The organism is Streptomyces gardneri, assembly GCF_006539185.1.
Taxonomy (GTDB): Bacteria; Actinomycetota; Actinomycetes; order Streptomycetales; family Streptomycetaceae; genus Streptomyces; species Streptomyces gardneri.
In genome coordinates this window covers 115344-173014 of the sequence record NZ_BJMN01000015.1, presented here as the reverse complement: position 1 = coordinate 173014, position 57671 = coordinate 115344, and the positions used below count along the sequence as shown (strand labels likewise).

The 57671-nt window shown below is 68.7% G+C and carries 51 protein-coding genes and 5 pseudogenes (1 of these 56 only partly in view); 31 read left to right on the top strand and 25 right to left on the bottom strand.

The window, feature by feature from the left end; genetic code table 11:
- Window positions 1-85: 85 nt before the first annotated feature.
- The 3 genes and pseudogenes from SGA01_RS13735 to SGA01_RS42585 all read left to right on the top strand — a co-directional run.
- Window positions 86-766 carry a restriction endonuclease gene (locus SGA01_RS13735; protein ID WP_141296818.1) on the top strand — a complete coding sequence of 227 codons (681 nt, stop codon included), beginning with the start codon at window positions 86-88 and terminating at the stop codon, window positions 764-766.
- Between the two features lie 496 nt (window positions 767-1262).
- Window positions 1263-2066 carry a hypothetical protein gene (locus SGA01_RS13730; protein WP_141296788.1) on the top strand — a complete coding sequence of 268 codons (804 nt, stop codon included), beginning with the start codon at window positions 1263-1265 and terminating at the stop codon, window positions 2064-2066.
- Window positions 2067-2353: 287 nt separating this feature from the next.
- Window positions 2354-2797 (top strand): annotated as a pseudogene (locus SGA01_RS42585) (hypothetical protein); the annotation flags it as partial.
- A 2-nt stretch (window positions 2798-2799) separates the two neighbouring features.
- Here SGA01_RS42585 and SGA01_RS41015 read toward each other — a convergent pair.
- The 4 genes from SGA01_RS41015 to SGA01_RS13710 form a co-directional block, all read right to left on the bottom strand.
- Window positions 2800-3264 (bottom strand): HNH endonuclease signature motif containing protein, encoded by a 465-nt coding sequence (locus tag SGA01_RS41015; RefSeq protein ID WP_167534084.1) that lies wholly within the window; start codon window positions 3262-3264, stop codon window positions 2800-2802.
- A gap of 137 nt (window positions 3265-3401) precedes the next feature.
- Window positions 3402-4256, bottom strand: coding sequence for a hypothetical protein (locus SGA01_RS41010; protein ID WP_167534083.1), 855 nt, complete (start codon window positions 4254-4256; stop codon window positions 3402-3404).
- A 360-nt stretch (window positions 4257-4616) separates the two neighbouring features.
- A complete protein-coding gene (locus tag SGA01_RS13715) occupies window positions 4617-5045 on the bottom strand; it encodes a hypothetical protein (RefSeq protein WP_141296786.1) in 429 nt (142 codons plus the stop codon).
- A gap of 143 nt (window positions 5046-5188) precedes the next feature.
- Entirely contained in the window at window positions 5189-6076 is an 888-nt protein-coding gene (locus tag SGA01_RS13710) for a hypothetical protein (RefSeq protein ID WP_141296785.1), read from the bottom strand.
- Window positions 6077-6482: 406 nt separating this feature from the next.
- Here SGA01_RS13710 and SGA01_RS13705 point away from each other — a divergent pair, with 406 nt between their 5' ends.
- Window positions 6483-8153, top strand: a complete 1671-nt coding sequence (locus SGA01_RS13705; RefSeq protein WP_141296784.1) for an HNH endonuclease signature motif containing protein — start codon at window positions 6483-6485, stop codon at window positions 8151-8153.
- 1644 nt (window positions 8154-9797) lie between these two features.
- Window positions 9798-10952, top strand: coding sequence for a hypothetical protein (locus SGA01_RS13700; RefSeq protein ID WP_141296783.1), 1155 nt, complete (start codon window positions 9798-9800; stop codon window positions 10950-10952).
- Between the two features lie 79 nt (window positions 10953-11031).
- Here SGA01_RS13700 and SGA01_RS13695 read toward each other — a convergent pair whose 3' ends face one another.
- A complete protein-coding gene (locus SGA01_RS13695) occupies window positions 11032-12384 on the bottom strand; it encodes an NsdA family TPR-like regulatory protein (protein WP_141296782.1) in 1353 nt (450 codons plus the stop codon).
- Between the two features lie 198 nt (window positions 12385-12582).
- Here SGA01_RS13695 and SGA01_RS13690 point away from each other — a divergent pair, with 198 nt between their 5' ends.
- From SGA01_RS13690 to SGA01_RS13660, 7 genes are all read left to right on the top strand, one after another.
- Complete coding sequence (locus tag SGA01_RS13690) at window positions 12583-13026, top strand: ATP-binding protein (RefSeq protein WP_167534082.1); 444 nt, start codon at window positions 12583-12585, stop codon at window positions 13024-13026.
- 530 nt (window positions 13027-13556) lie between these two features.
- Complete coding sequence (tgmA, locus tag SGA01_RS13685) at window positions 13557-13817, top strand: putative ATP-grasp-modified RiPP (RefSeq protein WP_141296780.1); 261 nt, start codon at window positions 13557-13559, stop codon at window positions 13815-13817.
- Window positions 13817-14785, top strand: a complete 969-nt coding sequence (gene tgmB / locus SGA01_RS13680) for an ATP-grasp ribosomal peptide maturase (RefSeq protein WP_141296779.1) — start codon at window positions 13817-13819, stop codon at window positions 14783-14785. Before tgmA ends, tgmB begins: the two co-directional genes overlap by 1 nt.
- Entirely contained in the window at window positions 14782-15990 is a 1209-nt protein-coding gene (gene tgmC / locus SGA01_RS13675; RefSeq protein WP_141296778.1) for an ATP-grasp peptide maturase system methyltransferase, read from the top strand. The genes tgmB and tgmC overlap by 4 nt, the downstream gene beginning before the upstream one ends.
- A gap of 169 nt (window positions 15991-16159) precedes the next feature.
- Window positions 16160-16351, top strand: a complete 192-nt coding sequence (locus SGA01_RS41930; RefSeq protein ID WP_229918559.1) for a hypothetical protein — start codon at window positions 16160-16162, stop codon at window positions 16349-16351.
- 297 nt (window positions 16352-16648) lie between these two features.
- Window positions 16649-17293 (top strand): Stk1 family PASTA domain-containing Ser/Thr kinase, encoded by a 645-nt coding sequence (locus tag SGA01_RS13665; protein ID WP_141296777.1) that lies wholly within the window; start codon window positions 16649-16651, stop codon window positions 17291-17293.
- Between the two features lie 138 nt (window positions 17294-17431).
- Window positions 17432-18631: a DNA/RNA helicase domain-containing protein gene (locus SGA01_RS13660; RefSeq protein WP_141296776.1), complete on the top strand. Its 1200-nt coding sequence runs from the start codon at window positions 17432-17434 to the stop codon at window positions 18629-18631.
- Between the two features lie 284 nt (window positions 18632-18915).
- On the opposite strand, the gene SGA01_RS42580 is transcribed toward SGA01_RS13660, so the two are convergent.
- The gene (locus tag SGA01_RS42580; RefSeq protein WP_141296775.1) at window positions 18916-19959 is read right to left on the bottom strand and encodes a hypothetical protein; all 1044 of its coding nucleotides are present in this window, start codon (window positions 19957-19959) and stop codon (window positions 18916-18918) included.
- A 952-nt stretch (window positions 19960-20911) separates the two neighbouring features.
- Between SGA01_RS42580 and SGA01_RS13640 the strand changes: the two genes are divergently transcribed.
- Both SGA01_RS13640 and SGA01_RS13635 read left to right on the top strand, forming a co-directional pair.
- Window positions 20912-21571, top strand: a complete 660-nt coding sequence (locus SGA01_RS13640; RefSeq protein ID WP_141296773.1) for a PASTA domain-containing protein — start codon at window positions 20912-20914, stop codon at window positions 21569-21571.
- Between the two features lie 484 nt (window positions 21572-22055).
- Window positions 22056-22633: pseudogene (locus SGA01_RS13635) on the top strand (IS5 family transposase); the annotation flags it as partial.
- Window positions 22634-22650: 17 nt separating this feature from the next.
- Here SGA01_RS13635 and SGA01_RS13630 read toward each other — a convergent pair.
- The 3 genes from SGA01_RS13630 to SGA01_RS13620 all read right to left on the bottom strand — a co-directional run bounded on the left by SGA01_RS13630 (window position 22651) and on the right by SGA01_RS13620 (window position 27904).
- The gene (locus SGA01_RS13630) at window positions 22651-24909 is read right to left on the bottom strand and encodes a serine/threonine-protein kinase (RefSeq protein WP_167534081.1); all 2259 of its coding nucleotides are present in this window, start codon (window positions 24907-24909) and stop codon (window positions 22651-22653) included.
- Window positions 24910-24987: 78 nt separating this feature from the next.
- Window positions 24988-27417, bottom strand: coding sequence for a serine/threonine-protein kinase (locus SGA01_RS13625; protein ID WP_141296771.1), 2430 nt, complete (start codon window positions 27415-27417; stop codon window positions 24988-24990).
- Window positions 27418-27688: 271 nt separating this feature from the next.
- Window positions 27689-27904 carry a hypothetical protein gene (locus tag SGA01_RS13620; protein ID WP_141296770.1) on the bottom strand — a complete coding sequence of 72 codons (216 nt, stop codon included), beginning with the start codon at window positions 27902-27904 and terminating at the stop codon, window positions 27689-27691.
- A 151-nt stretch (window positions 27905-28055) separates the two neighbouring features.
- Here SGA01_RS13620 and SGA01_RS42860 point away from each other — a divergent pair, with 151 nt between their 5' ends.
- Both SGA01_RS42860 and SGA01_RS42855 read left to right on the top strand, forming a co-directional pair.
- A complete protein-coding gene (locus SGA01_RS42860; RefSeq protein WP_141296769.1) occupies window positions 28056-28268 on the top strand; it encodes a transposase in 213 nt (70 codons plus the stop codon).
- Window positions 28235-28312: pseudogene (locus SGA01_RS42855) on the top strand (hypothetical protein); the annotation flags it as partial. The gene SGA01_RS42860 and the pseudogene SGA01_RS42855, both read left to right, overlap by 34 nt.
- Window positions 28313-28765: 453 nt before the next feature.
- Here the strand turns inward: SGA01_RS42855 and SGA01_RS13605 are convergent.
- The 9 genes from SGA01_RS13605 to SGA01_RS13565 form a co-directional block, all read right to left on the bottom strand.
- Complete coding sequence (locus SGA01_RS13605) at window positions 28766-30157, bottom strand: methyltransferase domain-containing protein (RefSeq protein WP_308699050.1); 1392 nt, start codon at window positions 30155-30157, stop codon at window positions 28766-28768.
- A gap of 31 nt (window positions 30158-30188) precedes the next feature.
- Window positions 30189-31052, bottom strand: a complete 864-nt coding sequence (locus SGA01_RS13600) for a radical SAM/SPASM domain-containing protein (RefSeq protein WP_141296767.1) — start codon at window positions 31050-31052, stop codon at window positions 30189-30191.
- Window positions 31053-31123: 71 nt separating this feature from the next.
- Entirely contained in the window at window positions 31124-32326 is a 1203-nt protein-coding gene (locus tag SGA01_RS13595) for a radical SAM protein (RefSeq protein WP_141296766.1), read from the bottom strand.
- The gene (locus SGA01_RS13590) at window positions 32323-33057 is read right to left on the bottom strand and encodes a hypothetical protein (protein WP_141296765.1); all 735 of its coding nucleotides are present in this window, start codon (window positions 33055-33057) and stop codon (window positions 32323-32325) included. Before SGA01_RS13590 ends, SGA01_RS13595 begins: the two co-directional genes overlap by 4 nt.
- Window positions 33054-33935, bottom strand: a complete 882-nt coding sequence (locus tag SGA01_RS13585) for an NAD(P)-binding domain-containing protein (protein ID WP_141296764.1) — start codon at window positions 33933-33935, stop codon at window positions 33054-33056. Before SGA01_RS13585 ends, SGA01_RS13590 begins: the two co-directional genes overlap by 4 nt.
- Complete coding sequence (galE, locus tag SGA01_RS13580) at window positions 33932-34942, bottom strand: UDP-glucose 4-epimerase GalE (RefSeq protein ID WP_141296763.1); 1011 nt, start codon at window positions 34940-34942, stop codon at window positions 33932-33934. Before galE ends, SGA01_RS13585 begins: the two co-directional genes overlap by 4 nt.
- Window positions 34943-35011: 69 nt before the next feature.
- A complete protein-coding gene (locus tag SGA01_RS13575; RefSeq protein ID WP_229918416.1) occupies window positions 35012-35620 on the bottom strand; it encodes a hypothetical protein in 609 nt (202 codons plus the stop codon).
- Window positions 35621-35866: 246 nt separating this feature from the next.
- Entirely contained in the window at window positions 35867-36409 is a 543-nt protein-coding gene (locus SGA01_RS13570) for a hypothetical protein (RefSeq protein ID WP_229918417.1), read from the bottom strand.
- Window positions 36406-37104, bottom strand: coding sequence for an ATP-binding protein (locus SGA01_RS13565; protein WP_141296762.1), 699 nt, complete (start codon window positions 37102-37104; stop codon window positions 36406-36408). Before SGA01_RS13565 ends, SGA01_RS13570 begins: the two co-directional genes overlap by 4 nt.
- Before the next feature lie 619 nt (window positions 37105-37723).
- Here SGA01_RS13565 and SGA01_RS13560 point away from each other — a divergent pair.
- From SGA01_RS13560 to SGA01_RS13545, 4 genes are all read left to right on the top strand, one after another.
- Window positions 37724-38554, top strand: a complete 831-nt coding sequence (locus tag SGA01_RS13560; protein WP_141296761.1) for a helix-turn-helix domain-containing protein — start codon at window positions 37724-37726, stop codon at window positions 38552-38554.
- Window positions 38555-38557: 3 nt separating this feature from the next.
- Entirely contained in the window at window positions 38558-38779 is a 222-nt protein-coding gene (locus SGA01_RS13555) for a DUF397 domain-containing protein (protein WP_141296760.1), read from the top strand.
- A 301-nt stretch (window positions 38780-39080) separates the two neighbouring features.
- The gene (locus SGA01_RS13550; RefSeq protein WP_141296759.1) at window positions 39081-39752 is read left to right on the top strand and encodes a hypothetical protein; all 672 of its coding nucleotides are present in this window, start codon (window positions 39081-39083) and stop codon (window positions 39750-39752) included.
- Between the two features lie 91 nt (window positions 39753-39843).
- On the top strand, window positions 39844-40563 hold the full coding sequence (locus SGA01_RS13545; RefSeq protein WP_229918419.1) for an HNH endonuclease family protein: 720 nt from the start codon (window positions 39844-39846) through the stop codon (window positions 40561-40563).
- A gap of 114 nt (window positions 40564-40677) precedes the next feature.
- Here SGA01_RS13545 and SGA01_RS13540 read toward each other — a convergent pair.
- A pseudogene (locus SGA01_RS13540) lies at window positions 40678-41151 on the bottom strand (NAD(P)/FAD-dependent oxidoreductase); the annotation flags it as partial.
- Window positions 41152-41267: 116 nt separating this feature from the next.
- Between SGA01_RS13540 and SGA01_RS13535 the strand changes: the two are divergent.
- From SGA01_RS13535 to SGA01_RS13515, 5 genes are all read left to right on the top strand, one after another.
- Complete coding sequence (locus tag SGA01_RS13535) at window positions 41268-41492, top strand: ImmA/IrrE family metallo-endopeptidase (protein ID WP_141296758.1); 225 nt, start codon at window positions 41268-41270, stop codon at window positions 41490-41492.
- Between the two features lie 32 nt (window positions 41493-41524).
- Window positions 41525-42064 (top strand): hypothetical protein, encoded by a 540-nt coding sequence (locus tag SGA01_RS13530; protein ID WP_141296757.1) that lies wholly within the window; start codon window positions 41525-41527, stop codon window positions 42062-42064.
- A gap of 550 nt (window positions 42065-42614) precedes the next feature.
- Window positions 42615-43229 (top strand): YdeI/OmpD-associated family protein, encoded by a 615-nt coding sequence (locus tag SGA01_RS13525; protein WP_218037831.1) that lies wholly within the window; start codon window positions 42615-42617, stop codon window positions 43227-43229.
- A gap of 1383 nt (window positions 43230-44612) precedes the next feature.
- Window positions 44613-45566 (top strand): hypothetical protein, encoded by a 954-nt coding sequence (locus SGA01_RS13520; RefSeq protein ID WP_141296755.1) that lies wholly within the window; start codon window positions 44613-44615, stop codon window positions 45564-45566.
- A gap of 19 nt (window positions 45567-45585) precedes the next feature.
- Window positions 45586-46845: a tetratricopeptide repeat protein gene (locus SGA01_RS13515; protein ID WP_229918420.1), complete on the top strand. Its 1260-nt coding sequence runs from the start codon at window positions 45586-45588 to the stop codon at window positions 46843-46845.
- Window positions 46846-46889: 44 nt separating this feature from the next.
- Here SGA01_RS13515 and SGA01_RS41005 read toward each other — a convergent pair whose 3' ends face one another.
- A complete protein-coding gene (locus SGA01_RS41005) occupies window positions 46890-47033 on the bottom strand; it encodes a hypothetical protein (RefSeq protein WP_167534080.1) in 144 nt (47 codons plus the stop codon).
- Between the two features lie 598 nt (window positions 47034-47631).
- Between SGA01_RS41005 and SGA01_RS13510 the strand changes: the two genes are divergently transcribed.
- From SGA01_RS13510 to SGA01_RS13495, 4 genes and pseudogenes are all read left to right on the top strand, one after another.
- On the top strand, window positions 47632-48855 hold the full coding sequence (locus tag SGA01_RS13510; RefSeq protein ID WP_141296753.1) for a hypothetical protein: 1224 nt from the start codon (window positions 47632-47634) through the stop codon (window positions 48853-48855).
- A gap of 142 nt (window positions 48856-48997) precedes the next feature.
- A complete protein-coding gene (locus tag SGA01_RS13505) occupies window positions 48998-49561 on the top strand; it encodes a hypothetical protein (protein WP_141296752.1) in 564 nt (187 codons plus the stop codon).
- A 522-nt stretch (window positions 49562-50083) separates the two neighbouring features.
- Window positions 50084-52333, top strand: coding sequence for an FG-GAP repeat domain-containing protein (locus SGA01_RS13500; RefSeq protein WP_141296751.1), 2250 nt, complete (start codon window positions 50084-50086; stop codon window positions 52331-52333).
- Window positions 52334-52388: 55 nt separating this feature from the next.
- Window positions 52389-52578 (top strand): annotated as a pseudogene (locus SGA01_RS13495) (IS5/IS1182 family transposase); the annotation flags it as partial.
- 70 nt (window positions 52579-52648) lie between these two features.
- Here the strand turns inward: SGA01_RS13495 and SGA01_RS13490 are convergent.
- On the bottom strand, window positions 52649-53425 hold the full coding sequence (locus tag SGA01_RS13490) for a matrixin family metalloprotease (RefSeq protein ID WP_141296750.1): 777 nt from the start codon (window positions 53423-53425) through the stop codon (window positions 52649-52651).
- A 461-nt stretch (window positions 53426-53886) separates the two neighbouring features.
- Window positions 53887-54492 carry a dihydrofolate reductase family protein gene (locus SGA01_RS13485; protein WP_141296749.1) on the bottom strand — a complete coding sequence of 202 codons (606 nt, stop codon included), beginning with the start codon at window positions 54490-54492 and terminating at the stop codon, window positions 53887-53889.
- A gap of 212 nt (window positions 54493-54704) precedes the next feature.
- Here SGA01_RS13485 and SGA01_RS13480 point away from each other — a divergent pair, with 212 nt between their 5' ends.
- Window positions 54705-55301, top strand: coding sequence for a PHP domain-containing protein (locus tag SGA01_RS13480; protein WP_174867303.1), 597 nt, complete (start codon window positions 54705-54707; stop codon window positions 55299-55301).
- Window positions 55302-55402: 101 nt separating this feature from the next.
- On the opposite strand, the gene SGA01_RS13475 is transcribed toward SGA01_RS13480, so the two are convergent.
- The 3 genes from SGA01_RS13475 to SGA01_RS13465 are packed head-to-tail and all read right to left on the bottom strand — an operon-like array spanning window position 55403 to window position 57122.
- Complete coding sequence (locus SGA01_RS13475) at window positions 55403-55801, bottom strand: DUF5958 family protein (RefSeq protein ID WP_141296748.1); 399 nt, start codon at window positions 55799-55801, stop codon at window positions 55403-55405.
- On the bottom strand, window positions 55798-56454 hold the full coding sequence (locus tag SGA01_RS13470; RefSeq protein WP_141296747.1) for a Fic family protein: 657 nt from the start codon (window positions 56452-56454) through the stop codon (window positions 55798-55800). Before SGA01_RS13470 ends, SGA01_RS13475 begins: the two co-directional genes overlap by 4 nt.
- On the bottom strand, window positions 56451-57122 hold the full coding sequence (locus SGA01_RS13465) for a hypothetical protein (RefSeq protein ID WP_229918421.1): 672 nt from the start codon (window positions 57120-57122) through the stop codon (window positions 56451-56453). Before SGA01_RS13465 ends, SGA01_RS13470 begins: the two co-directional genes overlap by 4 nt.
- A 458-nt stretch (window positions 57123-57580) precedes the next feature.
- Here SGA01_RS13465 and SGA01_RS13460 point away from each other — a divergent pair, with 458 nt between their 5' ends.
- Window positions 57581-57671, top strand: the 5' end (the start) of a protein-coding gene (locus SGA01_RS13460) for a hypothetical protein (protein ID WP_141296746.1). 107 nt of this gene lie beyond the right edge of the window; only the first 91 of its 198 coding nucleotides appear in the window; it begins with the start codon at window positions 57581-57583; its stop codon lies beyond the right edge, outside the window.

The window sequence follows — 57671 nt, the reverse complement described above, 5'->3', positions numbered from 1 at the left end:
AGCCCGCTCCCCGTCCCGTACCGACGGTGTCGTACCCGATCAAGTGGGAGCGCGACGGAGGCGGAAGGTGAGCCGGCGCCGGCCCGTGCGGCGCCGTCCGGCCAAACGGCGCTCACGCAAGGCCTCCAGCAGCGAGCAGCTCGTTTGGGTGGGCGGTGGTCTGCTTGTGGCATGGGTGTTGCTCACCGGCGTGGTCCGTTTCATGGCCACCCACCTGTGGGTCCCGGTCGTCCTGGTGCTCCTTGTGGGCGGGGCCGTGGCGGCGTGGATGGCACAGCGGCGGCGTGCGGCTCAGTGGGAGCGGGTGAGGTCTCAGGGGCTGCGCTATGCGCTGGCGCAGTTGGACGCCTTGCATCACCGGCAGTTCGAGTACGCGGTGCGGGATTTGATGCGGCGCGATGGGTGCGCGGATGCCCTACAGGTCGGCGGTGCCGGGGACAACGGCGCGGATGTGAAGGCGACCGATCCGTACGGGCGGCGCTGGGTGCTTCAATGCAAGCACCGAAAGGCCGGTCTGGCTGGCTCCGCGGTAGGTACGCCGGACCTGCAGGTGCTCAACGGTACTGGCCGGCCGGTACACAAGGGCGATGTCGTCGTCCTCGTCACCAACGGCAGATTCTCCAAACCGGCAGTCGACTTCGCCCGATCCCAGCGCCTGCACCTGGTCGACCGCTCCGTCCTCGCCCAATGGGCCGGCGGCTCCAGACCACTGTGGGAACTCCTGGGGGCCATTCCCCCACCCCGCCGGCCCACACCCCTGTCCTGACGCCAAACCCGTCCCGCGCCACAACCCCAAGCTCCTGACATGGGACACCACAAGCGGCACCGGTAGAACCCGCGGCTCCTTGACCAGTAGCTGGTCAAGGGGCCGCGGTCGAAGGGCACCCGCCTTCGAAACGAGCGGACGCACGGCTGTCGAGCGGGTCTGTCACGCGGGGTGCTGTCACGCCGGGCCCGAAGAGTGGGACCGAAGCGTGGGCAGCTCAACTCGCGTGACAGACAGGACGTGTGACACGGCTGAATCACCAGAGGGCCACGAGAGCAGGGACTCGAACTTCGTGGCCTCGGTGACGATCCGCTCGGCCATCGAGGGTTCCATGCCGGGGTTGTCGTCGAGGACCGTGTGCACCGCGCCAGTGATGGTCACGGGGCGGCTGCAATGGTCGGCGCCGTGGCTGGTTCAGCAAGGGACCTGAAGGAAGAGTCATACGCTGGGGCGTGTCGCTTGGTCAGCGGGCGCGGGGCACGGTAGCTGTCGGAGTATGGCTGTCGAACTTGACGATGTCAGAGCTCGCCGAAACGCCTACAGCAGGGTCCTGGACGAGGGGGATGAGCTGTTTCGCACCGAGCTGCTGTCGAAGAAGATCCTTTTGGCCATGGGCGCCGCTCCTGCCGCCGACGCCGACTCCTGGATCACCAGCCGGGTGCAGAACAGCAGCGTTCTGGAGAACGAGCTGGCGCGTCTGGTGGAGGTTTTGCACGAACGCAATGTCATCGGGAACAGCCTTCAGGCCGTTCGGAAGTGGGTCGGTGAGCAGCTGTGGGCGCTCGGTTCCGCCGTTGTTTTGGGGACCACTTGGCCGGTGTGGGTCGGGGCTGTTGGAACCGCGGCGTCCGCCTGGTTGACCGCTACGGTCGAAGCAGGGCAGGCGACGGGAAGACTTCTCGTTCCGTTGGTGCTGGGCTTGCTGACCATGGGCGGCGGTGTGGCCCTCTATATGTTCAGAGGAATGTATTACGCCGCGGAGGGGGCTGGTCGAGCTTCGTCGAAGGTGTCGGATTATCTGTTCCATCGGGCCGGAGCCGTCGGTACGGGGCCGGAGCAGCTATTCGAGGCTCGTGTCCGCCCGGCGCTGGCGGTCATCTTTGAGAAGCACGGCAGAACCGATGATTCCCTCGCCGGGCCGGCTCCTGTGGTGGGCACGCTACGCAAAGCGGCGGGTTCGAGTCTTGTCCTGGCCATCGTCGTCCTCGCTGTCAGCCTGTTGGCTTTCGCGGTCGGGTTCGCGGATGCCTTGGGCGACAGCGCATGTGTCCCCAGTACATCGCAGTTCTGCCCGCAGTGAGGTGGCTCAGGCGTCGATAGGTGTGGTGGGGACGTGGTGGGTGCAGGGGTGGGCGTGCGCAGCTTCTGGCCTGTCGAGTGCGGCTCTGGGGTGGGTGTCGACGAGCCGTCCTCGGCCTCGGTCGGGGCAGCAGGTCAGGTGGTCGCGCCGAGAAGGTGGGCGCTGTTGTTGGAGACAGGCCTGGGCTCGAGCGTGCGCAGGCGGGATGGGTAGGGCGTGGAGGTGTGTGAAACGGCCAGGTCGGGGCCGCGTATGAGAAGCCTGCCTACCGGCATGCTCTCGCCAAACGCCGCTGTCTGGTACCGGCTGACGGCCTCTACGAATGGGAGCCGGTAAACGACGATGCGGGTGGAGGTCTCGGCTTCGGCGGCGATCCGGCCGATGTCGAATGCGGCCCAGACCGGCTCCAGGGCAGGCTGGAGCGCGGGCCAGTGGGGGCTGGTCCGGTGTTCCTGCCAGGTCATCGCCTCAGTCCGTCGCCGGGCCGAGGCAGGGTCGACGATCGGGGCGTCGCGGATGGCGGTCTGGCGGCCCTGGGGAAGGTGGGTGGGATGGAACCAGTCACGTGGTCCGGTCTGGGTCCGACAGGGCAGCAAAGGACGTCGGTGGCGAACGGTCATGACGAGAAGGGCGGCACCCTGTCGGGTGCCGCCCTTCTCGTCTGGGTTGGTGGTCAGCAGTCCTCGGTGCTGGAGGCCGCGCCGGGGCGGCTGTCTCGGATACGTTCGTGACCTCAGCCCGCTCGGTGACCGTCGATCCTCGCTCGCTCCTCAGGTGACCACGGATCGGGGAATCCGGCTTCTCGAGCCTTGTCGATTGAGTCTTTCGACCAGTGGAGACAGAGCTCAGCGCTAAAGAAGTTCCTTGCCCCCAGGTCGTATTTATGATGGAAAAAGTGGTATAGGAACCATGCCTGTCGGGCAGGGTTTCGAATCTCGGCCGCTACCGCCTCAAGCTCGTCGAGGCCCTCAAGGATCTCTTCGTGGAAGGTGAGGTAGCGCCCCCTCAGACCTGCTTCACCACCGGGTCCAGGTGAGGTGAGCGACCCTCTGCCATGCCAGTCCTCGTTCATGTACTTTGCGATGTACCAACGGACAGGGTCACGCCCCTGCTTCTCGTAGTTACAGGGGCGGCAGGCAGGAAGAAGGTTGTCGAGATCGTCGGACCCGCCGTTGGCGAACGGTATGACGTGGTCCATGGTCTCTGCCTTGCGAGAGCACCAGTAGGCACACTGTCCATCGTTCGCGGACAGCACGCACATCGACTCCCAGATCATGAACCGGCGGCGGCGCCTCTTCTTCGGCTCGTCCGGCAGGAAGCTGCGTCGGGGCACTCTCAGCCTTCCGTCGTGGGCTGGACCGGCTGACGGTTCAACTCTGCCGGCACGTTCCGCAGCAGTGCGGCCGTCATTGCCAGCAATGTCTCTGCCTCGGCCCGGCTGTACGTGAAGTCGCGTGTGATTGCGTCGTTGTGCATGGCGCCGCTGGTCTGGCTGTAAAGCGCGTCCAGGATCCGCCACCATCGCTCGGTCTGCGAGCACTGGCGCGCTTCCTTCCTGGGACCAGGTTTGTCCCAGCTAGCGTTTTCCTGGATCCATTCCAGTGCCCGCCTGATCTCCAGGATCGCTGCCCTGGGCTCTCCAGCCGTCAGCAGTCGCTGCGCCTCGCGCAAGGTCCGGCCGACCTCGGCACGGTCGGGATCCCCGAACGGGTAGGGGACAGCCATCTCGAAAGCGGCCGACGGGCTGAGCTGGGTGAGCTGTTGCTCCCAGCGGCTCTTCGCGATGCTGATGTGTTCCGTGGCCTGGGTGCTTCCGGGGAACCCCGAGGCTCGAGGGAGAGTCGCGCAGACATCCAGCTCGAACCGGATGTCACCGTTCCTGGCCTCCTCCAGCGCGTGCAGCTGTCGCGAGGACAGCGGGAAGTCCAGGCTCACCCGGTGGACCGTGACCACCGGGGTGTACGCCAGGTTCGTCGTCACACGGGCAAGGCGGGAGCGCTGCACCGGCACCTTGCCGAAGCCGAACAGGTCCGCTTCCAAAGCAAGGATGCGTCCCGCCTTTTCGAAGGACGGCATCCCAATGGCGAGCTGGACGTGCAGTTCGTGACCGCCCAGAGCAGGCCGGAGCCACGTCTGGTCGCTGCTCGCCGTCAGAGTGAAGCGGATGTCGTCAAAGCGCAGTTCCTGCACAGGTCCCCCCACGGACGATGTGATCAATAGCTCGATTCTGACGCATGCTCGACGAGCGTTCGTTCCGGGAACGCGCCTTTTCCTGCTCGGTGGCCGTCTTCCCTGCGGCCACTCCCGGGCGGACCGAGCTGCACTCCGCCGTACGCGCCTGGCCGCTACTGGTTCAAAGACCATCCCCGCAGGCGCGGGGAGTCTAGTCAGCCGACGAGCACCCAAGGCACCCAGCAGGGGAAGGCCCCACCCAAGCCGAGGACGATGGCCGGGCACGTCCTGACTCACCGCAGGCGGACCTCGGGGCCAGCACATCCCCATGCACCCGCCCGAGGCCGTCGGCCGGGTGCATGGATCGTCCAGGTCCTATCAGTGGGCGCCACTCGCCGGCGAGGATGTCACACACCCATCATGCGGGTCGCCGAGCGGCTCGTTGCGGTGGGAGCAGCGGGGGCAGACCTGCGTGGCCCCCCACACGGCAGCCGAGAGCGCGAGGGAGTCCTTGGCGGTATCAAAGTTGCCGAGGAGCAGCAGGATCGTGCCGACGAGGAAGGTGACGGCGCCGGCAACGGTGAGGACCACCCGCGACGCCCTGCCGACAAAGCAGATGGTTTGCCTCAAGGCACCGAGTTCGCGGCGGCGCTGGCGCCGGGCGCGCTGCCGCAGGGCACGGACTTCGCGGCGGCGGCAGCAAAGTTCGTGCTCGGCCTGGGCAAGGAAGCCGTCGAATGAGGTGGCCAGGATCGACAGCTGGGGAGCCGGCTGGCGCTGGCGGCTGCCGAACTTCATAGTGATCACGGATGTCCCTTCGGAAGGTCCTGCTCGCCATGTCAGGCCGAGGACCTGGGGGCTGACGAGCCTGGTGCTTTGGTTGCTCACCTCTCGGTCCCGAGGGCGGGGGCCACCAGCAATAAACTTTGAAGGCCTTCGCGAGCGCACGGTCACGGATGACGTGAAACCAGTTCGCAGCGGCGGCGCTGTTCGGCAGCCAGGCGTTTGGCCTTGCGGCGGACCCGTTCACCGAAGGTGTTCGGGTCGGTGGCGCCTACGGCAGCCGCAGCCTCCGTCCACGTTGTCCCGTCGGCCGCCGCGTACGCGAACACGACCTGTTGCTCGGCCGGGTCCAGCCCTCGGAGAACGGTGTTGAGCCGCTCGTCTTCATAGATCCCACCTGCCACCCGACTCAGGAGGTCGACATCGGCAGCGACCAAGTCGTACAGGGACAGGCCGTCCCCGAGTACGGCATCCAGGGACAGCACTCGGCCATGGCGCGTGCGACGTCGCCAGACTGGGACCAGGTGACGGTGGATGGCGCGCGCGTCCGCCCGAAGAGCACCGAGTGCGCTGACGTGCAACCGCCCTTCTTCCTCCAGGGGGGCAACCCAGTTGCCGACAAGGGCGGTGGACACTGCCTCCCGCCACCGGTCGCTTACCGGCAACGCGAGCCACTTCAGTGCCAGCCCATCGATCACGCTCGGTTCAACGGACTGAGTGCACGCGACTGTACGGACGTGCAGGGCGACTTCCAGATCGCGAAGGGACTTTCGCTCTACGACCTTCTCAGAGCTGCGGTAAGCCGCTAGTAGAGCTCCGAGTGACGGCTGCGGAACCCGTTCAACCCCGTCATCCACCGACTTCAGCACGACAACGTCCTTGCCGGCCTCGAGGATGTCCCCAAGGCCCGACATCGTCACGTTCTCCGTGTCCGGCGGGAGGGACCGGCCATTGCCTCGTAGCTTCACGACGTAGTGATCGCCTTCCAGTTCAGCAGATTTCTCCTCCTCTGGGATGATTTGAGCGAAGGCTTCGACCACATGCTTCAGATTCATCTGCCCTCCTTGACTGGGTGCCGTCCACTACCGGCCCCGAGGAACAGCCCAATCGGCAAAGAATTTTGACAGGCCTCCGGTTACGGGTGCTTGGAGATCGCGTGCCTGCGAGCTCCCAGAGCAACGATCGCCCGCTCGGACGGTCCCGAGGCAGCCTGCGCACGAAGATCCACCTCGCCAGCGACACCCGTGTACGACCCCTGGCGCTGCGCGTCACCGCAAGTCAAACAAACGATGCTCCGGCCTTCGAGGCCGTCATCGCTGCCATCTGTGTTCCAGGAGGGCGGCCCGCAGGACGTCCAAAGACCCGGCCGGACACCGTCCTGACGGACCGCGCTTTCTGCTCAGCTCGATGCATGTCCGCCCCCACTGCTCGTTGTCAGTGCGTTGATCTACGGTGACGCCCATGGCACCTTCTGAGATCACGCGGGCGGGCATCCTGCAGGCGATTGCAGAGCATGACCGGCTCGGTACGGACACCTTCCGGGAGACCTACGGCTACCGAGCCGCGGTCACCTACGTCCTCACGCACGAGGGCAAGCAGTACGACTCCAAGGCCATAGCGGGGGTTGCCCACAAGTTTGACTTCGGGACTGCTCTCAAGCCCTCTGGCTTGAGCGGCGGCGCCAAGGCTGCAGTGGAGTGGCTGAGGCGTGAGGGCTTCACCGTGAGCGAGCCTGCGAGGTCGTTCCGTCGGCGAGTGGGAGACGTGCGACCGGGGCGCAGTAGGGCGGGTGCTGCTCTTCATCGCCCAGTGCTTCTCCTGTGGTCGCTCGGTCAGGTCGTGGCGGGTGCACCCCGTATGCAGCCTTGGTCGGGAATTCGCGATGCGGTGGCGCCCCTGCTGGAGAAGTGCGCGCAGGTCGAAGATGGGGTAGATGCTGCTCGCTACCCGTTCTGGGCTCTGGTGCGGGACGGCCTGTGGGTTGTTGAGCACGAGGATGAGCTGACGCTTACCAGCTTGGGCCGGCGACCGACAGTGGAGTCGCTGAACCGCGTCGACCCGGGCGGGGGCCTTCGCGAGGAGGATTATGAGCTTCTGCGTTCTCACCCCGACGAGGTTGCGGAAGCTGCTGCCGGTCTCATCCTGCGGTACTTCTACCCCCTACATGAAGACCTTTTGGAGGACTTCGGCCTCCATGACCTGCTCGCCGGCAGGTGGGCGGACGCCCTGCGCCCCTTGCTCGGTGAGACCTTCAAGGACCGAGACGCCATCTGGCGGTCCTACGGCGGCCAGAAGATGGCAGGCATCGGCTGCCTCAACGACGGCATCTTGAGCGTCTTTTCCGACGACAAAGGGCCATACGCCGACGGACGTATCCCGGACACAAATTGGATCGCCTACGTCGGCGATGGCCTCTCAGGAGACCAGACGATCACCGACGGCAACGCACTCATGGCCGTGCACCAGGCTCAAGGAAAGCCGCTGCGTTACTGGCACAAGCCATACGGAGGGCAGTTCAGCTTCGAGACCTGGGCCGTCATCGCGCAGCGCAGGCGACGTTGGGGCCTCGGAGAGGACAAGAAGTGGCGTCGCGAGTTCCTCTGGGTCCTCGCCCCGGTCCCGTCGCCAGACCCTGGCACGTGGCCGCGTGACGTCATGGACGCTCTGGAGGTCGACAGGGACGTCCTGCACGACGACACGAACGACTACCGCCCAGGCGACATCGACCCTGACGTACGCGACACCGCGGAGAGCGATGAGGACGCATACCGGCGTCTAGCCGCCAAGGCAGAGGCCAACGCCAAGCGTCGCGGCGAGCGGAAGAAGCCGACCCAAGCAGACCGATACATCCGAGACCCCAGCGCACGAGCCGCAGTCATCAGGCGCAGTAAGGGAAGCTGCGAAAATCCCGACTGCGACGGCCACCCCAAGGAGCTCACCACCGCCGGCCTACCGATTCTCCAGGTCGACCACGTCGACGACTTGGGCAAGGGCGGACCAGACATCCCCAGCAACATGATCGCGCTCTGCCCCAACTGCCATGCACTGAAAACCTACGGCCAGAACAGAGACAAGCTCCGGCGCACGCTCAAGGCCGTCGCCGAACGCCTCCACACGGAAGCCGTCCGCTGAAACCTCACAGCTCCAGACCGTCCCACCACCCAGGCTGATGGTGGGACGGTCCATGTGCAGAAGTGCACCAGCCCACGCCGATGGGACGCCTGTCGCCATCGCACAGCGTCAAGGCGTTGTCAGGTCAGATGAGTTCGTCGGAGTAGGCGGGGGTGAAGGCGCCGGAATCGGAGGACGGGCGGCGCGGATCGCCGCACGCAGATCCTCCCTCTGCTGATCCGAATACTGCTCCCAGAAGTCCCTCCGGATTCCTCTGCGCTCGGCCATGAACCGAATGCAGGATGCGAGGAAACCCTCAATGACCAGGGCGATGCTGGCGCCGGAGGTAGTGAGGAAGCACGACCTCGCCAACTCGGGTGCCGGGCCTGCATCTGCGGCACAAATCCACCTCAACATGGCCAACTGGGAGTTGAGCAGCATGAAGCAGATTCCGTGGGGGAAACGGAACGTTACTGAGGGGCCGGGTGCATAGCCATGGCCTCCTATGACCCTGACCACGAGGTTCGGTCTCGTGGCTTCGAGCCGCTGGAGCCCTATCCGGGAACAGGTGGTGTCCCCTGGCGGTGCCGCTGTCCTGCCGGTCATGAAGTCGACGTGATTCTCCATCGGCTCCGCGCGGGATCGTCTGGATGCTCTACATGCGGGCGGGCACGTGCTGGGCGTCTGCGCAGTGAAGCGGCCGAGGCCAAGCACACGGCCGCGATGCGGACGGCCGGGTATGAACCGCTGGAGTCGTATCCCGGGAGCGGGAAGCCGTGGCGGTCTCGGCACCTGGCGTGCGGAAGCATCGTCTCCCCAAGGCCGGCGTACCTCAGCGCCGGCCAGGTCGGGTGCACGGAGTGTGCGAAGGAGAGCCGTCGGGTCATCTTCCAGGAGCGTGCTGGCGGGGCTGAGCGGGCTGAGGCGGATATGCGGTCGGTGGGTCTTGAGCCGCTGGAGCCCTATGCCAACAGTCAGACCCCGTGGCGCTGTCGTTGTACCGCGTGCGGGAAGGAGGGCACTCCGCGGCTGTCGGCGATCCGGAATTTGATCAAGGAAGGGGCTGCGGCGGGCTGCGCCGCCTGTAACCGCAAGGCGCGTGGCCAGCGGCAGCGTGAGGGGAATGCGGCGAAGGCGCAGGCCATGATGCGTGCAGCAGGGTACGAGCCGCTAGAGCCCTACCTGTCGGCCGCGGCGCTGTGGGGCTGTCGTCATACGGCATGCGGTGAAGAGGTCCGGGTGAAGGCATCGAGCGTGCGTACCGGCTACGACCCGTGTCCGGTGTGCCGTGCGGAGGGATACAAGCGGCGGGCTGCTGCCCGCCGCACCGACCCGGCGGAGGCCAGCGCTCTGATGCGGGAGCACGGGTTCGAGCCGTTGGAGCCTTATCCCGGCGCGTCGGTGGGCTGGCACTGCCGGTGCATCACGTGCGGGAAGGAATCGAAGCCCTTGTACTCCGGGGTCAGAGGTCGGGGGTACGGCTGTGGTCACTGTGCGGGCAGCGCGCCGCTTGACCCCGCAGTGTGCGTGGCAGAGATGCGCGCGGCTGGGTTCGAGCCGCTGGAGCCTTATCCGGGTAGTGACAAGCGGTGGCTGTGTCGCTGCCCGGGTGGGCATGAGGTGCATCTACGGCTGACCGGGGTCCGGACCGGCAAAGGATGCCGGATGTGCGCTACCTATGGCATCGACCTGGCCGGGCCGGCGAAGGTCTATGTGATCACTCACCGGGAGTGGAAGGCGGTCAAGGTCGGTATCGGTGCCTGCACTGGCTACACCTCCCGCCTTCTCCAGCACAAGCGCCGGGGGTGGGAGCTGTACCACGCCCGCGACTTCCCTACCGGTGCTGCCGCCTACGACGTCGAGCAGGCTGTGCTGGATCGCCTGCGTGGCGAGAAGCTGTGTCCCTTTCTCACCAAGGACGTCATGCCGAACGGGTGGAGCGAGACCTGCTCTGCTGACCGTGTCACCGCGGGCGAGGTGTGGGCGATGGTCGAGGAGGAATCCCGCCGCGCAGCTGGCGTGTACGTCCCTCGGGTAGGTGAGCGGCCCCGCGCCGCTGTGCTGTTCGATGCTGAGGCCGCGGCCGAGGAGATGCGTGCGTGCGGTTATGAGCCGCTGGGGCCCTACCCGGGTCGCACGAACGCGACCTGGCCTTCGCGGTGCATCACGTGCGGACACGAAGGTCGGCCGACGTTCAACGCGGTACGCAATGGAGGTCAGGGGTGTCGTATCTGCCGGGTCAGGGCGGCGCAGGCCAAGCGTGCGGCCGCGACCGCGCCGAAGGCCGGTGAGGTGATGCGTGCGGCGGGGTTCGAGCCGCTGGAGTCCTACCGCACCAGTCAGACTCCTTGGCTCTGCCGCTGCACGACCTGTGGCCGTGAGAGCACCCCCACGTACTCCAACGTCAACAGTGGGCGCAGCCGCTGCCGTTTTTGTGCCTCGAAGTTGTCGAATGCTGAGGAGGCCGCGGGTGAGATGCGTGCGGCAGGGTTCGAGCCGTTGGAACCTTATCCGGGCCGGACCACGGACCGATGGCGCTGCCGCTGTCGGTGTGGGAACGAGGTCATGACGCGTCTGTCGTCGGCCCGGTCGGGAACGACAGGCTGCAAGAAGTGCGCTCGGTCCGGTGGCCGGATCGACCCCGCGGCAGCGGCTGGTGAGGTTCACGCGGCCGGGTTCGAGCCGCTGGAGTCCTATCCGGGCAAGACCACGGACCGGTGGCGCTGCCGCTGTCGGTGCGGGGCGGATGCCACGGTGACGCTGACCAGCATCAGAGGGGGCCGTACCAGGTGCGGAGCGTGTTCGGGCAAGAGCTGCTGAGCCCGCACAGCCGGCGCTCTCCTGATGATGCGGCCCACCTGGTATTGCGGTATCAGGTGGGCCGTCGTGACGCTGCCGGTCAGGCTGCTTTGAGGCGGGCGACCTGCCGGGCCCGCTCCTCCAGGTCGCGGACCCCCGCGACCTTCCGGTACGCCGGTAGCTCCTTGAGCATCGTGGACAGATGCTCGTCCCCACGTGCTGACGCGATGGTGACGTGCTCGTCCAGGAACGTCGCCCACGTCTCGCAGGCCGCTTCGACGTGACGCATCCGGAACTGCCGCTCGGCGATGACACCCAGGCAGTGCAGGCGCCCTTGCCGCTCCAGCGGGCTGCGGACCGCGTTCGATCGGCGCAGGGCCTTGATGGATCCCTCGGGGTCCATCAGGTGCCACCGGACGTGCGCTTCGTGGAAGTGGTAGGCGGCCTGGTCGTAGCCGCCGACGGCGTCACGCCGGTTGTCCGCTCGTGCGAGGGCTTCCTCCGTCTCCCTGAGCCGGGTGAAGGCGGTTGCCCGGTCGCCGGTCATCGCGGCCGCGGCCGCCTGTTGACCACGTAGGAACGCGACCAGACGCGGGCCCGCGACCGGGGCCGCTTCGGCAGCGGAATCGGCGAGATCGAGCCCTTTCTTGCCGTGCCCGAGGTGGGTCGCCTGGAGGCTCATCCCGCGCAGGGTGCGGCAGTAGGTGAGGTGGTCCTCGGCTTCGCCGGCGAGTTCGAGCGCCTTGAGGTAGTACTGCTGGCCCAGGCCTTGCCGGTTCTCGTACATGGCCATCCAGCCCGTGAGATAGACCAGATCCGCGGCGGCGGCCTTCATGTCCCGCTGCACGCGCTCGGTGCCGGACGCCCGCAGATACGTCCCGACCGTGTTGACGAGGAACGCGGCGGCCATGGGGCGTGCGTGGCCTGCACCTACCTGGTCCAAGATGTCGGCGATCTTGTCTGTCATCATGCGGACGGTCTCCACGTCGGATGCGCCGACGTGCACAGTGCGGCCCGTGCTCGCGGCTGTCTTGTGGTCGGCCGCCTCCGCTCGCACGGTGAACGCAGCGAAGGTGGGTACGGTCAGACTGGCGGCGTACATGCCGGCCTTGAGTAGCCCCCGGCGCGAGGGGTCCATGTCTGCTCGGCTCAGGTCGATCACTCCCGCTACGGTGTCGAGCTCCTCGGTGGGCGGTGTCTCCCACCCGATTTCAGCGCACGTTACGGGGCGTCCGAGGAGCCGGGAGAGCGCTTCGGCGACGGCCGGGCGCCTTTCCGGTGCCGGGACGCTTCCCGAGAGCCAGTGAGAGACGGTCGTCTTGTCGTAGTGCAAGGTGAGCCCGAGCTCGCGGCCGGCGGCATTCACCCGGCGTGCCAGCTGGGCGTTTCCGATTCCTCCCGACTGCATCAGGTTCGCTAGCGCAGTGTTCGGCGTGCGTGGACGTCGCGGCATTGAGGCACCCCCGGTGCGTTCAACCTGTTCAACGGCTCCTCCACTGTGCTCCCTTACTCGTCGTCGCGCACAGGTGTTGGGTGATTACCGGCCGCACCGGCCATTCCTCGGGCGGCTGTTGAGGGCCCTGTCCGCCCTCGTCCCCCGTCGGGGACGGGCAGGGCGCCGCCCCCTATCGATAAGGCCGCGATGACGACGATGACCGCAGCACCTCCCGCGCGGCGCCGCACGCAGGTCTGTCCCGGCTACAGCATCGGCCTGGCCTGCTGGGCCTCCAGCGTCCCTCTGGCCCGTATGGCAGCGCGCACCACCCTCCGCTGCTGGGGCCTGCCCAAGGAGACGGCCGAGGGTGTCGCGCTGGTTGTCACCGAGCTGGTCAGCAACGCCGTCCGGCACGCCTCCCTTGCGAATCTGGAGTCGCCCGAGCGCTGCCACCTCATGCTCGAACTCACCACGCCGGACACGATCCGAGTGACTGTCTACGACAGCAGCCCCCGCCGCCCGGTACTGCGCCATCCCGGCGACGACGACACGAGCGGCCGGGGCCTGTACCTCGTGGCTGCCCTCGCTGCCAACTGGGGCGTGCGCCCCGTCACCGACGGCAAAGCCGTGTGGGCCGTGCTGAAGGCCGGGCAGCAGTGACCGCACGGTGGGTCCGCGTCACGGCCCCACTTATGACCCGCCGCCCGGCCCGCGCCGATGCCCTTGCGCAATCGCCTCGGCGTCACGGCGCAGGCTCGCGCCGCACCCGCCATCGAACGCCCCGACGAGGCTCCGGCGGGGTTCACCGAGCACAGGACGGACCGGCCGGGCGGCCATCCGTACCGCTCGGGCCCCGGCTGGGACAACAGGCGCCGCCATCGGGCGCCGCCGTGCCTGGTAGCAGGCCTGGGCAACCCGCCACCGTTATCGGCCGCGCTGCTCCGGTCCTCGTTCACCCCCTGGAGACCCCGGCGGCCCGGGGCCGGACAAACCACCCGGCCCCGCCGGTCAGTAGCTCTTCCCGGGCCGCGGCTCCTCCCCCACCTGCCTGACGGCCAAGGGGCGGCCAAGCTCCCGGGCGGTTCCCGTCCAGGCAAGACCGGCCGCGCGGGCCAAACGGTGCGGGCTCCTGTCTGAGGGGAGCCCGCGTCCACACCCGTAGTGCACTACCTCACGAAGGGACAGCACACATGACCGCTCATTCCACCGAACGCCCCGTCGGCCGTCCGTGGGGCGCCGATCGCCTCGCGCCCAACCCGGCCACCATCCGCCGCCGGCACACGACCGTGCACATCGACCCCGGCACGCAGACCGGTGTGTTCCGCGACCGTGACGGCCTGGTCGTCGAAATGGGCAAGCACGGCACCAGCTCCGGCACCGAGACGAACACGACCACCAACAGCGACTCGGCACCCGACCAGGGCCACGACCAGGACAGCCAGCAGGACTGATGCCCCCGACCGAGAAAAGGCCGGTACTGGTGGCCACCGAGGCGGACGACATCACCGCCGACATGGTGATCACTGAACTCAACCGGCGCAGCGTGCCGGTGGTCAGGTTCAACCCTGCCGACCTCGGCGCGGACCTGAAGGTCTCGGCTCGGTTCGGTACCTGCCCGGCTGGCGTGGCCGGGCAGGTCCGTACCCCGTCGAGAACCGCCGCCTTGGAACACGTACGGGCGGTGTACTGGCGCCGCCCCGTCTGGCCCACCTTCGAGCACCTAGACGACGCCGACGCTCGGTTCGCTGCCGCCCAGACCCGTCACGGCCTCGGCGGCACCCTGTACGCCTTGGACGGCCCCCTGTGGATCAACCACCCGCTACGAAACGCTGCCGCTGACTACAAGCCCGCGCAGCTCGCCGTAGCGGTACGCCTCGGCCTCACCGTGCCGCCCACGCTCGTCACCAACGATCCTGATGCCGCACGGGAGTTCATCGCCTCCCACGGACAGGTGATCTACAAGACGCTGCGATGGACGCCCTACGTGCGCGATGGTGTCCCCGTGACTAGCTGGGCAACTCCCGTCACCGCCGCCGAAGTGGACGACACCCTCAGCATCGCCCCGCATCTTTTCCAGGCCCGCGTGGACAAGATCGCCGACATCCGCGTCCTCGTCGTCGGCCGCCGCGTGTTCGCCGTTCGGATCGGCTCCGGCCTCCTGGACTGGCGAACAGACTACTCCGCCCTCACCTACACCGTGGTAGACCTGCCGGACCACCTGATAGAGGCCTTGCGCGCCTACCTCGACCACTTCGCCCTCCCCACCGGGTCCTTCGACCTCGCAGTAGACCGGGCAGGTGACTACTGGTGGCTGGAGCTGAACCCCAACGGCCAATGGGGGTGGCTGGAGGAGAACACCGGGCTGCCGATGGCCGCCGCCCTCGCCGACCTGCTCACCCAAGGAGACCCCACCCGATGACCGATACCGCCCCCCAGCGGCGTGCACTCGCCGACCGGCTGGAGACCGCCGGCATCCTCACCTCCCCACAGTGGCGAGCAGCCGTTGAGGCCGTGCCTCGCGAACTGTTCCTCAACCCCGGAGTCTTCCTACCCATGGACGGCGGCCGCTGGCGGCCGGTCACCGCTCTGGGAGCCGACCCGGCCGAGTGGGCAGCAATTGCCTACCGGGACCAGTCCCTCACCACCCAGCTTGACGGCCACCTCACTGCCGACGAGACCAGTGAACCCGTCACCGGCTCGCCCACCTCCTCGTCCACCACGCCGGTAACCGTCGTGAGCATGATCGAGCACCTGGACGTGGAAGAGGGCCACCAGGTGCTGGAGATCGGCACCGGCACCGGCTACTCCTCCGCGCTGCTGTGCCACCACCTCGGCGAGGACAATGTCACCACCGTCGAAGTCGACCCACAGGTAGCCGCCCGCGCGGATGCCGCGCTGGAGATCGCCGGATACTCCACCTGGACCGTCACCGGTGACGGCCTCCTGGGCCACCCCCGACGTGCCCCGTACGATCGAGTCATCGCCACCTGCGCCGTCCGCCGCATCCCCTACACCTGGATCAGGCAGACCAAGCCCGGCGGCATCGTCCTCACCACCGTGGGCTCCTGGGGATACGGCACCGGCCTCGCCAAGGTCACGGTCCACGACGACGGCACCGCAGAAGGCCGCATTATCGGCCGCTCGTCCTTCATGCAGGCCCGATCCCAGGCCGCGCCCCCCGTGAGCGGTGACCTCTCCGCCCGCACCGCCTATGCCGACACCGAACGTCAGGCCAAGGTGACGCCCACACTTCTGGAGGAGTGGATGCCCGCCTTCCTCGCCCAACTCACCGCACCCGGTGCACAGCTCACCCGCGCGACGTCGAGCGACGGCACCCCTCTGCTGTACCTGTTCGACATGGAGCGCGAGTCCTTTGCCCAGTTCATTCAGGACGGCGGCAGTTGGACCGTTCGCCAGGGCGGCCCTGTGGCGTTGTGGGACGACATCGAGCAGGCCCTCGCCGCCTGGCAGGACGCTGGCAGCCCCGACATCACCGCCGTCCGGCTCCACGTCACCGATCGGGCCCACACCTACTGGATCGGCGGCCAAAAGATCACTTCCGGCGGTCGGTCCCGGTGGATTGCAGACAACCCGGCCTTGCGATGGGAACACCGTGTCGCCTAGAGCGTCTCCTTCGGTTCACGTCGAAGGTCAGCAGCGGTAAGGGGGCGAACGGTACTGTGCGCGCCGTGGACATACCTGACTAGTTCGTCTGGATCGCTCTTGGCTGACCGTCTTGCAGGCCCTCGGATTGCCCCTGATATCCGCTCGGATGAGGGGAGCCGATCCCGCAGTGCGTGCCGAGGCGCGTCTGGACCTGCTGGAGACCCTCGGCTCCCTGCTGTTCTTCGGGCGCATGGTGCTGGTCCTGTGGGTGGCGGAATCCTGGCTCTGCCCCGGCCTCGCCGGCTTGGCGTTCATGACCGCCGTCTACGCCGTGAAGGGATTCCAGCTGCTCCGCGCCCGCTGCCGCCCCGCAGCCTGATTGGCAAGGGGCAGGACCTGGGCATCAACGCCTGCGACGACTGCCACGGGGTGCAGTACGGGCCTGTCCGATGTGATCGGGCTTGGCCTTTCGGATCACCTTGGACCGCTGGGTGTGGCACGCATAGCCGCATCGTCGTCGGGCGCCCATGCCCCGCACCAGGCGGCCTGATCCGACAGGCAGCCACCCGGCGCTACGCCCTGCGTCTCATCGGTGTCCCCTGGGGCCGGCCGTTTCGACCATCACGAGACGATCAAGACTCTCCATAGCCTCCGCGCAATCCGGCAGGCTGACTCGATGCGCAAGAACCCCACCGCCAGCATCATCGCTGCCGCCGCCCTCACCCTCACGCTGACCGCGTGCGAGGGTGGCAGCACGGCCAGCAGCGACAAGCCCCAGGCCACTGGAACGTCCACGGCCCCCACCCCGGTTACCACCACGAAGGCACCCGACGCCGACACTAAGTCGGCCGCTCTCCCGGACATGACCGGCAAGGGGCTCCAGTCCGCCCAAGACCAGGCACAGGCCGCCGGTTTCTACAACCTGCACTCCCACGACGCCCTCGGCCGTGGACGCATGCAGGCCCTCGACCGGAACTGGAAGGTCTGCGGGCAGACCCCGACCGCAGGCGAGCACCCGACCGACATCAAGATTGACTTCGCCACGGTCAAGCTCGAAGAGACCTGTCCGAGCAAGGACCAGGGCAGCGACGAGCCGCAGGCCGGCAGCACGATGCCCGACTTCACCGGGAAGTCCGTCAAGGTCACACGTCAGTCCCTCGGCACCTCCACCAGCCTCACGGTCACCGACGCATCTCCCCAGGGCCGCATGGTGCTCATGGGATCCAACTGGCAGGTCTGCACCCAGGAGCCCGCCGCCGGCACCAAGCTCGACGGGCAGCCCGTCACACTCACCGCCGTGAAGTTCGAAGAAAGCTGCTGAGACCCCCTACGCCGGGACCCCGCCTGCCGGGGTCTCGTCGCATCTGCGACGTGGTGTCGACGTGCACATGAACGTACTCAATGAGGTACGGCGCTACGTACCCCGTCCCGTGCACTGCGGGCCGGATGTTCAGGCCGCATGGGACAAGCACACGCGCACTGCGACGAGGTCACCCTCATCGGCGACCAAGATCTCGCCCGGCAGGAAATCCTGCACGCCGTGCAAGCTGCCCGTGCCCGCGGAATCAAAAGCATCGTCGCCGTGACCGGCGGCCCCGGTACAGGCAAGACCGTCATCGCCTGCCGGCTCCTCGCAGACCTATGCCGGCAGCCTCACGGCAACCCCCGCCTGCTGTCCCCGTCCGGGACACTCACCCGACAACTCCGCAGAACCGTCGGAGACAGCTTCCGCGGGCTCATCACCACATTCCTCAACAACGTGCCGGCCGGAATCACCCACGACAGCGTGGTGCTCCTGGACGAAGCCCACCGCGCCCGCACCTACCCCGACCACCAGCACAGTGCCTTCCCCACAACCCTGGGAAAGCTCATCGACCAAGCCGCCGTGACCGTCGTGTTCCTCGACGAACGCCAAACCGTGCGGCCGACCGAAGGCCTCACCCTCCAGCAACTGCGGCAGCACGCCCAACACCGCGGCTTCTCCTTCGCCCACATCGACCTGACCAGCCAGTTCCGCTGCAACGGCTCACGCGCCTACCAGCAATGGATCGACCAACTTTTCGAACCGGCCGGCACTGTCCCCACCTGGCAAGGCACCGACTACGACCTCGCCCTCGCCGCCCACCCCGAACAACTCGACCACTGGGTCACCGAACACACCCGCAACGGTGTGACCGCCCGGATCACCGCCGGCTTCTGCTGGCCCTGGGACTCACCCCCCACCCCGCCCCTGCTCCCCGAGGTGACCATCACCGGGGAAGGCCCCAACGGGCCGCGGACCTGGGCCCGGCCCTGGAACTCACGCACCGACACTCAGCATGCCGACCATCCCGACGTTCCGGCCCGGCCCTACTGGGCCACGGACACAGGAGGCCACGAGCAGGTTGGCTGCATCTACACAGCCCAAGGGATGGAATACGCCTACAACGCCGTCATCATCGGCGAAGACCTCGTCCGTCGAGGAGATCAGTGGGTCGCGCAACCCGAAGAGAGCCACGACTCCCCGCTACGCGGCCTCCCACCACAGCGATACCTGAAATACGCCCTGAACACGTACCGCGTCCTCGCTACCAGAGGCACCCGAGGAACCCGCCTCTACTCCACCGACGCGATCACCCAAAACTACCTCCAGACACTGATCCACCCACAAGACCTATAGACCAGACCCCGTTCGTTCACCAGACGGGCCAACCGGACCCCGTGGCACGACAAGCGCCCCATCCTGCAATCCCAGACGACACGACGCCGACGAAGCAGGCACCCAGTACTCCAGCAGGAATTGATGTCTGACCTGCGGGTTTCGCTGGGCGGTTGGAGTACAGCGGGCTGCGGAGGAGTCAGGGGCGGTCTTGGGCGGGCCGCCCATCGTCGGCACGGTCGAGGCCCTGGGCACGGAGGGAGACGCCACGCCGCTCCTGTTTCACCGCGGACTCTTCGGCCGCCTCAGTCCCTGACGGGCTCCTCGCGGGGATGGTCGTCAGGCTCCAGAATGTACAGGTCCCAGGCGTCGGGGTCGCCGACGAGCACGTACAGCTTCGGGTGCTCGGGAGTCCCGAACACCTCCCAGGGGCCCAGGCTCCCAACGCAGGCGTCGACGGAGACCCCCACATTCTGGGACCACGACCCGTCGCCCGGGTGGTAGACCCACGTGCCGGCACCGGTGCAGGGCTGCCCCGCGTCGTGACGGTCGTCGTCGAAGCCGAAGGTCTTGACCCCGTCGGCCGTGACCTTGCCGTCCGCCGTGAAGGTGATCCTGCCTCCGTTGCCGTCGGACCACGTCCCGGCGAGCCGTTCCGCGGTCAGCCGCGGAGGCTCGTACCCGATCCCGGCGTACAGGGCGACACCGGCGAGCGCGCCGGTGACGACGACGCCGAGCGTCCCGTACAGCGCCACCCAGCCGAACATCGCAGTGCCGAACACCCGCGGGCGGTCCGGCAGCACCAGCCTGCGGACAACCAGCGCCGGGACGCCGAGCGCCGCAACGCCCATGAACCACCCAATGAGGCCCGACGAGACGTTCTCCGGGAACCCGGCGGGCACCATCGACGCCGCAACGAGCCCCGGCAGGGTGCCGCCGGCGGCCGCCAGGAGCGGGATCCACCACCAGACGTCACGCCCCGAGACCGTGCGGCCGAGCCATCCGGCCACGGCCACGAGCGGCATCACCACGGCGACCGACAGCAGGACGGCGCCGACCGCCCCGGCCGCCACTCCGATCAATCCCATGACGAACAGGAAGAAGATGTTGAACAGGTTGTAGCCGAGGGCCGGGACCTCCTGGGTCTCCATCCACACGTAGAACACGATCGACCCGATCACGGCCTCAAAGAACAGCACCGAGACCGACGCCGTGAACGCCGAGCCAAACCGGTCTCTCACCCGCACCCGCGTCTGCGCCCGGGCCGGAACCTGTGCCTGCCATGGGGCCCCTGCCTGCACCTGATCCCGCATTTCTGAACGCATTCGAATCCCCTCCGCCGCGATCATCCTCCATGCGGCGCGGAGCCGCACCCCTGGGGTCGCCTGTACTCCAGCCGTAGATCGTGATCATGGATGCGGAGTCCGCTCGCCGGCAGCCTGCCCGCGTCGCTGAGACCCGGAACGAGGAGCAGCTGATTGCGGACCGCTTCGAGCGTGTGTACGCCGAGTTGGAGTGGCGCGACGGACTGCGCGTCGGTCCTGGGGCTTGACCGGGGGACCTCCACTGTGAGGCTCGCGCTGCGCTGATCCGCGACTTTGACACCCTGGTTCAGGACGACGAGGGTGGCGGCGAGCGGTTCACCATCGAGTGGCGTGACGGCCATGGGAAACGTCGATGTGTCCGGGCGGGCGGAGGCCGAAGACCGGTGATACGCCCCGCCGTACCATCTCGTGGCACTGGGCTGTCCTCGGTATCGGAAAGCCGGGTCATCTCAGTTGAGACACCAAGCACACAGAGCGTGAATTTCCTGTGTACGTTGAGCGCCGCTCAACTTCACGCTCTCAGGAGTTCATGATGTCTACGCCGTCTCCTGGCTACGGCTACCCCCAGCAGCCCCTGCCGTACGGCCATCTCCCGTATCCGCCTCCGCCGCCTGCCCGGCGGTGGTGGCAGCACCCTGCAGTGGTCATCGCGGCCCTGGTCATCTTTCCGCCCGGCGGAATCGCGCTCGCGTGGCTTACCCAGTGGAGCCGGACGAAGAAGATCATCGCTACCGTCCTCGCGAGCCTCTGGTTCATCACACCATTCCTCGGCGACCCGCCGAAGGAGCCGACGGACGACGCGAAGCCGAAGTCGGTCGCGACTGCCACGGCAACGGCAACGGCAACGGCAACGGCAACGGCAACGGCAACGGCAACGGCAACGGCAACGGCAACGGCCGAGGCAACACTCACGCCCACCCCGTCCGCGAGCCCGTCACCCAGTGGGCCGCCCAGCTATGTGGGCCAGAACCTCAAGGTGGCCAAGGCAGCCGCCTACTCCGCCGGGTTCAACGCGATCTCCCACGACGCTTCGGACGGCGACGCCGGACAGTGGGACGACGACAACTGGAAGGTGTGCTTCCAGACCTCGGCGGCCAAGAAGGTCGGCTCCATGCCCACGCTCGACTTCGGCGTGGTCCGCAACGAGTGGCCATGCCCCGCGAAGGACGGCGAGCCGATCCCGTACCCGAAGATGCCGAAGGTCGTCGGCCAGACCTTCGAGAAGGCGTCCACGACGCTCAAGCCGCTCGCCCTCCAGGCGATCGAGGCGGACAGCGCCTACACCGACGTCACTCTCCCCGCCGCGGTCGACGACTGGACTGTCTGCTTCCAGGACCCGGAGGCCGGTGAGGAGATCACGTACCCGAAGACCACCACGGCATACCTCAAGGTGACCGCCCCGGGCACGGCATGCCCGAAGACAGAGTTCACCGAACTGCATCCCGACCCGACGCCGCCCAGTACGGACGAGGACTCGGACGACTCCAGCTCGTCGTCCGGCGGCTCTGACGGGGGCGGGAGCGTCGGCACCGTCACACCCGGCGCCTACTGCGCCACCCCTGGATCGACGGGCGTCAGCAAGAAGGGCACCCTGTACACCTGCAAGGGCCCGGGCCAGGAACGCTGGCGCCGCTAATCGAGCACGAAGCCCCCGCCCTGGCACACCACGGGCCCGCAGGGGCCTTCGCATACCCACGCTCGAGGCTGCTGCTTCCTAGGCGTGTCCGACTGTCGGCTTCACGCGTATGACCTCCGCAGGAAGAAGCCCGCGGGGGCCACGATCACGGCTGGGGCTGCCGTGAAGTGAGCGTGCCGCCCGCATAAGCTGTTCACGGAGAGGTCAACGCGGCATTGCGGCTGCGACCGGCTGACTTTCAGTGCAGCTGCCTGGCCCATCGTCCGCCAACGGACGGGGGCCTTCAAGGTAGTTGATCCGCGCTCATGCGCTTCGGTCCGCGGGTGCGGTTGACGGCCGGCCGACGGAGTGGACCGTCCAGCCGGCCTTCGCCCACTGGTCGCTGTCGAGGATGTTCCGGAAGTCGACGACCGTTCGGGTCGCCACGAGGCCGTTCAGGTCAACTGGTGAGCGGCGGTGAGATGGGTGACAGGACGCCGGGGCGCAGGGCGGCGGCCGGCGCCGGTACGGGGACCGTGAGGTGCTGGCCGCGATCGTCTTCGTGGCCACGACGGGCTGCACCTGGTGGCGGCTGCCCCCGGTCTTCGGGCCGTCGGGGCCGGCCGCGCACCGGCGTTTCACCGAGTGGAGTACCGCCCGGGTCTGGGGCAAGTTGCAGCGCGTCGTCCTCGACGAGCTGGGCACGCGCGGTGGCCTGGAGTGGCCGCGCTGTGCGATCGACTCGGTGAACATGCGGGCCCTGAAAGGGGGGACTTGACGGGGCCGAATTCTGTCGACCGGGGCAAGAAGGGCTCGGAGATCCACTTGATCGCCGAGCGGACCGGTCTGCCGTTCTCCCTCGGGATCTCGGGCGCGAACCTCCACGGCAGCCAGGCGCTTGAGCCGCTGGTACGCGGCTTTCTCCGATCCGTTCCCGCCGCGGCCCACGCCCCCGACAGCCCGCCAAGCTCCACGCGGACGAGGGATACGACTACGACCACCTGTGCCGATGGCTCCGCTCGCGCGGCATCCGCCACCGCGTCGCCCCGCCCAGGCATCGAATCCTCCACGAGGCTGGGCCGGACCCAGCACGGCTGTGGTCAGGGCAGGCGCACTGACCACAGCCCGGTGTCCTTGACGACGAAGAGGACGTCGCCGGCGACCAGAGTCAACGGCGCCACGGGGTCGGGCCAGGAAGCCGGCCGTACGGACGCGATCGGCGCGCCGTCCGTCATTGACCGCGTTTCGATCCCCGATCCGTTGATGAGTACGAGCCGCCGCCCGACGACGAGCGCCTGGCCCCGGTCCATGAAGCCCGTCGCATTCCAGGGCGTGCGCCACAGCACCGTCCCGTCGCTGGACCGGCTCCCGATCAGCTCCCTGAGCTTTCCGGTCTCCGTCTGCGTCTCGTAGAGGCTGACCGCCGTGCTCGCGTCGGCCGTCAGCGGCCGGCCGGGAAAGCCGCCACGTATGCGGAGCGTGCCCCCGTCCCGAATTTGTGTCGTGTCGTCGTTTATCCACTTGTAGAAGGTCCCGTCCGGCCCTACCAGTTCGGTGGTGGTTCGCCTCCCGACGACGAGCAGCCGACCGTCCCGCTGGTCCAGCTGCCAGGTTCCCCCGGGGCCGGTGAGGTACAGGCGGCCGGCCGCCGGCGTCATGCTGTTGGGGTACGCCTCCTTGACCTTGGTCTCCCAGATCCTCTGGCCGTCGCTCTCCCGATAGGCGCGGAAGAGCATTTCCCCGGGCAGCCCTGCTCCCCCTGCGCCCTCGTACGCGATGTAGACCGTGCCGCCCGCCGCGACTGCCAGCTCCGGCAGGAAGCCGGCTGGCCCCGGCCAGTGGGCCAGCGGCCGGGCGTCGGACCGCCGCGCGACGAGGACGCCCCCGCCCTCTGGGAGGTACACCCTGTCCCCGGAGAGTCCTGCCGTCATGACCGCACCGCCTGAGCGGACCGGTGCCGTGTGCCGCCACACGAGCTTCCCGTCGGCCGGGCGGCGGGCCTCGACGCCCTGCTGGTCACTGCACACGAGCAGGTCCACGCCGAGCACGCACCCGGCGACATGGGCCCCGGCCGTGGCGCGCCACGGCTTCCAGCCCTTCGGCCGCTCCGCTCCCCGCGTCCCTGGCTCGGGGTAGGCCCAGGTGATCGCGCCGAGGTTGTCCCCGTTCGCCATGGGTTCGACCGGATCGGGCGGCGTGGTGGGCCGTACCGTGGTCGACGGACTCGGTGCGGCCCCCGTTCCCTTGCCGTCGCCGTCGTCCCGGGCGAGCAGCCGTACCCCGACGAGAGTCGCCGTCACCGCAAGCACCGCGGCCAGCGCGGTCACCGCCGCCCTCACGCGCGTGCGGCTCCGCTGTGTGGGCCCGTCCGGCGGCGCCGGTACCGGCACGGCGGCGGAGGGCGCAGCGGGGACCAGCGGCGCCGCTGCCACGACCTCACGCTTCTTCGCCTCGTACGTGCCGATCAGCTCCCGCACCCCGGCAGGCCACGGGAATGGCTCATCGGAACGGGCGAAGAGCGCCCCCGGCCGCTCCCCGGCGGCCCGCGGGTCGAAGGCCCTGACCAGGGCGTCCGTCGTGGGCCGTGCGTTCGGGGTGACGGCCAGGCAGGCGCCCACGAGTTCCCGCAGGCCGTTCGGTACGTGCCGGAGGTCGGCGTGTCCCTCGGCGATCCGGGCGATCACGGCGGCCGGCTCGGCGTCGTCGAAGGGGCCGCGCCCGGTGGCCGCCCAGCACAGCAGCACGCCCAGGCTGAAGACGTCGGAGGCGGGACCCACGGACCCCGTGCCGTCCAGTTGCTCCGGAGCCATAAAGCCCAGGGTGCCCACGGCCATACCGGCAGCCGTCAGGGCCGTGCCGTCGAAGGCCCGGGCGATGCCGAAGTCGATGACTTTGGGACCGGCCGCGGCGCAGATCACGTTGGCGGGCTTGAGGTCCCGGTGGACGATCCGGGCCCCGTGGATCGCGCGCAGGGCCCGCGCGAGATCGGCCCCGAGGGCCCGGACGACGTCGAGGGGCAGCGGCCCGTGGCGCGTGACGGCCTCGGTGAGCGAAGGGCCGGTGACGTACTCGGTGGCCAGCCACGGAGGTTCGGCGTCCGGTGCCGCGTCGACCAGGATGGCGGTGAACGGGCTGCGCACGGCACGGGCCGCGTCCGCCTCCCGGCGGAAACGTATCCGGAACTCCGCGTCGAGGCACGCGTCCTCGCGGACGGTTTTGACCGCGGCGAGGCCGGCCGGGGCGGCGGTGCCCTCCCGCCGGGCGAGATGGACCGTGCCCATGCCGCCCGCGCCGATCCGGCCGATGAGCACATACGGGCCGACACGGCGGACGGCGGACGCGTCCAGGGGCTCCAGCACGACGACTCCAGGTTCTCCGGGGATGCGGCGGCGCATCGGGGGGTCGGTGGTGAGTCAGGTCGGCAACGGATCGCGGGTTCAGCGCTCCGGAAGGGTCTGCGCGCGGACGGTGCCGTCGAAGTAGCCGAGCAGGACGATGCCGCCGACCGAGAGAAGGGAGGGAGCACGGCGGGTGCCCGGGCGGGCGGGGGTGGTGTCGGCGGCCCGGTTGCCGGGGGCGCCGGGCACCGGTGCCGCGAATGGCCGGCCTTCGTCCTCGGGGGGCACCACGTGAAGGGTGGCGTTGTCCGCGTAGACGATCCGATTGCCGATCGCGACGGGCGGCGCCAGGGGGGCCGGCCGGCCGTCGTCGTCGCGCGGGATCGCGGTCACCGTCGTTAATTGGGAAAGCCCGTTGTAAAGCGCGTCTTGGACCCGCACGACCTTTCTCTCGGCGGGCAGTTCGACTACCAGGGGGCTGCCCAGGGCGGCGGGACCGAACACGGAGTCCCGTACCGCGACGTCCCCCGCGAGCCGGAACCGCTCGCTCGAGGAGATCGTCGTCAGGCCCTCGGCCGCCCGGAAGTGGAGCCCCCGCCCGTCGGGGTCCGGGCACACCAGCTGACCGGCGGAAAGCCGCGGATCGGGGCAGTACCGGGTGTCGGGCGCTCCCGACCCGGTCCCGCCGGAGGGTGCCTCGTGCAGGGTCTTCCCCGTGGCCGGGCTCCATGCCGCCAGGCCCTCCTCGCCGTTGACGTAGAGCTGGTCCGGTGCGTAGGCGAGGACGCCCTGCCGTTCGGCCTGCCCGCCGGTCTTCCCCGCGACGAGCCGGGTCCAGCGGCGGTGGCCGTCAGCGAGTGCGTACGCGTCGCTGTGGATGCCGTCGGAGTCGGCGCGGTTGACGTAGACGGTGGTGTCCACGCCGAGCAGTCGGCCCAACGGGCGTCCGGACAGCGGCTTTTCCCACCGGATCGTCCCGTCGGCCGTCGCACGGGCCCGGAGCCGGCCTTCCTCGGCGGTGACAACCACGCTGCCGGCGAGGACGGGTCCCGTGGCGGCGGCACCGGGTTCTGGGGCCTTCGCCGGCAGGACCCGCCAGGTCCGCGCGCCGTCCTTCAGCCGGAGAGCCTGGGTGCTGCCGTCCGCGAGCCGGCACACCATGACGGAGTGGTCGGCGGCACAGGCCAAGGGGCCCGCGGGGAGGCGCACGGTCCAGGGCTGCCAGCCCGCAGGGCGCAGCGAGGGCGCGGCGTCGAAGGTCCTGCCCCGGTCGGGGCCGCCGAGTTCGTCCACGTACGAAGCCTGTGCGGCGGCCGGAGCAGTACCGTCCCCGTCCCCGGACGGTGAGGCGGACGGCCCGGGGGTCTCCGGGCGGCCGGGCGACTGCGGCCACGGCCACCGTCCGGTCGCGTAGGTCCCGCCGAGCCCGGCACCGGCCAGAAGGGCCAGGGACGCCGCGACGGCCACGGCCGGCCCACGGCGCTGCCGCCGGCCCACGGCGTCGCCCCGGCGGGGCGCGGTCACGGTCGGCAGGTCGTGCAGACCGGGTGCGGCGATGTCCCCCAACCGGACGTCCAGCTCTTGCAGTGCGGCTTCGCGTCGGGCGAGGTCACGGGTCACGTGTGCGGGCCACGTGACGTCCGCCGCTCCCTGGCCGTCGGTGTCCGCGGGATCTTCGTCCGTGAGAAGGCGGGCCAGCTCCGCCGTGTCCGGACGGCTTGATGCATCCTGCGCCAGACAGGGCGAAAGCACCTCGCGCAGCCCGTGCGGAAGCCCTGTCAGGTCGGCCTCGGCCCGGGCGATGCGGAACAGGACGGCGGCAAGGGGGCCGTCGCCGAACGGGCCGCGTCCCATCGCCGCGTAACAGAGCAGCGAGGCGAGGCAGAAGACGTCCGAGGCGGCGACGACGTGGTCGCTGCCCGCCACGTGCTCGGGTGACATGAACCCCGGGGACCCGACGATCTTTCCGGTGGCGGTCATGGTGCTCGCGCCGAAGGCACGGGCGATGCCGAAGTCGATGACCTTGGGGCCGGTCTTCGTGAGGAGCACGTTCGCGGGCTTCAGATCGCGGTGCAGGACCCGCGCGTGATGGATCGAGCGCAAGGCTGCGACGAGACCGCGGCCAAGGGCGCGCACCGCCGGCTCCGGCAGCGGACCGCCGCCGCGGACTGCTTCCTCCAGGTTCGGTCCCGGCACGTACTCGGTGGCCAGCCACGGGGGTGCGCCGTCCGCGTCGCCATCGATGAGCCGCGCCGTGTACCGGCCGGACACCGCCCGTCCGCTCTCGATCTCGCGGCGGAAGCGGGAGCGGAAGCCCTCGTCGTCCGCGAGGTCACCGTGCACGGTCTTCAGCGCGACGAAGGTTCGCTGTGGTGGCCGCCGTTCGTCTGCCGCGAGGAACACCTCGCCCATGCCACCCGATCCAAGCCGGGCGACGATCCGGTAGGGACCGACGGCCCGGGGCGACGCGTCCCGTAAGCCCCCAAGCACTCCTGCAGCCTCCCCCGCACCTGGTCGCAAGGCGACCATGACAGCACAGGGGCAGGGTCGGAACAAGGCCTGCGAAAGGGCCCTCCTGCCCGGCGAGGAGGAGGACAACGCCGAGTACCTCCGAGTGCGGGACCGCGTCGGGCACCCCTTCGCCGGCGCCGACCAGCGCTGCGCGTCGCAGCGGCGTGGGCCAGGCCGGCTCCCACCGCCAGGTCGCCCACCGCCATGTGTGCGCGAACAACCCAGATGCATTCGGCGAGGATCGCCAGCAGCTCATCGCGGGCGTCATGGACGGCTCAGCGTCCGGGCGTCACTCCCCCGCCCTGGCCTGGTTCTGGTGCTGCCGATGGCTGACCTGAGCCGGGGTGCCCGCGTCGGTCTCCGGCTCGGGTGGCGGCGTCCGATCGAAGCGCCGACGGAGGGCGTCGACCTCCAGAGTGGACTTCGCGGGGCGTGCCAGGTTCTCCGGGGTGCGCCGCCACGTCGCCGGGCCGGTCGACCGCCCGTCCCGGTACTGCTGCGGCATCGCGGCCTGCCGGCTTTCCGGTGGCGGTCTTGGTGCTCGCGCCGAAGGCACGGGCAATGCCGAAGTCGATGGGACGCGGGCCTGACCAGCAGATCCGCCCGCTGCGCTACGTCTGTCGTCAAAGTGATCTTGATTCGCGGATCATGGAGTCGTGATACGCCGCCATGAAGTGTCCGATGCCGAGTGGGAACTCATAAAGCCGCTGTTGCCCCGACCTGCGCTGGGGCGGCCTCGGCTGGATGACCGGACGGTCCTCAACGGGGTCGTGTATCCATGCCATCCTCGGCTACTACCTGTTGTTCCAGTGGCAGCAGCACCATCACCTTCGTCCACGGCCACTGCCCGGACGGTGCCGACTCCCTAGCCGACGCCTGGGCGCGCGCCAACGGCGTCACCGTCGAACCGCATCCGGCGCAGCGGCATCCGACGCAAGACTTCGGGCCCTGGCCGGGCGCCGGCCCCCCGCCGCAACGCCTACATGGTCGGGCTCGGCACGGACGCCTGCGTCGCCTTCCTGATGCCGTGCTCCAGCCCGCAGTGCCGCCGCACCGACCCCCACCCGTCGCACGAAGCGGCGGGCACCGCCCTGCCGTGCGCCGCCGGTCCCAGTACGCCTGCACCGCGACGGCTGCGATATGCAACAACGGCAGCGGCGGCCGGGACGAGGCCAGCCCAGTCCATGGACCACGTCATGTGAGTCGTTCTCCGGTTTCGCTCTGGAGGCAACGCGTGGGATGCGCGCCTTTCACCTCCCTGACGGCCCACCTGCCCCTGTTCTCCCCCAGAGATCAAAGACCTCCGAAAGATGGAGAGGCGAGGGTCACTTCTGATCGAGTTCGACCGACGAACGTCCCTACCGCGTCACCCCGCCCCTGGCAGGGGATGCTGCGCCCAAGGAAGCGGCTGTGCTTCGTTCACGCGGTGGCCGGCGTCGTAGTGCCCTATGCGAGGTGCCGGTACAAGCCGGGCTTGCCAGGGCGAGTGATTCGGTGAAAGCCCGGGGGAGGCAGGGTTTGCTGCGGTGGAAGGCCCGCTGGACCTGGGTAGTGGTGCCGTCCATGGGCAGGTGGCTGGGTTTGCCGAGCTTGTCCGGGGCACGGGGCTGGAGGCTACGCAGTGGCCGTCCAGCCGCCGCGGGTGAGGGTGGTGTCGCCGTCGGGTGTGATGGTGACCCGGGCCCCGTATACGGGAAGTTCCCCTAGCCAGTTGAGGCGGTCGAGGATGTCCTCCAGGGGGTCCCACAGGCGGCGTGGGCCGCCCTGGTGCACGGTGGGGGCTTCCCGGGGGGCAGCAGCGTGGGCGCGGGCCCAATGAGCCGTCGGGGTGGGTCATCCAGACCGTGTGGCTGCGGTCCGGGTGCCACCGGTGGCGGTGCTCGATGCCGGGAGTGTGGAGCTGGAGCATGGAGCGGATGCTCCAGGTTTCCGGTACGAACACGAGTAGATGGCAGCTGGTGGTCACCTCGCCGTCGGCGTTCTTCGCCTCTTTCCAGACGGAGGGCGGGACCGTCTCCTCGTAGTCGTCGCCTTGGCGGGGGCCCATGAAGGAGGCCGGCTCGAAGGAGGTCCGTCCCACGGCGCCGCCGTCCGGGGTCTTGTCGGCGTAGAGGATCAGGCCGGTGCTGGTGATCGTGGTGACGAGTCGGCCGCCGGGGCGCAGGGCTTGGAGCCAGGCGGCCGGGATGGTCGGTACGGAGACGGTGGACACGATCCGGTCGTACTCGCCGGGGAGCGGCCCTTGGGTGAGGTCGCAGACGGCGGTCTTGGGGTGGAGCCCGATGGAGGCGAGCCGGTTGGCAGCGGTGGTGACGAGGTAGGGGTCGATGTCGACGCTTGTCACCAGGTCGGGGCCGAGGCGGTGGCAGGCCAGGGCGGTGCCGTAGCCGGTTCCTGTGGTCACGAGCGTGCGGGAGCCGTCGACGAGCTCCGCGTGCCGGTACATCTTTACGACGAGGCCTGGCTCCGTCGAGGACGACGTCGCTGCCCCGGTGGTGACGACGGTGCCGGGTGCGGCGTCGTCGGCGTGCAAAGTCCCGACCCGCGTCACCAGTGTGGTGTCGCTGTAGGCAGCGGCGAGCCACGTGTGCGGGTCGGCCGTGCCGTCGCGGACCACCCGGCCGCCGACGGCCGGGTCCCTCTCGTACCAGCGGGGCACGAGGAGGTGCCGGGGGGTGTCGGCGACGGCGGCCTCCCAGTGGGAGCCCGGCCGGGCGACTTCGTTGGCCAGGCGCTTCGCGTGTATCTGCCAGTCCACGTCCGTTCCTCTTCCTCTTTCTCGGTTGTCCTCAGGCCATCGGCTGGCAGGAGCCGCCCCCGGACGAGCTGTCGTCCGAGGGGCCGCAGTCCGGTCCGCACGGGTCCGTCGACGTCCGGGCCGGGACGCTTTCGCGCGCCCGCGTCCACTCGGGGCTTGCCAGGACCGATGCAAGCGATGTCTCCCGGACGCTGCCGGTCGCCAGGAAGCGGCCGATCTCGCAGGGTGCCACCCGGCCGTCCGGCAGGATGGCCGCCTTGCCGTTGCCGCATCGGCCGCACAGCGCCGACGTGGACGGCACTAGGCCACCGGCGGCGCGCCCGACGGCGCGGACTTTGTCGACGGCGGCGGTGACCCCCAGCGCCTGCATCTCGGCGCGGGCTTGCTCCGCCCTCTGGCCGTGACCGTGGTCGACGATGGCGACCCGCAGTTTCACGCCCCGGCGTACGGCCTTGACGATGGCGGCGCGCGTCGCGGCGTGGGATCCGGCCCGGCCAGTGATTGCGTCGTGCTCGGCGGCGACGTCGCTGTGATAGGTGGTCGCCACGCTCACCTGCGAACTCTCGAAGAGCGGCCAGTGCTCGTCGCGGACCTTGTACAGGTTGGAGTGGACGCGGACGTTCAGGCCGGCGCGCAGCGCGTGCTCGACGAGCTGGGTGAAGTCGGGGTACAGGGTGGGCTCGCCGCCGATGAACTGCACGGTGCTCGTGCCGAGCGAGGCGGCCTCGTCGATGAGCCGGTGCCAGTCCTCGGCGGTCATGCTGCCGTGGCCCTGGGTGGGGCCTGCCTCGGCGTAGCACTGGCTAGGGCAGGTGAACTGGCAGCGGGAGGTGAGTTCGAGCGAGAGGAAGTCGAGCGAGGCGACGGAGGGACGGTCTACGTCCAGCACGGTCATCGGTTGCTCCTTGCTCGCCCCGGCCCAGCATGCCGGGCCGGGGCGAGGTTTGTGGGTGGATTGGGTGGTCTTCACTGGCGGGGCGTCACGGGGACTCCGCGGCCCATGGCCTGGTAGTCGAGGACGGGGTGGCTGGCGATGGTCTCGATGTCGTCGGTGAGAAGGTTGCCGATGATGAATTCCTCGTCGGGGCCGGAGGCGAAGGTGACGACCTGGCCGCTGCTGAGGACCATCCAGTTGAGGAACTCCCGCATGGCGGTGTCGGCGAGGAGGATCTCGGTGCCGGGGTGCTTCTCCTGAATCTTTGCGATTTCCGTGCGGATGGTGTCCGCGTCGATGTGCAGTTCGTCGCGGAGCGCTTCGGTGGCGCGGCGGTCCCACCAGTGGAAGATCACCCACTGGCGCACGGAGGGGCGCGGCAGGATGTTGTTGGCGATGGCCGCGAGGTCGTGGATGTTCGCCTTGGAGGCGACGGTGTGGATGCGGACCTTGTCGTAGCCGGTCCGGTCGCACAGGTCGAGCGACTCGGTGAACACGGCCGTGAGGTTCGGGTCCTTGCTGCGGCGGAACGCCCGCTGGATCTCGGGGGTGGTGCCGTCCATGGGAAGCCTGAGGGAAGACAGGCGGCAGAGCTTGGCAAGCTTGTCTTCGGTGAGGGTGTAGCCGGTGGTGTCGAGTGCGATCTTGAGGCCGGCGTCGACCGCGTAGTCGATGACGTCGAAGATCGGGGTCCACAGCAGCGGGTCGCCTCCGGCTATGACGACGTCGGTCACGCCGTGGCCGGCGAGCTTGTCGACGATGACGGTCGCCTGCTTGTAGGTGATCTGCTCGTCGACGAAGGCGTTGTAGCAGCCGCGGCAGGCCATGGGGCATCGGTTGAAGATCGACCAGTTCACCCGTCGAACCTGACGGGGGGCGGCTGTCTCGGGGGCCGCGGCCGCGCGCGCTTTGATGCCGTGGATGAGCTGGAGGAGCCGTTGGCTGCCGGGGTGGCTGGTGTCGGCCAAGAGGTCGGCAGCGCGCTGAATGGCGGGGCGGGTGGTGTTGTTCTGGAGGAGGAGGAACGCGAGCTGGTAGCGGAGCCCGGCGTTGTCCGGCGTGATCGCGAGCGCCTGCTCGATCCGCGTGGTGAGCGCGGTGAAGAAGGCGGGGTTGAAGCGGGCGGGCTCCAGGCGGCGCTGGAAGTCGTCGGCGATGCTGCCGCGTGCCAGGGACCTGTCGTAGCCGGCGCTTGGGGGGTGTGGCGGGAGGATGGAGATGTCGAGGCGGGTCATGAGGTGCTCCTGGTCCGCTGATGACGGCGCGGGGCCGCGAGCGCGGAGTCGGTAAAGGGGATGCCCTGGTTCTCCATGAACACCAGGTCCCGGACGGCCTGAAAGCGGTCGGGCGCTGTCGGGGCGTTGAGGTAGGCGGCCGAGGACGCCAGGAGGGTGACGTCGTAGCGGTCGTAGACCTCCCGGACAGTGCGGGTCAGGTCGCGGGGGGCGTCGCGGTCGTCGAGGCCGAGGTGATCGGTGAGGTGGAGGGCGGCGGCGCGGGCCTTGGCGAGGTTGGTGATCGGGTCCTCGTGGCTGGCCTTGGCCAGGTAGTACGTGATGGGCTGGATGAGCCAGGGCAGGAGATCGTCGGTGGTGTGCGTGAAGGACGGCGCGGTACCGAGGTTCAGCGGGTCCACGAGGAACTGTCGGCCCGCCATGCTGGTGATGTACGAGGCGCAGGGGACTTGCCGGTAGACGGCGAGCAGGGTGATCGCCGCGGTGGCGTCGATCGCGAACCGGTCGGTGACGTCCTGGAGGACGGGGGTGATCTGCCGGCGGACGGCGGGGACGTCGGTGGCCCGGGGGACGATCGGTATGAGGTCGAGGTCGGAGGTGACCGTCCCGTTGTCGCTGGTGCGGTAATCGCCGCGGGCGAGCGACCCGGACAGGCCCACCGACGTGCCGTGTGTCGCAGCGAGCGTCGTGCGCAGGTGCGTGACGAGGTCGGGGAGGTCGGCGGCCTTCATGGCGCTTCCGAGACGGCGACGGCGGTGAAGTCAGCGTAGGGGCCGGAGTGCTTCACGGTCTCCTCGAAGGCCTTCAGGGTGCATTCGAGGAGCGGGAGGCGGCCGAGGAGCTCGCGGGCGTAGCGGAGGTCCTTGGCCATGTGGGTGGCGGTGAAGTCGGGGTCGGAGTAGTCGTCGCGGTGGATGCGGTGGAGCTTGGTGGAGGCGATCACGGACATCCAGCCGTCGGTGGTGATGATCTCGGTGGCGGTCGCGGAGTCGTCGCCCAGGAGTGGGGGCAGGAGGGGTGCGTAGACGCCGAGGGAGTGCAGGATCGTCGCGCCCCATGCGTTGTAGACGAGTTTGAAGCGGGCGGGGTGTCCGGGGGCCGTGAACCGGTGGCGGTTGCGTGTGAAGGTGCCCAGGACCCTTTCGGCGCGCTCGTCCATCGCGGAGGAGTAGAGGAACGCGGTGAGGGTTCCGGCGATGGCGCCGGGCCGGCTGCCGGTGACGGGGCACTCGACGGGCAGGGCGCCGTGGTCCTGGAGGAGCAGGTGCCACTGTTCGGCCCAGGTGGGGGTGATGGTCGACAGCTCGATGCACGCGGGCCGGTGGTCCGCGAGCACGTGTGTGGTGCGGGGGTGCTGCCAGAAGGCCCTGCTGTGCTCGTCGTCGGCGAAGCAGCCGATGATCACGTCGGGTGCTGTGGTACCGACGGCGTCGGGATGGATGAGGGTGGCCCGTGGGTCGGGGGTGGCGGTGAGGTGGCGGCTGGCGACGGTGAGGGCCGTGTCCGGGAGGCTGAGGAGGTGGGGCACGATCCCGGAGGTGAGGGTGCCGTACCCGGCGACGAGGATGCTCGTCACCGGGCGGGCGGCCCGTAAGGGCGCAGAGGTCATTCGTTGCTTCCTTCGGTGAGGATCAGGCCGCGCTTGTCGTACCAGGCCAGGGAGTCGGCGATGCCCTGCTCGACGGTGAGGGCGGGTTCCCAGTCCAGGAGCTCCTTGGCGAGGGTGATGTCGGGGTAGGCGCCCGGGTTGTCGCCGGGTCGCCGGCCGGTGAGGCGGGTGTCGAGGGGCTTGCTGGTGACGCTTTCGAAAGCCTTGATCAGCTCGAAGACGGTGGTGCCGGTGCCCGACCCGAGGTTGATGACGCGGTACGGGGTGCCGTGCTCGTCGTTCGAGGTGATGGTGTCGAAGCGGCGGACGGCGGCGATGTGGGCGCGAGCGAGGTCGTGGACGTGGACGTAGTCGCGGATGCCAGTGCCGTCACGGGTCTCCCAGTCGGTGCCGGTGACGGGGAAGGGACGTCCGGCGTGGAAGGCGTCGATCATGACGCCGAGGGCATGGGTGGGCTGCATGACCTGGAGGCCCGAGCGGAGCTTGGGGTCGCATCCGATCGGGTTGAAGTACCGCAGGGAGACCGCCCTCAGCTGTGTGCCAGCGGCGATGTCCTCGAGCGCGTTCTCGAAGTGCGCCTTCGTCCGGGCGTAGGGGCTCATCGGGTGGAGCGGCGCGGCCTCGGTGATCCCCTGCCCGGCCTCGTAGATCGCGGCGGAGGAAGAGAACAGGAACCGCTCACAGCCGTTGCGGGTGAGGTGTCCAAGGAGCGCGAGGCCCTTGGAGACGTTCTCGGTGTAGTAGTACAGCGGCTGGGCCACGGACTCGGGGACGACGATCTTGGCGGCGCACCCGATCGTGGCGTCGATGTCGGGGTGCTCGGCGAAGATCCGGTCGATGAGGTCGCCGTCGGCGATGTCGCCGCGGTACCAGGTCCGTCCTTCGACGAACTCGGCGCGGCCGGTCGACAGGTCGTCGAGGATGACGACGTCGATGCCTTCGTCGAGGCAGGCGGAGGCGATGGTGGAACCGATGAATCCGGCACCGCCGGTGATCAGAACCTTCATGGGGTATCTCCCGAGGTGGGCACGGACCCGGTGTGTGTTCACGCACCGGGGGCTGTCAGGCGCCCGACCCTAGCAGCGGTTTGGCATGGTTCGTGGAGGTTCATAGAGGGGTAACTCGCCCTGGCCGGCGGGCTGGTAGAGGACCCAGACCATCGTCGGACGGAACACCTCGCGCACGGTCAGGCCCCTGTAGCGTTCGACAACGTCCAGGGAACCGATGCAGCCGTCCGCGGCCCCGTCGACGACCTGCTGGACCGCGAGCGGCTTCGCGTCCACATACTGGCGGTCCGCCTGCGGAGCGAACCGCTCGGCGAACACGTCCGTCGCCGGATGCAGCGCGATCGACCGCAGCGCCCCGAGATCGGCGACCTCAGGACCAGCCGCCACACACATGGGCTTCGTCGGGCTCTCCCACGTGCCCACGATCCGCATCCGCCCCAAGTGCCTGAAGTGCAGGTTCACCCACAAGTCCGAAACCGCCGCCCCGGACCGCTCGACAAACCCCGTCGCCACCAGTGCGTACATGCCGCCCTCGAACGCCACGTTCATGGCGCTTTCGAACGAGTCAGCCAGAACGACGTCGTCGAACAGGCGCAAAGCCTCTGCGTGCGCATCGGTGCCGTCCGGGCCAAGCGTCGCCACCCGACGCCGGGCAGCGCTCTCACCATGCTGATTCACAGATACGACCTCCGGAATTGCGATCGGTCACGAACTTCTCGATGTGCAGACGAAGAGTGAGATGGCGGCCAGCAGCGGCACAGGCCCGCTCTCAACGGCGAGGCCCCAGCCAGCGAAGTAGGGTTTGGCCATCTTCTCGCCGAGCTCGGCGAAGTCCCCGGCTGGGCCGCGAGCCGGTCCTTGCAGCCGTGGTCTGGGAGTTCGAGGCCCCGGCGCCAAAGACGGCTCCGCTCCGGCACCAGGGGTTCAGGGGGCTAAACCGAGACAGTCCGCAAAGGCGGCGTGGGGAGTCGGCTCCGGCCGGAGCCGGTCCAGGACCTGCCAGAGTAGGGCGGCCGGGACCAGGCGGTCACTTGGCGACGGCCGCAACCAATACGGTCCCGGTGTACTTGGCAGGGTGGTGGTCTTCAGCGACGGCAGCATGATCGTGAACGGGGCGCCGAGGCACACCGCGTGCGTGTGCGGCTCCCACCGGCCGGTGGTGCCCGGCGGAACGAACCAGTAGAAGAGGCCGTCCCTCGTGTCCTCGACGACGGGGCCGCATCCGCCCTGGACCTTGTCCATGATGGTGACCGCGGCGCTGGCCTGAACACCAGAGCTGGTCACGACGACGTCGAAGCAGCTCCCGCCGAGACGCACACTTGTGTCCCGGTTCGCAGCGCCGCCCAGGAGGCTGCGGAACACTTCGGCGAGGTGCTCCATGTCGGGGGCCCGCTCCCCTGGCCCGCCGGAGGCATCGACCAGGGTTTGCATCAGCGTGCTGGTGTCGGCCGTCACGATGGCGGTCACAGGTCGACCGGTCCCGGCTGCAGGATGGCACGCACGGTCTTGCCGTGGCCGGCGGGGAACCAGGACAGGACGGCGCCGAGGCGCTGCGCGCCCCACAAGCCGCGCCCCAGCTCGCCCCGGACGGCCTGCTCGAACCGAGGAAAGTCGCAGGTGTGGTCCTGAACGTCGACGAGCAGTTCACCGCGCGCGTTGATCCGGAGCCAGACGTCCAGCTTCCGGCCGGCACTCCCCTCGGCGAGCCCGTGCTCGACGGCGTTCCGGACGAGGACGTACAACACGTCCACAGCAACGTTGTGGGGGCCGGGCCAAGACATGATCGCGAGCTGCGTCCGCGCTGCCACCCGGGCGGCAGCGGCTGCGTTGGCGTCGGGCGAGATCGACAGCGCCCGCTCGCATACAAAATCGGTGTCGGGTTCCACCGCAGGTTCGTCGCTCACTAGGGTGGCCCAGGTCGTCGCACCGTCCTTGCTGACACCCCAGGAATGGGAGATCGCATCGACGAGGAGGAGGCCGCGGCCACTCTCATCGGACAGGGTCGCCTCCCTCAACTTCGGCCGTTCGGCAGAGCCGTCGTTGACCTCGATCCGGCACAGGCTGCCGCGGAGTTCAGCACGCACGTGAAAGAAACCGTGGCTGCCGGTGTGCTGTAAAGCGTTCGTGACCAGCTCGGTCAGGAGCAGCTCGGCACTCTCCACCAGACCCGCGCACCCCCAATAGGCGAGGCGGCCTCGCAGGATGCGGCGAAGACGTCCGGGCCAGACAGCGTCCTGCTCCGACAAGACTCCAGGCGCGGGTACGGGATGGCGCTCGATACAGAGGTTAAGAACGGGTCGGACGCTCGGTGCGATCCCCACAGCGTGGTCCATGACGCTGCTACGGGTGCCTGCTAATGCCGCAGGGTCTTGTTCGCGAACGATGGGGCTCTGGCTCGTCATGTTCGGCCTCGGCTGGTGTTGGGAGTATGGAAGACGAACCCACTGCCACGGCGGTGATGAGCCTGCGCAGCGGGCTGCGACCGGCCTCTCGGCACGATCAGAGGGGGCGCGGTCTTCAACAGAAGACGCGTTCCCTCGCGGAACTACGTTCCTCCATGCGACAGTTCATATGCAACCCCATGTGGAACCTCCACATGGAATGGCATATGCAGAAGCCTAGGGCCCAGACTTTGCAGGGGGGACTCAAGGTGAAACACTCGGATCCTCACCCGAAACTGCCTGACTCTCAGCCGAGTTCGTTGGGCTCAGGGGCGAAACTGCTGCAACTGACTCAGGAGGACGGCACGTGGCGGCTCCCACCGGACCGACTGTCCGGCGCATGCGGCTCGGTAAGGAACTTGAGACTCTGCGCAAGCAGCGCGGAATGACGATCGAGCAAGTGGTAGATGAACTAGGGATCTCCGAGTCCCAGTACCGACGTGTGGAAAACGGAACATCGGCCTTCCGTAAGCACGCCGACCTGACAGCAGTCCTGGGTCGCCTCGGGGTCACCAGTAAGGACGACGTCGAGTTCCTGCTCGACATGCACAAGGGCAGCCTCCACCGCGGCTGGTGGTCTCCCTTCTGGCGCACCATGCCCTCGGGGATGGCCTTCTACGTCGGGCTCGAGGACGGCGCCGTGTCGATCCGGGCCTGGCAACCGCACGTCGTCTTCGGACTGCTCCAGACCGAGGAGTACGCCCGCGCCCTCATCGCTGCCGCAAAGCCGGTAGACGAGACGAACACCGAGACGGTGGAACGCGGGGCGGAGCTCCGCATGCAGCGCAAGCAGGTCTTGACCCGAGAGGACCCTCTCGAGCTGCGGGTGATCCTCGGCGAGGCCGCCCTGCGCAACATCGTGGGCAGCCGGGACATCATGCTGAAGCAGTACGACGAGCTCAACCGGCTGAACGAGCTCGACAACGTCACCATCCAGATACTGCCGTCGAAGGAGCCGACCTACCGCTGCGCCTACGACTTCACCCTGATGGACTTCCCCGACCCACTGCCAGTCGTGGCCCAAATGGACACGATCGACGGTGGATCAAGCATCACGGACAAGCAGACGGACATCTGGCTGTTTTCCCGCAGGTTCGAAGCCCTGCGAGATGGCGCTCTCCCGGTCAAGCGAACGCCTGACTTCCTGCACCAACTATCCCGAGAGATCTGAAATATGGCCCTCAACTCCCTGAGCCTCGCCCCTGCTGGCGAATGGTTCAAATCGTCGTACAGCGGCGACAGCGGCAACAACTGTGTCGAGGTCGCAGCCCTCACAGAGCGCGGCACCATCGCCACCCGCGACTCGAAGCAGAACAACGGCCCGGCCTTCGAGAGCACGCCGACCGCTTGGTCCACGTTCGTGGCTGGCGTGACGGATGGCGCGTTCTCCGCCTGACCGCTCACATAGGCAAGCGGCCTGGTTTCCCCCGCGCCCTATGAGGGGGAAACCAGGCCGCCGCTTCGCGCATCGGTATCCTTCAGGTCCCGTGCGCCATCCCACCATGCGAGTCTCCTCCGGCCGTATGTCCGCTGGTCCGTGATGCCCCGGGCCCGGCGCCGGGCCACGCACACACACCGAGCACTTCTGGCCGCACGGCGTGGGCGCGCACCCGCGTGAATGCCGCCGTTGCCTTTCTGCAGCACCTCACCGGCCGCGACCTCGCACTTGAGGCAGCCACTCAGCACCATGTCGACCGGTGGCTCGCCGACGGGCCCAGTACACGCTACGAGCTGAGGGCTTCCTCGTCTGGGCCGCCCGCCGGGGACACAGCCGCGAACTCGAGGTCCCGTTCCGAGGCAAGTCCGAGCCCGAGGGAATGGACGAGGATGCTCACTGGGACTTGCTCCAGCAGTGTGTGCACGATGAGGAACTTCCGCTGGACGTACGGACGGCCGGGTCCCTGGTGCTGATGTTCGGCCAGCACCTCAGCCACATCGTCGCCCTGACCACCGATCACCTGGGTGAAGCCGACGGCCTCCTCACCCTGCGCCTGGACGACACCCCGATCCGCCTGCCCGGTCCGCTCGCCGCTGTCCTCCAGCGGCTCACCGCAGAACGCCCACGGTACGGCTGGAGCGCCAACGCTCCCAGTACCTGGCTCTTCCCGGGCACTCGGCCTGGTGCCCACCGTTCGACCGGACCTCTGGCGCGCGCTCTCGCCAAGCACGGCATCCCTCTCCGGTCCTCTCGCACCACCGCACTGATCCAACTCGCTCAGGACATGCCGCCCGCGGCCCTCGCGCCGCTTCTCGGCATGCACGTCGCAACCGCGCAGCAGTGGCGCAGACGATGCGGCACCGACTGGACCGCCTACCTCCAAGCACGCCGGAGAGCCCTCGAAGCCGGACGAGAGTCGACCACTCGGTGATCGTTTCTGCAGTGAAAACCGCCACCCGACCGGGTGAGTTGGCCCGGGAATGCCTTCCGGGCGGAGAGGTAGCGAGGCTACAACGCGAGACATGATCACCAACTTGATGCTGCGCGCTCTGCCCGCCCTCGCCCTCGCCGCCCTTCCCGTCCTCGCAACGCCCCTGCCAGCTGTGGCCGACGTCTCGCATGTCCAGCGGACACAGCTCCACGGTGCCCCGGGTCCGTCGACTCAGGTACTGCTGACGCTCTTCGAGGCCATTGACCAGATCCCCGTCGCCGCCGAGCACCGCGAGGGGTACAGCCGAACTCTCTACAAGCACTGGAACAAGGGCCTCAACGCGACCGACGGGTGCAACACCCGCAAGGAGGTCATCCTCACCGAAGCAGTCGAAGCGCCCCAGATCGCGGCTGGCTGTGCATTGACCGGCGGATCCTGGCTCAGCCCGTACGACGGCGTCGTGGTGACCGACGCGGCCCGGCTCGATGTGGATCACTTCGTGCCGCTCGCTGAGGTGTACGACTCCGAGCAGACGCCGTGGAGCCCTGCGCGGCGGGAAGCCTATGCGAACGACCAGGACAGCCCCGACACCCTGATCGCCGTCACCGCGGCGTCCAACCGATCCAAGAGTGACAAGGACCCGGCCGAATGGCTGCCCTCGGATGCTTCGTACCACTGCACCTACGCGACGACCTGGGTCGGCACGAAGCTGCGCTGGAACCTCGCGGCCGATGAAGCCGAACGTCAGGCTCTCCTCGGTCTCGGCGAGGACTGCCCTGCGGCTCTCGTCAGCTACGAGCCGGTTCCGTAGGGCGGGCGCCCGATTTGCGGGCGCCATGGACCCAGCTCCTGCCCGTCGTGTCCGCCAACGCAACGGGCAGGAGCTGGTGTTCAGGGGGACCTGAGGCTGTCGGCGACGACTGCTTCAGGAGGCGAGCGACGCGCTGGGGGTGGCCTTGCTTATGTCGGCAAGGGCTGAGAGGTATCGCTCGGCGTCGAGTGCGGCCTGGCAGCCAGAGCCGGCGGCGGTGATGGCCTGGCGGTAGGTGTGGTCGACGACGTCGCCGGCGGCGAAGACGCCGGTGCCGTTGGTGCGGGTGGAGGGCGCCTCGACCTTGATGTAGCCCTCGTCGTCGAGGTCGACCTGGTCGGTGAAGAGTTCGGTGCGCGGGTCATGGCCGATGGCGATGAACAGGCCGGTGGCGTCGAGGTCGCGGGTCTTGCCGGTGAAGGTGTCTCGCAGGGCGACGCCGGCGAGCATGCCGTTCTCGGACTTGATCTCGGCGATCTCGCTGTCGAAGGCGAAGGAGATCTTGTCGTCTGCGAAGGCCCGGTTCTGCATGGCCTTGGAAGCGCGCAGGGTCGAGCGGCGGTGGACGACGGTGACGGAGCGGGCGAAGTCCGCTGTCGAAGGTCAAGATCCGCGGGGACACGGCGACCACGGTCAATGACCTGGAATGGCGGGACTACAAGAAGAAGGACGGCCACGGCGGCTACTACCACCGGCGCGGCGGTGTGGCGGAGACCGACTACATCTACCTCAACAAGCACGAGCCGCCGGGCGAGCTCAGCAAGATCGGCGTCCAGCAGTCCGTCGCCGCGCACGAGCTCGGCCACGCGCTTGGCCTGTGCCATAAGGGCGATCGACTGTTCTCTCTGATGTGGAAGGCCGTGGCCAGACCGCCTGTCACCGGTCCGACCGGCGTTGGCAAGGCCAATTACAAGAGGATCTGGGGCTGAGCGTGAAGCACAAGCGGACCACCCTGAGTGTGTTGGCAGCCGCAGCCGTCCTCACGACCGCGGGCGCCGCCTGGTACACCACCCTCGACACTCCCGCCGGCGAGGGTCCGCCCTCCGGCGCGCATGGTCTGTGCCTGCCGGCCACCGATACCGACGAGGACAAGGCCGGCTATGCCCACACCATCGCCCTGGTCAGCGTCGACCGGACGGTCGTGTATCGCGAGGAGAGCGCCGATGCCGGAGGAGCGCTCGTGTCCGCGGTCACGATCCTCCAGCCGCTCAAGGGCACGCCGCCCAAGCAGATGACGGTCGGCCAGTCCGTTCTGCAGGCAGGCAGCGGCTACGCCATGACGAAGCCCGCCTACCTGCCGCTCGAGCCTGGTCACCGGTACGTCGTGGGCATCGTCCCGGACAGCGACTACGGCGACGGCTGGATCTGGTTCGCGACCACCGCCGACAGCGATCCGGCCGCGGCCACCGCACGTTGGACCCGCGCGGTCGCCCGCCAGATCGCGCCCCATCCCGACCCCGCCTGCACCGACCTTGTCGTCACCCCCACACCGGCCAGGTAGAAACACGGCACGCCGCACTCAGCCCTGTGCCGATCTTGCGTAACACCACTGACAACGACGCCACCCATGTACACCAGACCACTCGTGACCAGCACTTTCACAACAGGCCCGAGTTGCGGGTGAGCGGGCGTTCTTGAACCGGGCAGGTGGGTCCAGGGTTCCGGGGGGATGCTGGAGTGGTGGAAGCGGGATTTGAGGTCGCTCTGGCAGCACGGCTGTAGGAACCGACCGCGGCACCGTTTTTGTTCGTCGGCAGCGGCTTGTCGCGTCTCGGCCTGGTAGGTCAGGAACATGGCCCGGGTCTTGGAGCGGGTGCCGGGCAGCAGGGCGATGCCTTCGTCCATGAGCTGGTGCGCGCGTTGTCGCTGGCCGAGATCGGCGAGGCAGCGCCCGCCGATCTCGGCGATGTCGGCGTACGACATCCAGGAGCACCAGGCAGGTGCGAGTCGTACGACAGTGGCTTCGGTGAGGGCGAGCCGGGCCGACACCGACGCTGCGGGCTCAACGAGTCACCGCGACAGGCAGCACCAGGTTGCGGCACTAACCTGTGGTGGTGACCGGAACCGAGCTGGATGAGTTGATCGTTGCTGACAGCGCGGCGCTGCGCGCGTGGTTGCTGGACAACCACACCACCTCTCCTGGCGTGTGGCTCGCCCTGACCAGGAAGGGCGGCTCGGTCACCACGCTGACCTGGCAGCAGGCAGTCGACGAGGCACTGTGCTTCGGCTGGATCGACGGGCAAGCCCGCAAGCGCGACGAGGAGAGTTCCTGGAGGCGGCTCACCCCTCGCCGGCCCCGCAGTGTCTGGTCCCAGCGCAACGTCGCCAACGTGGCCCGGTTGGAGGCGGCCGGCCTGATGCTGCCTGCCGGTCGCGCCGCAGTGGACGCCGCGAAGGCCGACGGCCGGTGGACGGCCGCCTATGCGCCGTCATCGGAAGCGGAGGTGCCGGCCGACCTGCAAGCTGCGATCGCCGCCGAATCAGCGGCGCAGGCCATGTTCGAGGTGCTCACCAAGGCCAACCGCTTCGCCCTCATCAGCCGGGTCAACGCCGCCAAGCGGGCCGAGACGCGCACCCGGAAGATCGCCGAGTGCGTGGCGATGTTGGTCCGGCACGAGACGTTCCACCCGCAGCGAGCCAAGCCGGCGGACCCGCCGACGTCGTGACCGGGCGTCTGCCGGGACGCACAAACCTCGCAGCAAACTTCCCGAACACTCGTGGACCGCGACGCCACCAAAGGGCGCCGTCGCGAGGCGTGTCCGCTCAGCTGCCCGGCGTGGCCACACAGTCGGGGGCCTGGCCGCCTCTGTCGACATCCACGGGCAGGCCAGTGAAGAGCTGTGCGCGTCGGTTTCATCGACTCCGTGGACAGGTCGTCCATGTTCACGGTGTTCATGAACTCCTCAGCAGCAGAAGTGCTGGCTTGTGCGGGCGGGCCCCGGCCCAATCTCCCGCAGTCGTCGGCAGATGCCCTTGAGTGACAGTACGCCTGCGTTTGTGCCCCCACTCAACGCGCGGGCCGAGGCGGCGCGGATTCGACACCGCCGCGAGCGCCGTCTGGCAAGGGCGAGGTGCTTGGCCGGGGCGGGCGGATGGAGCGTCAACCCGCGGGTTTCCGGAATCGTTTCGGCTGTGAATCCGTCCCCCGGAAGATGCAGCGATTTCCGGGATCTCCCACTGCGGGGCGCGTGTGTCCGGCAGCCGGAGCACGGTAGGTGTCACCGTCTGAGCGCGATACCTGCGGCTTTGTTCACCAGAACCCAGTCTCGTGAACAAAGCCAAGCCCGGCTCAGCCCGGTCCGCTCACCCCCACGGACCCGGACCGCGCCCCTCCCGCCAGGCGTCCCTCGCCGACCACGCCGTACGGTTCGGGACACGGCATCCGACAGGACGGGGCCCGAAGGACCGGCCGCCCGCAACCCACCCCCGAGCGCGGGCGGCAAACCGACGCCGCCCTCCGATCCACCGGAAAGGTCCGTGACGTAGTGCCGCGCGGCGCGTGGCTGTGGGTCAGCGTCCATAAGACCGCCTACCGGCGGCGTCCCTCTGCTAACAACTCGAACTCTTGCCCTTCCAAGAGGACTTGATCGAAGAGCACCGGCCTCACGTAGCACGGAGGCGGCACTGCGGTCACGGTGCCAGCCGACGGCCCGGCTCCAGGACAGTCAAGGAAGTCAGCAGTCACGTGCACAGCACAAGGCCACCCGACGCCACCTACGTCCCGCGTTCGCCTTCGGTTCAAAGACTCAGGGGCGCATCGGCGCCTTCGATTTGAGCGCGCCTGCGTGGTGCTGGTCGTCTTCTTCAAGGACGGACGGGCATGCTGGCGAGGTCGAGGGGCGCATTGCTCAGGGATGGGAACAATGCGCCCTCGGCGGTAGCACGGCAGGCCTAGCTGGCGGTCCCGTCCTGCGGGGTGGCGTGCCGCGCAACCTCAGGCCGCACTTCCTCGTTGGCCAGGTGATCAAGGGAGGGAGCAGGGGATGGTCGCGGACGCTGTCGCCGGTCTTATCAGGCGCCGGTACCGGGAAGGTGTCAGCGTTCGCGCGGTGGCCAGGGAGCTGGGGATCAGCAAGAACACTGTGCAGCGGCAGATTCCGGCCGGGGAACGGCGAAGCGCGGTCGATGCGGCCCGGCAGCGACACCAGAACCAGCCGGAATCCCCCGAGGCGAAGGAGCTGCGCCTCGAGGTCGTGCGGCTGTACCGGTCAGGGATGTCCGGCGCTGAAGTCGCGTCCGCGCTCGGTATCACCAAGCCCATGGTGTGGTCGCGACTCCCCCAGCAATCGCGCCGCTCCCGCAGCGATACCGCGTCACTGGCCGGCAAACGTGTCGCCAGCCGGCTGCCCGAAGAGGAGATCATCCGACGCTATGCGGCTGGTGAGTCGCTGACCGCTCTGGGGCTGCGCTACGGGGTTCACTCTTCGACCATCCGACGACGCATCCCCAAGGACGTGATCCGTCCCCGCGGAAGGGTCTCCCCCACGCAACGCAGAGGGCCACGAGATCTACCAGCGGAAGAGATCCGCCAGCGCTACCGAGAGGGCGAGAGCGCCTACAGCCTCGCCCAAGCCTTCACGGTGTCCCAGACAACCATTCGCCTACGGATTCCCGACGACCAGTGGCGCGGACACCCGCCCCGGAAACCCGCCACACCACCACAGCCGCAACCCAAGCCCCCACGTCGTACCCCGGCACCCGGGACGAAGCTGGGCCTCTCCCCCACGCAGATCCTGCTGCGCTACAGGGCCGGCGAATCCGCAACGAGCATCGCCCGCGCGGCAGGAGTGTCCTGCAAGACGATCATCCGCCTCATCCCCGACGACGAACGGCGCACCAGCGAACAGGCACAACGGGTCAGCCGGCCGGCTCCCGAGCTGACGGGAGATGCAATCCGGCTCCGCCGGGAACAGGGCGAGACGGTTCGGGAGATCGCTGCGGCCTCTGGCTTGTCGGTGAAGACCGTCAGGAACCGACAACGCGAAGACGGCACGACGCGGTGACATCAGTACGCACGACGCGGTGCTGCTGGATCACCCTGTGCACAGGGCCTGGCGCCAACACCTCCAAACCGCCCGCACCGCCGCCGATGCACTCCTTGCGACATGGCCCGACATCGAACGTGACACCGACCTCGCCCAGGTCCTGCGCACCAACACTGGCGCCCTCGCCCGCCAGGCCGAAGACGCCCTGTACCGACGGGAGGCGCACGCGGTGCTGCACCGCTTCGGCAGCAGCATCGGGGCATCCGGTCAGGTCACCACAGCCGTCAACCAGTTCCAGTACCTAGCTGACACCAGCCGTCGCCGCTTGGGTGAAGACCACATTGACACCTTCGTCATGCGGAGCAACCTCGCTTCCTCATGGGGACAGGCGGGCGACCCTGGCGCGGCCGTGCAGGCCATGGTCGACCTCCTGCCCGACGAGATCCGGGTCCTGGGCAAGAACCACCGCGAAACCCTCATGACTCGGAGCAACCTTGCCTACTGGCGAGGGCAGGCGGGGGATGTTGCCGGGGCCGTGCAAGCCTTGACCGATCTCCTGCCCGACCGGATCCGGGCCCTGGGCAAGAATCACCCTGACACCCTCGACACCCGGAACAGCCTCGCCTTTTGGCGGGGGGAGGTGGGGGATGCTGCCGGGGCCGTGCAAGCCTTCGCCGACCTGCTGACCGACCGGATCCGGATACTCGGCGAAGACCATCCCGACACCCTTGTCACCCGGAGCAATCTCGCGTCTTACACGGGAGAGGCGGGGGATACTGCCGGCGCCCTGCAGGCCTTCACCGACCTCCTGACCTACCACATCCGGGTGCTCGGGGAAGACCACCCCGACACCCTCATCACTCGGAACAACCTCGCAGTATGGCAGGGGAAGGTTGGGGGCGTGGCCGAGGCCGCGCATGCATTGGCTCAACTCGTGGCCGACCGGATCCGGGTGCTGGGCGAAGACCACCCCGACACCCTCATCGCCCAGGACAACCTCGCCCTATGGCGAGGGAAGGCAGGAGACGCGCCCGGGGCCGCGCAGGCGTACGAGCATCTTCTTCAGGCTCGCCGACGCCTCATAGGTGAGGACCATCCCTCCACATTGGCTGCCTGGGGCAGCTCCGCCCATTGGCGTGGGCAAGCGGGTGATGTCGTCGGCGCCGTCACCTATTCCAAAGAACTGCTGGAGCACATGGTGCGGGTACTAGGTGAGGACCATCCTCACTTGCGGATTGTTCGAAGCAACCTTGACCACTGGCAGAAGGAAGCGCAGAGGGCACAGGACGCTGGGTAACCTCATGTCTGCGTACAAGCTGATCTGCAGAGGCAGGTACAGGCTCAGCTACGCACTCGATCGGGTTGATCTTGGGCGTGTCGTGCGCCTGCCTCGACCGTGCCGAACGCGGCCGTCACCGCCTCGACCTCCACCTCGTCGATCCCCTCGAACACCAGCGCGCCCCAGAACAGCTCGTCGGTCTGCATGACCAGCACCATCACCGCCCACCGCCGACCGCCGACCACAGCAGCGAACGGGAGAGACCTGATGGAGCGTCACTTCCAGCTGTCAGGTGACAAGTCGTACGCCGTCTCGCACGAGCCAGCCCCTCGCAATCGAACAACGATGTCACGCTCCGCGACGGCTCCCCAAGATCTGTGCCAGAACCGAAAGTGGTTCTGGCACGACTTCTGTGGTGCCGAGCCGAGCCTTTGGTTCCCGAGGCCGGAGCACGCCGGGAACCTACAGGTCAGCGGTAGGCCCTGAGAAGGAAACAAGCCCGGTCCGCGCAGCTCCACAGAAGTTGTGCCGGACCCCGTTGTCGTGGACAAAGCCGCCCCGGGATCTCCGCCGCGCTGTGGCTGTGCCATCGCGGTCTCGGTTTGGGGCAGTGCGGGGTGTGCGGGCGGGCCCCAACCGACCAGGCACTTAGCGCAGTTGGCTTCTTCATCGTAGGGTCTGCTGCCGAGGGGGAGACCCTCGCTCGGCGGGGGAAGGGGAACCATGGAGATCTATGCCCACTGGCTTGATGGTGAGCATCTGCGCGTGTCCGGGTGGGGTCCGCAGGACACGTCATTGGCCGTCATGCTGAAGATCCAGGCCCTGCTAGGGCACACGGTGGTGCTGAGCGACGTGCAGCTCATCGACAGCCATGCGGTACAGGCGCTGTTCGAGACGGAGGACTTCCGGTCCTTCGTGCGCGGCTGCCCGTCGTTCCTGCGCTGCACCACCGCCGCTCCGGCCGGCAGCGACCCCTTCGCCCTGGTCACCACCGGCCTGCACCGCGCCCTGGAGCCCGGCTGGCTCTCGTCTTCGTTCGACACGGCGGAGCCCCTGGTCAGGCTGTCCGAAGCCGTTCTGGAGCGCGGGGAGGCGAATCCCGGGCCGCTGTTCGCGCGGGGTACCGCGCTGGGCGCACGGTACGAGGAGGGCGGGGTGATCCGGCGCAGGCTGGAGGCCGTGGCCTGGACCCTGCATCACTTCTCCCGCGAGGCGGGAGTGCCGCTGGGCACGAGCGCCGTGACGCGCCCCTGCTCGTACCGCGACGTGTTGGAGGAGGTGGCGGAGCTGCCGGGGCTCCCCGGCCACGACTACGCCCCGGTGGAACGCACCCTCGCCTATCTCGACGAGCACGTGGAGCCGTCGAACCGGCACCGCAGGGCCGTGCTCTTCGCCCAGCTCGACGCGACGGACCCGCCACACAGGACGGCGATGTGGAACACCGCGACGCAGGCCTGGAACGCAGCGGTGCAGCGGACGCTGGGCACCGACGGGGCGTCCCCGCGGTCGCTCCCGAAAGCGGCCGACATCGGGCTCTACCTCGGGCGTCCGACGGACGCGCTCTTCGAGCCCGCCGGCCCCGGGGCCACAGCCCCTGCGGAACACGGGATGGCCCCGGGCAACCTGGCGGCGGTCGCCGAACTGGGCTGGCAGGACATCGCGAAGATCCATCAGGACGAGGTCGTGACCCGTCGGCGCGACGCCTTCCAGGCGGCGCTGCGCGCCGGGGACGCGGCGGCGGCCGACGACGCCCTCCCCGCACTGCTCCGGGCGGTCCGGCGGAAGCTGCCGGCCTCCGGAGAGCGGCCCGGGCGGCTCGCCTGGGCCGCGGCCGAGACCGGCCTCGGGCTCGCCGGCGCGGGGCTGGCGCTCGGCACCGGCGAGACCCTCGGTCTCGTGGGACCTGCGCTGGCGTTCGGCCTGGCGGCCGAGCGGCTGCTTCGGGGCGGCCGCAACCGGTCGCACATCGTCAACACGCTGATGACGGCGGGTGGAAGAGGCACCTGGGCCCGGCGCGGCGAAGCCTGACAGGGCGCTGGGTGCCGGGCGGTCGAGCGGTCGGCGCCTGTGCCCTGATACACGCCTCAGGCGGCGCTGAACCGGTGGGCACGGCCGCCGCGCTCCTACGAGAGGCAGGGACGTTGTCGGTGGCGGCCGGTACGTTGCGATCATGGGTGTCTATCTGGTGAGTGTCACCGCGCAGGACTGGTCACAACTCGGGGAGGACGGGTACGGGGACGTCGCCGCCGCGCTGAACACCGAGCTGGAGCGGCGCGGGCTGCCCCCTTACGAGCTGCGGCAGGTCGCAGGGGAGGCGCCGGGCTGGTTCGAGGAGAAGGTCAGCCCGTCCATGGACGGCTTCGTGGCGCTGTGCAGGACACGGCTGACCGATGCGGAGCTGTCGGCCCTCCTCGACTGGAGTGTGCTGGTGCCGTTCGCGTTGGAGGAGGAGATCGTGCTCCCCGTCGGCACCGCGTACTCCGGCGAAGAGACAGTGGTCGCCGGGGCCCCGCGGGTGCTCGCCCTGGCCGAGCGGCTCGCCGACGCCGTCGAACTGCCCGTGGATGCGATACCGGCGGGCGAGAACCTCACACTGAGTTTATGGTTCCTGGAGGGCGGGGCGGAGCGGACAGGACCGTGGGCCGAGGACCGGGACGCGGCCTTCTACGTGGCTCTCTACCTGCGCGCCGCGCAGTACTCCATACGGCACGGCTGCCCCATGACCTACTCCTGAGCCACCACAGGGCCGAGGGCCAGGGGCCGTGTCCGCCGCCCGCCCGAACCCGTGCCCTACCGGAGCACCGCCACGTTGCATTGCTCCCGAAAACCCAGTGGCAGCGCTACGCGCGCCCGACCGATAAGAGAGCCCCAGCCCGCCGCTCCACCTCCGGCCCCAGGCACGGTGCAGACCGGTGGTGTGAACAGACACACCCATGACCGCCATCGATCCTCACGATAGGCGCCTGATGGCAACAGGTCGGTCACCCCGTGACAGCCATGATCACTATCACTGTGCCGCATGGGCAGCGACAGTTTTCCCGTCCTTACGGACGACAATTCGGTGCCACCGCCACTCCCGTTCACACCGGGGTCACTTCGATGTCTTGGCCGCCTCGCTGCGCGCCTTGCGCGCCTGCGCCATCCGCTTCCGCTCAGCTGGCTGGTCGTACAGGTCGTACAACCTTGCGAGGCTCTCAGAGGTCATGGGAGTGCGGCATGGATCGCCGCACCCACGATGCCCGAGGGGAAATCAGCTTTGTCCCACGCCCGTACGCCCCGCCGCCACCTCACCACCGCCGTCGCCGTGGCTCTCGCCGCCGCCTGCGTGGGCACGCTCACGACGGGCGCGGCGGGCGCCGCGACTCCCGTGGCCACGACGACTACCACTGTGCCGAGTGGTACGGCCCAGGAGGGCGTCGCCGCGCTCCTGCCGGACTCCGTGGTCCTCGGCCACGGGCCGACCGGGTTCCTGAGCTTGCACAAGGACGGCGTGACCGGCGCGACAGTCCACCGGTGGACGCGGTACGCGGACGGCGTCAGCACCGTCCTGCCTGCGGGCACGTACCGGGGCGGCCTCGGCACGGACGTGATCGTGAAGACCGAGGGCAGCACGTACACGCTGTACGACATGGCCACGGGCGCCGCCCCCACGGTCATCGACACGAGCTCCCTGGGCGCGACCGCCACGCTCGCCACGCTCCACGGCACGACCCTCGTCATGAGGGTCCCGCGCGCGGCGGGTGGTGTCGACCTCCATCTCGTCGGCAAGCCGGCCGGCACGCTTGAGGACCGTGTCGTCACCGGGATACCGGCGGCCGCCCAGAACGTCGAGTTCCTCGTGACCGCACCGGGCACCCTGGTGATCCGCTACGCGGTCCCCGGGCAGTCGGCCTCGCGCGCCGCCCTCGTGGACGTCGCCACCGCCCGGGTCGTGGAGGACCGCGCCCTCACGGCCTCCGACGGCAACCCCACCCTGACCGCTTCCGCTACGCATCTGGCCTGGACCGAGCCGTACGTCTACGGCAGCGACTCCCGGGCCCTCCGGGTGGCCGGGCGCGGACAGGAGGAGTCCATCCGCGTCCCGATCGGCTCGGGTGGCCGGATGGTGCTCGGGTTCCTGGGCGACGACTGGGTGACGTACGCCGACAGGGAAGGGTCCTGGTCGTACAGCCCCAACCCCCTGCACGCCCTGACAGCCCACTCCCTGACCGACGGCCGGACGGTCAAGCTCCTTGACATCACGCTGCGCATCATGCCCGGCAGCGACGGCGAGCTGCTCGTCCACGGCGCCACCCTCGAACACGGCGAGGGCCTTTACCGGGTCACCACCGGCCCGGACGGGACCCCGGCCGCCACCCTCGTGGCGAGCACCGGCCGCCCCCTCGCGTACTCCGTCACCGGCGTGAACATCCCCGCGACCGTCGACCTGACCACGGCGAGCGGCGACCCGACGCTGTCGTGGACGGCCGCCGGCATCAGCATGGGGAAGCTGACCATCGAGCTGACGCACACGGCCACGGGCCTGCGCCGGACCATCCTCACCATCGCCACCCGTGGCGCGGCGCAGAGCTGGGACGGTCTGCTCGACGACGGCACGGCCGCCCCCCTTGGCGACTACACCTGGCGGATGACGACAGAGCCCACCAACGGCATCGGCCCGACGACCGAGCGGAAGGGCACGCTGAAGGTCGTCGGCAAGCCGGGGCCGCACGACTTCTCGAACAGCACCGCGCCCGACCTGCTCTTCCGTAGCGGCGGCCGGCTCTCCGTCTTCGACGCCCGGCAGGTCCTCAACAGCGACAGCCGGGACACCCTGTCGGAGGTCGTCGTCGGATCCGGATGGGACACCTACGACCGGATTGTCACCCCCGGAAGTCTGGGCGGCACCGTCCACGCCGATCTGCTCGGCCGGGACAAGAGCGGTGTGCTGTGGTCGTACGCGGGCACCGGCAAGGCCTCGGCCCCGTTCGCGACCCGGGCGAGGGTCGGCGGCGGCTGGGGAATCTACAACCACCTCACCGCGGGCCTCGACGTCAGCGGCGACGGCCGCCGCGACCTCCTCGCCACCGACAAGGACGGCGTCCTGTGGCTCTACAAGGGCACGGGCTCCCTCAGCTCGCCCTTCCGGCCGCGCGTGAAGGTCGGCGGCGGCTGGGGGATCTACAACAAGATCACCGCCACCGGGAACATCGGCGGCGGCCCGGCCGGAGACCTCATCGCCCGCGACAGCAACGGCGTCGACTGGCTCTACCTCGGAAAGGGCGACGGCACCTTCGCCACCCGGACCCGGGTGAACAGCACCTGGGGCTACTACACCGACCTGATCCCCATCGGCGACGCCGACCGCGACGGCCGTGCCGACCTCGTCGTCCGCCATGTGACCGGCGGCGACACGGGCAGCCTCAGCTTCCACCCCGGCAGCGGCGACTGGCGGAACCCCTTCCCGAATTCGGAAGACATCGACGCGTCACGGCGGTTCATCAGCGACGGCACCCTGCTGTTCTGACCCGCTACCCAACCCACGCACCCCAAGAGAGCAGAGCCACCGCCCCGCACATTGATGGGAGACGTTTTCCCCAGGTCGGAAGGCCGTCGACCGGTCCCACGCGGAGATCCGAGCCCTTGTCGAGCAGGTCGTCGCCACCCTAGTCCTGGCGACTTCTCTGCAAGCTTCGGTGCTCGACCACCCGCATCACAGGCCTTGTCCAAGCCGCGCTGGCCCTGCATCTGGCCAGCTCAGAGCGATGTTGAAAAGCGCTCACTGACCCGCACTGTGCTGCCCCCAGCCCGGCACTGGGCTGGGGGCACCACGTCGGGTCTGTCAGGTGCCGGGCTTCGGGTAGAGCAGGTTCAGCACCGAGAAGTCCTGGGACGACGGGTGCTGCGGGAACTCGGGAACCGACATGCAGCTGTTGGTCGATCCGTTGTGATCCAGCCCCAGTGCGTGGCCCATCTCATGGCACGCGACGCTGCGCCGTGCCGCGTAGGTGTTCGGCGTAACCTGATCGTTGAGCCTCACGACGACTGAACCGTCCACGAAGTACCCGCCGGAGGTGGTGTACGAGGTCTGGCCGTACCAGTCGGTTCCGTAACTGCCGCTGTAGGTGTGCACGCAGTGCCGGCCGCTGGGGCAGCCGGCTGTGTACCAGCGGTAGTAGGCGTCGATGCCGGGCGCCTGGTACCAGTCGACCTGGGCGTCGCTCACCGGCCAACTGTCGCTGGTGTGGTCGAGGAAGTACACTTGCGGGTCGTTGTAGGCCCCGTAGGACCACTTGGCGCCACACAGTGCGGACGCGGTTCCGACGATCGGGGAACAGCCGAGTGTCCCGATGCCGGCCGCGGCTGTCGGTTCTGCGTCCTGCACACCGCGGATGCCTTGGCGCCGCAGCGACGCCCTCAGCTCATCAGACGTGACACCCGCGGCGGGCTCGTAAATGGCGGTGTAGACAGTGCCGTCCGCTCGTTCCTGCACGACGTACACCGCTTCGTCATGCTGGGCAGCAGCGGCCTTAGGGTCTGTGTCGCGCAATGGATCGGCAGCAGCTTGTGGCACCGTCAGCCCCATCAGCATCAGCATGAGGCCGGCCAGCGCGACCACGGGTCTGGCTACTCGTAACAAACGACTTCGCGATCCGTCGCGGTCGGACCTACACCTGATGGAGCGTCACTTCCGGCTGTCAGACGCCGAGCCGTACGCTGTCTCGCACGAGCCAGTCCCTCGCAATCGAACATCGAGGTAACGCTCCGCGACGGCTCCCCAAGATCTGTGCCAGAACCTATTCATCACCGACATTCACGCGCTCCCTGGGCAACGCGCGATACCGAAACCCACCGACAAGTGCTCTTGTTTGGAAAGCTACGCAGCCAGCCCAGGGAAGCGTCGAGCGGCGCATCCGTATCCGGAAGGTGGACTTTTGCGGAGACTGTGGTCTGGGAGCGGCCTACATGGGCTGACCTGCGACGGCTCGGCGTTCTGGCGTTGGCTGGCCCCCTTTTGGTCTTGCTCCGCACCCGCCGGCGCCGGCCTGGCGGCCGTCCAGACCGGCGGACGGGGCGACGTCACGCAGGGGCGCCGAGCGGCGGGTGCTCGAGCACGCGGGGCTTGTACTCGACCAGCTGGATGCGGCCGTCGAAGGTGCGGTGCTCGATCATCTCGAGGGCAACGTCCGGATAGCCGTCGTAGATGCGTTCCTCGCCCGTGGCCCCGGTGATCACCGGGAACATCACGACCCGGAAGCGGTCGACGAGTCCGGCTCGTAGCAGGGACCGGCACAGGCTGAGGCTGCCGATCGTGCTGAGGAGCCCCGAGCCACTCGCCTTCATGGCGCGAACCGCCTCGACGGCGTCGTCACGGACGAGCGTGGAGTTGGCCCACGTCAGTGGCCCCTCGAGTGAGGAGGAGAACACCACCTTGGACGCTTGCGTGAGCTCGTCGACGGACGCCTCTTCTTCGGGCCTGAACTCGTCTTGGCCACTCGGGACCTGGCCTGCAGCGAAGCCCGACATAAGGCGGTAGGTGTTCGCTCCCATCAGGTAGGTGACCTCGGGCTGCTCGCCGAGCCATGCGAGGTACTCCGGGCCCTCGAGGCCCCAGAACCCGGGCCATCCCTCTCCCGATGCGTGGCCGTCGAGGGAAGTGATGAAGTCGACAAGAAGCTCCGACATGGCGGTGTCCTTTCCTGGGGTGTCACAAGCTTGGACTGGCCGGGAGCCACAAACTCATCGACCGCGCTGCGGAGCAACGAGAAACCCATGACGCTGCAGCCGAACAGGTCAGCGGGGCGCCACCCGCGGACGGCCCGGGCCAACCGTCACGCTCAGCCGGGGCTGCAGTCAGGGTTTTTGGGCTGTTTTATGGGTGTTATCCGGAGGTTGTCATGGGTGACGGGGTGCCGCATCTGCATGTGGCGAGTGGGATTTCGGCCCGCTTCGGCACCTCTCAACCGAGCGCTCCGGCTGCCCGGGCCACGAAGCGCGGGATCGGAACGCTGGCGCTGACCGACCGCGACAACGTGACCGGCGCGGTGCGCTTCGCGAAGGCCGCCGCGACCGCCGGTGTCCGGCCCGTCTTCGGCGTCGACCTCACCGTCGCCCCGCACCAGCCCCTCCCCCGCGGCGGCGCCCCAACGGCGAACACCGGTCCACGGCGGCCTGCACGTTGCCGAGGCCCCGCTGCGCGTGACACTCCTGGCGAAGAACGCTGCCGGGTGGGCCCGGCTGCGCCGGATCATGTCCGCCACCCAGCTCCCCGACAGGGTGCCGACCACCTCGCGGGACACCCTGAACACGCTCGCGGGCGAGGACTTGGTGATGCTGCTCGAGCCGGCCTCCGAGCCCGTGCGCGCCTCGCCAAGGGCCGACCCGATGGTTCCGTTGCGATCAACCTCCGCGCATTGGACAACGCCGCTCTCACCGAACAGCAGCCTGACGTACAGGTGATTCCCCTGCCCCGGCTCCAGGCTCCGCCGTCATAGCCTCGCGAGGTCGGTGCAGGCAGGGCCACCTTCAGGTCCTTGGTCCTGTATGGCGACGGCCGGGCAGCCCAGTCAGGCTCGCCACCCTCCGACCAATCTGATCAGTCAGCGGCGGACAGCCTGTGCCACCAGTGCCCGCACCCGCCAGAACAGAAGCGATCACGGCGCCGTCCGTCGGCGATCGCGAGTACCGCGATCAGCAGCCGGAACGCCTTGCGGCGTTCGTCGAGAGGGGTGAGCCCGGCAATCTTCCCGAGCTGAAGATCGATCCGACCACGTGTGATGAGCACCGCAGGCGTATGCGTCGAGCGCAGCCCGGCACGGCGGATGCTCTCTGGGCCGTCTTCGGTGACGGCGCGCGCCTGGACGCAGTGATGGCGCAGAAACAACAACGTCTCTGACTGCTCCTGCGGACCCAGCGCGTCGAACCATTCGATGCCCTGTGACATCGGGCGCAGACCTTGGGCGAGCTCGTTGAGCATCACGTCCCGTTCGGTCATGACTGCCTCCCACTGGACAGGCGGCGCTCCGCCGCAGAGATCAGAATGCCGAGCAGCACCGCAAGATCAGCCGCGCCCTCTACGTCGTCAGCCCAGCGGGTGGTCTGTAGCGGGTGCACCTGGTCGAGCGGGACGCCTTCACGGGCCAGGACGAAGGCCATCGCCAGCATGGCCGCGCGGGCGTTGCCGTCCTCGAACGGATGAAAGAAGAGGACGTCGAGGTAGGTTCGGGCGGCGCGCGAGGGGAGGGGCGGATTCGGTTGAACGCTGTCGGACAGACAGCCCTCGAACTGCGCACGAGTGTCCGGCGTGAGGCCACAGCGCTCCTGTCCGTCCTTTGCGAAGGCCGGCACATCACGGAAGCCGACAGAGTCGCAGCGCAGCACGGTCCGCTGCCAGTTCGCCATGCGGGTGAAGGTCAGCGTCCTGCCCTGCTCCGCGTCGGCGAGGGCCAGGTCGAGGGCGGTCAGGACTTGCGCGGTTCCCTGGGGGTCGCGGCCGCCGCGCGTTGCCGTGAAGAAGTCCCGGAAGCCGTCACGAGCCGATACCCCTGAGATGGGGCGCTCGCCGCTCCATTGCGGCCAGGCGATCCCTGTACGGATGCGCAGCCAGTCGGCGAGAGCATCCCTCTGATGGCCAGGCCCGGAGGTCATCGGTGCCCGCCTACGGTCCGGGCGAAGCGGGAACTCACCGCGCCAACCACCGTGACGTCCGGCGCGATCCAACTACCGAACCGTCCGCCGACCGCGCTCCCGACTATCTCCCCGGCTCGCTCCTCGTCGATGCCGTTATAGGCGAGGAACCATTCGAGGACCTGCATGCAGTGTCCGTACCAGCCGCTCTCGGCCTGAGTCCGGTCGGCCACCACGGTGACCAGCCGCGTGCACGCCCGTTCCCAGTGCCAGGGATCCACCACGGACCCCGCCGAGTGAGACGGCGGCGCGAGGGCGGCAAAGCGCTCCGCCAGATCCTCCAACCAGTCACGCCATTCGCGCAGGGCCGCGACGACCATCGGGGCGGTCGCTTCCGCCGTCGTCACGGAATGCGACGCGCAGCACCACACGCCGACGATCCCACCGTCGGTGTCACCCTCACCCACTGACCAATTCCACCCGCAGGCCCACCGGCCGTACCGGTCCACCAGGAACTCGGTGACAGGGGCCAGCGAGCGTCGACGGTGCTCGTCAGCAGCTTCAGGGGTGGGCAGCAGGGGCACGACAAGAGCAGTCAACGTCCTCGCCGCACCCTCGTCCAGCTCGAACGGATGCCGCAGCGGATCCACTTCCGCCCAGGTCAGGGTGTGTGCCCACAGCTCAGTCATGACGCCACTCTGCCGTGCGCGGCCGCTCGAACTCCAACCCAATACCGAGCAGACGCCTCAGGCAACTGCGCGCGACGGTGAAAACGGCCGTCGTCCCCCGGATGGAAGCACTCCGGAGGCAGCTCACAGAATCCCCGCGCAGCCCGTTCCCCGGCGCCGAGCACGCTGGCCGTGTCGCGGGCATGACCGCATTCCCCGCCCGGCCAACCCGCAAGGACCTCACGTGAGTACGTCATTCCCCTTCCTGCAGGGCTGGATGGACACCCCCGTAGAATCACCCGCTGGTCGACCTGATCACCGAGGCCACCGGAAACAACCCCTCAGATAGCTTCGCCTCCGCCACCGTCACGGCCTTCGAGAGCATCATCGAGGCCCTGGAGAGGGCGCAGCCCGAGCGTACGGGCAGCGTACGCCGCGACTTCCGCAACGCCCGCACCTTCAACGATGACCTGCTGATTGTGCGGGCCGAACTCGTCGCCGGCGCTAAACTCGCGCGTGCCGGGATTCCCTTCGACTTCGGCCGGCGCAACGGTGCCACCTATCCAGACC

Coding starts and splice junctions, on each gene's coding strand:
- SGA01_RS13470 (WP_141296747.1), bottom strand. CDS start 56,454: ATGACCTCCGGGCCTGGCCATCAGAGGGATGCTCTCGCCGACTGGCTG.
- SGA01_RS13595 (WP_141296766.1), bottom strand. CDS start 32,326: ATGACCCGCCTCGACATCTCCATCCTCCCGCCACACCCCCCAAGCGCC.
- SGA01_RS13665 (WP_141296777.1), top strand. CDS start 16,649: ATGCGCAAGAACCCCACCGCCAGCATCATCGCTGCCGCCGCCCTCACC.
- SGA01_RS13590 (WP_141296765.1), bottom strand. CDS start 33,057: ATGAAGGCCGCCGACCTCCCCGACCTCGTCACGCACCTGCGCACGACG.
- SGA01_RS13620 (WP_141296770.1), bottom strand. CDS start 27,904: ATGCCGCAGCAGTACCGGGACGGGCGGTCGACCGGCCCGGCGACGTGG.
- tgmA (WP_141296780.1), top strand. CDS start 13,557: ATGACCGCTCATTCCACCGAACGCCCCGTCGGCCGTCCGTGGGGCGCC.
- SGA01_RS13555 (WP_141296760.1), top strand. CDS start 38,558: ATGGCCCTCAACTCCCTGAGCCTCGCCCCTGCTGGCGAATGGTTCAAA.
- SGA01_RS13660 (WP_141296776.1), top strand. CDS start 17,432: ATGGGACAAGCACACGCGCACTGCGACGAGGTCACCCTCATCGGCGAC.
- tgmB (WP_141296779.1), top strand. CDS start 13,817: ATGCCCCCGACCGAGAAAAGGCCGGTACTGGTGGCCACCGAGGCGGAC.
- SGA01_RS13505 (WP_141296752.1), top strand. CDS start 48,998: ATGGGTGTCTATCTGGTGAGTGTCACCGCGCAGGACTGGTCACAACTC.
- SGA01_RS41005 (WP_167534080.1), bottom strand. CDS start 47,033: ATGCAGACCGACGAGCTGTTCTGGGGCGCGCTGGTGTTCGAGGGGATC.
- SGA01_RS13560 (WP_141296761.1), top strand. CDS start 37,724: ATGCGGCTCGGTAAGGAACTTGAGACTCTGCGCAAGCAGCGCGGAATG.
- SGA01_RS13625 (WP_141296771.1), bottom strand. CDS start 27,417: ATGGTCGCCTTGCGACCAGGTGCGGGGGAGGCTGCAGGAGTGCTTGGG.
- SGA01_RS42580 (WP_141296775.1), bottom strand. CDS start 19,959: ATGATCGCGGCGGAGGGGATTCGAATGCGTTCAGAAATGCGGGATCAG.
- SGA01_RS13465 (WP_229918421.1), bottom strand. CDS start 57,122: ATGACTGAGCTGTGGGCACACACCCTGACCTGGGCGGAAGTGGATCCG.
- SGA01_RS13600 (WP_141296767.1), bottom strand. CDS start 31,052: ATGACCGTGCTGGACGTAGACCGTCCCTCCGTCGCCTCGCTCGACTTC.
- SGA01_RS13545 (WP_229918419.1), top strand. CDS start 39,844: ATGATCACCAACTTGATGCTGCGCGCTCTGCCCGCCCTCGCCCTCGCC.
- SGA01_RS13710 (WP_141296785.1), bottom strand. CDS start 6,076: ATGAATCTGAAGCATGTGGTCGAAGCCTTCGCTCAAATCATCCCAGAG.
- SGA01_RS13480 (WP_174867303.1), top strand. CDS start 54,705: ATGGGTGACGGGGTGCCGCATCTGCATGTGGCGAGTGGGATTTCGGCC.
- galE (WP_141296763.1), bottom strand. CDS start 34,942: ATGAAGGTTCTGATCACCGGCGGTGCCGGATTCATCGGTTCCACCATC.
- SGA01_RS13585 (WP_141296764.1), bottom strand. CDS start 33,935: ATGACCTCTGCGCCCTTACGGGCCGCCCGCCCGGTGACGAGCATCCTC.
- SGA01_RS41015 (WP_167534084.1), bottom strand. CDS start 3,264: ATGGACCACGTCATACCGTTCGCCAACGGCGGGTCCGACGATCTCGAC.
- SGA01_RS13510 (WP_141296753.1), top strand. CDS start 47,632: ATGCTGAAGATCCAGGCCCTGCTAGGGCACACGGTGGTGCTGAGCGAC.
- tgmC (WP_141296778.1), top strand. CDS start 14,782: ATGACCGATACCGCCCCCCAGCGGCGTGCACTCGCCGACCGGCTGGAG.
- SGA01_RS13695 (WP_141296782.1), bottom strand. CDS start 12,384: ATGCCGCGACGTCCACGCACGCCGAACACTGCGCTAGCGAACCTGATG.
- SGA01_RS13690 (WP_167534082.1), top strand. CDS start 12,583: ATGACCGCAGCACCTCCCGCGCGGCGCCGCACGCAGGTCTGTCCCGGC.
- SGA01_RS13700 (WP_141296783.1), top strand. CDS start 9,798: ATGTGCGCTACCTATGGCATCGACCTGGCCGGGCCGGCGAAGGTCTAT.
- SGA01_RS13705 (WP_141296784.1), top strand. CDS start 6,483: ATGGCACCTTCTGAGATCACGCGGGCGGGCATCCTGCAGGCGATTGCA.
- SGA01_RS13730 (WP_141296788.1), top strand. CDS start 1,263: ATGGCTGTCGAACTTGACGATGTCAGAGCTCGCCGAAACGCCTACAGC.
- SGA01_RS13475 (WP_141296748.1), bottom strand. CDS start 55,801: ATGACCGAACGGGACGTGATGCTCAACGAGCTCGCCCAAGGTCTGCGC.
- SGA01_RS13485 (WP_141296749.1), bottom strand. CDS start 54,492: ATGTCGGAGCTTCTTGTCGACTTCATCACTTCCCTCGACGGCCACGCA.